The sequence below is a fragment of the Halomonas sp. DP4Y7-1 genome (genome assembly GCF_019800705.1).
GTDB classification, from domain to species: Bacteria; Pseudomonadota; Gammaproteobacteria; order Pseudomonadales; family Halomonadaceae; genus Halomonas; species Halomonas litopenaei_A.
This window is the reverse complement of the sequence record NZ_JAHVKS010000001.1, coordinates 1-57,671: the sequence shown is the minus strand read 5'-3', so window position 1 is coordinate 57,671 and position 57,671 is coordinate 1. Positions and strand designations below refer to the sequence as shown.

Genomic DNA, 57,671 nt, shown 5'->3' with positions numbered 1-57,671 from the left:
CGGCGCCCCGCTCCCTGCCACGAGTGATCGCACTGCCCAGCGAGCTGTGTGAGGAAGGCTTCAACGAGTACCTGTTCCTGTCCTCGATGATCCATGCCCACGCCGACGAAGTGTTCCCGGGCATGAAGGTCAAGGGCTGCTATCAGTTCCGCCTGACCCGCAACGCCGACATGACCGTGGACCCGGAAGAAGTCTCGGACCTGGCCTCGGCCCTGCGTGGTGAGCTGCTGGCCCGCCGCTACGGCAGCGGCGTGCGCCTCGAGGTGGCCGACAACTGCCCGGAAGGCTTGTCCGACTTTCTGCTCAAGCAATTCCAGCTCGAGCCTAATGACCTCTATCGCGTCAACGGCCCGGTCAACCTCACTCGCATGATGTCGGTACTGGGGGACGCGGAGCGCCCAGAGCTGATGTATCGCTCCTTCGTGCCGGGGATACCCAAGCAGGTCAAACAGCCCAACAGCATCATGCAGGCCATGCAGGAAGGCGATATCCTGCTGCACCACCCCTTCCAGTCCTTCACTCCCGTGGAAGACCTGTGCCGTGAAGCCGCTCGCGACCCGGACGTGCTGGCGATCAAGCAGACGCTGTATCGCACCGGCGCCGACTCCCCCATCGTCACCGCCCTGGTGGAGGCCGCCGGCAATGGCAAGGAAGTCACCGTTGTCATCGAACTGCGCGCCCGCTTCGATGAAGCCGACAACCTGGCCCTCGCCTCACGCCTGCAGGAGGCCGGCGCCATCGTCATCTACGGTGTCATGGCCTACAAGACCCACGCCAAGATGATGCATATTGTGCGCCGCGAGAAGGGCGCGCTGCGTCACTATGCCCACCTGGGCACCGGCAACTACCATTCCAAGACGGCCAAGCTCTACACCGACTACAGCTTGCTGACCGCCGACCCAGTGCTATGTGCCGATGTGCACAAGGTATTCCAGCAGCTGTCCGGCATGGGCCGCACTCGCCAGATCGAAAAGCTGCTCCACGCTCCCTTCACCTTGCACGAGCAAGTCGTCGCGATGATCGAGCGCGAAGCCGACTTCGCGCGCAAGGGAAAGCGCGCCCATATCATCGTCAAGTGCAATTCCCTGACCGAACCCAAGCTGATTCAGGCCCTCTATCGCGCCTCCCAGGCCGGGGTCGAATGCGACCTGATCATTCGCGGCATGTGCTGCCTGCGCCCCGGACTTCCCGGCATCTCGGAGAACATTCGCGTGCGCTCGGTCATCGGTCGCTTTCTGGAGCACACCCGAGTCTTCCACTTCCACAATGACGGCAAGCCCGAAACCTGGGGCTCCAGCGCCGACTTCATGGCCCGCAACATGTTCCACCGGGTCGAGACCTGCTTCCCGCTGCTGGACAAGAAACTGGCCGCACGGGTACGCAAGGACCTGGAAACCTACCTGGTCGACAACTGTCAGAGCTGGCTGTTGCAGGGCGACGGGACCTACATCAAGCAGGATCCCGGCGAGGCCGCCCCGATCTCGGCCCAGGAAACGCTGCTCTACGCCTATGCCGCCCGGGCCTGACGGCTTTAGCTCCAGGACACAGCGCTCCTAGAAAGCCCCCGCCAGCGATGCTGTCGGGGGCATATCATGCCGGCACCGCCAACATCACGGACATCAGGGCGCCTTGGCGCCAGCACCGCCCCTGTCGCGCCCCGCCCCAAAGCAAAGCCCCCGGCTCCGATGAAGGAGCCGGGGGCCGGTGCTGGACGCCGCAGTCAAAGGCGGCAAGCGAAGGCTAGAGCCCGATCTGGCCGCCGTCTTCGCGCTGAATGACCACCGTGGCAGCACGCGGACGCACGCTGGAATCGGTGGCCTGGGTGGCATCATCACTGGCAGGCCAGTTGCCAGGATGCTGGATGTTGATAAACAGCGCCGTCTTGTCAGGCGTCGAGAAGATACCCGTCACCTCGCAGCCGTTGGGACCCACACAGAAGCGCTTGAGCTTGTCCTGGTTGGCACCGGACAGCACCGCAGCCGCACCATCGGCACGCTCCAGCCCTGCCGGCACCACCGCCAGAACCTGGTCATTGGTACTTTCGGCAACGCCCTCATAGCCATTGTCGGTCTGAATCCACAGGATACCCTGGCCGTCGCCGCGCTCGTCGAAGTAAAGACCGTCGGGACTGGCGAACTCGTTGTCGGCGGTCAGGCCCGACAGGTTATCGGCATCGCTGGCGGCGGCACCGAAGACAAAGACCTCCCATTCGAAAGCACTGGCATCTGCCCCCTCACGCCAGCGGATGATCTGCCCCGCCTCATTGTTAGCCCTCGGGTTGGCGGCATTGACCGGAGCGGTGGCATAGCCATTCCCCAACGCCTCGATGCTGTCGCCATCGCCGGTCAGTGTCGCCTCGGTGCCTTCCTCGGTACGCTTGGAGTTGTTGGTAAGGGTCATGTAGACCTCACCGGTGGAAGGATCCACCGCGCCCCACTCCGGGCGATCCATCGGCGTTGCCCCCATCAGGTCAGCGGCATCGCAGGTATGGATGATCACCCCTGCCAAATCGTCGGCACCGAGCTCCAGGGCCTCGGCCAGGGGTCGACCATCCTGGGTGGTGGCTTGCGGCGTCAGCGGCAACCACTGGCCACTGCCATCGGCATTGAAGCGAGCCACGTACAGCGTGCCCTCATCCATGTACTTGCTGCCTAGCGCCAGGCGGTCGGCCTCGGCACCGGGCGCGATGGCATCCGCCGGGTCCCAGACCGCCCTGGACACGAACTTGTAGATGTACTCGTTGCGGGAGTCGTGGCCAGAGTAGAACACGACCGGCTGGCCAGCCTCCAACTTGCCCGGCCAGCACCCCTCGTGGCGGAAACGCCCCAACGCCGTGCGCTTCACCGCTTGCTTGCCGGTGTACGGGTCGATCTCAACGATATAGCCGAACTGACGCGCCTCGTTGCGATAGTCGCCGGTGGCATCGCCATCGCCGGGGTTGCCGATCAGCCGGGTAAACTCGTCATCACGTTCGCTGGCGTCGCCCGCTGCGGTTTCCCAGCCATAGCGACCGCGCCCGGTGGCGATGCCAAGACGATCATCGTCCCGCGTCCGCCCTTCGTCCTTGACGAAATAATCCGGCCAGTTTTCTTCGCAGGTCAGATAGGTTCCCCAGGGGGTATACCCATTGGCACAGTTATTGTTGGTGCCCCGCGCCTGGGTTCCCCCCGGAGAGAACCGGGTCTTGACGTAGTCACTGCCGGCCACCGGGCCAGACAGGTGCATCGGCGTGGCACTGGTATAGCGGCGGTTGTAGCGGGATCCCTTGACGTGACTCCAGTGTCCGTTGGCGCCCTTCTGCACCTCTACGACCGTGACCCCGTGGGCATTGATTTCCGTTCGGACTTCATCGGCAGGACGCTTGCCCTCCGCCATGTTGGTGGGACCGCCCTGGGGCGCCCACAGGGCATTTTCATCGATGTACTCATTGTTCATCACCAGCAGGAAGCGCTCAGATCCGCTGGCATCATCCAGAGCGAAGGGGTGCATGCCGTCGTGGTGCATGCCGACGCTGGCCGCCTGTCCCTCTGGCGTCATGGCCAGGTCGTCGCGCCATTGGGGGGCGCTATCATCGAGCGGCGTCCCCCAGGGCACCAGTACCTGGGCGGTATACCCCGCAGGCACCACTACCGCATCCGTGCGCGACCCTTTGACCGCGTCGAAGGCCAGTGCCAGCGGCGTCTTGGACATGCCTGACCCATGCTGATCGGCGATAGCGGTCAGCCCGAAGCCCCCCAGCATAGACATGGCTGCCATGCCCATGCCGCCCTTCATCACAGCGCGGCGCGACAGGCGACGATCGAGTATTGAAGAAAAGGGCTCATTGCTGCTGGGGTTCAACAGGCGGTGATCTTCGATTTCCTTGCTCATTGCGCAGTCCTCTCTTGGCCGTCGACGTGTGGAACGTCGGCAGACGGGATGTCGTTGCCGGCTGCGGGCCGGTGGCGGGCGGTCACTCGCGCCGATCTGCGCTGTTGGGTGCGCTATCTCGGCGATGTCGGTCCTCGCGACACCCTAGGATGTCTAGATGACAGGGATGTGACGATGCGGTACGCCGGACAAAGCATAAGAGGTAACTAAAATGTTAAAAGAGTAACAGTTAGTGAAAGAAACTAAGCTTAGGTGACGACAGAGTGGTCCAACGCTTGCTATCGACAGGACCAGAACCATGTGGCATCTGGGACACCGACATCAGCGCATTCTGCTCATGCCGCAAAAGGCACCCTCTAGCGATGAGGACCCAGAACCTTGCTGGCACTGGGTACATTGCACCGATCAAAGGCAACAGCGAGGGGGGAGCCACTCCCGGCTGGATCTCCTTGGTCAACTGGATCCTGCCCTACCCTGCGTGCTGGTCATGCCACCCCACACTATCGCTCTGGTGGCGCTAGAGCGGGGGGTACTGGGCCATAGTGACCCGCAAGCGTCACTCGACACGCTGATCGCGAAAGAGCTGTGTGTGAGTCGACAGAGCCTGGCGGTACATGTGCTCAGTCAGGACCATCAGTACCTGGATGTGATGGTGATCCAGCGGGGACTGCTGGCCCAGTGCTTGAACCGGCTTCACCGCCAGCAGCTCCACCCCACCTGGTGGTCCAGCGCCTTCCAGGGACTGCCGTTGCCAGACCCCGGACATCTGGCGGTACTACCCTGGGGCGACGACTGGATGCTCAAGTGGCGTCAGCCCCAGGCCCTGGAGAGGGAGCGTTGGCTCAGCTGGCCAAAGAGCCAGGAGCTGGAGCAGCTCAGCCAACAGTTGCCCGATGAGCTGCGCGATTCCCCATGGAATTGCCCGCTCGCTCCCGACGCCTCCAGCAGTCTCGACTGCCTGGCATTCTTCGCCCGCCATATCCCCGTCGACCTGCCACGGGTGCCGGAGGACATGCAGGATCCAGGGGAGCTCTCTCAGGCGACGCCTGAAACGGCATAGAACAAGTCGATGAAAGCGGCATAGGTGACGCCAAGTGTTCTCCAGGTGGCGAGAACGGCATAATGCTCAAGCTCATCACGACAATGGAGTGTCCATGCCCGCCTCAAGGCCTGCCCCCGAGTCTTTCTTCAGGAGCTCCTTCTCCAGGAGCTGTTGCTCTCAGCGCTCTGTCTATGGGCGCTGTATCTCCAGGAGCGCTGTCTCTCAACCGGCTCGCAGGGTCTTGAAGTGCTTAGTCTTGAAGTGCTTGGTCTTGAGCGGCGTGTTGCTGCTGGGAGGCTGTGCGGCCTTCGCCCCAGCGCCACCGGCCCATCAGGACAATCTGTGCGACGTCTTTCGCCAGCAGCCGGACTGGTATGACGCGACGCGTGCCTCGTATGAAAAGTGGGGGACTCCCCCCTGGACCCAAATGGCGTTCATCAAGCGCGAATCGTCGTTTCGCAGCCACGTCAGGCCGCCCAGAACCACGCTATTGGGGTTCATTCCCTGGACGCGTCCCTCCTCGGCCTACGGCTACGCCCAGGCCCAGGACCCGGTCTGGGGAGAATACAGTGATGATGTGGGTGGGCTGTTCTCAAGCCGCAGCGACATGGACGATGCCACCGACTTCATCGGCTGGTACAACGCCCGAACGCAGCGCATGACCGGCGTCTCGCTGGCTAATCCGGAACACCTCTACCTGGCCTACCACGAGGGCCAGGGCGGCTATCGGCGCGGTAGTTATCGCGCCAAGCCTGCGGTCATGCGCGCGGCGCGCGAGGTCGCGACCACCGCCTCGCGTTATCGCGGCCAGTTGGCCGCCTGCGAGGCGGAGTTTCGTTGCGATGGATTCTTCGAGGTCTGGCCATTTTGCCGGGGTTGATCAGTCGCCCTCGGCCAGGCGCTCTGCGGCCACACTCAACAGGTGTTCGGTGGTCTCCCAACCAATACACGCGTCCGTGACGGAGACACCGTAGCGCAGCTTGCCGGGGTCCAGAGGCTGCTTGCCTTCATGCAGATGGCTCTCGAGCATCACCCCGATCAGCGCCGTATCGCCCGCCAGCCGCTGAGCCAGCACGTCGAGCAAGACTTCGCTCTGGCGGCGGTGGTCCTTGCGCGCATTGGCATGACTGCAGTCGACCATCAAGCGCGGCGACAGCCCGGCCTCGCGCAGAGCTCTACGCGCTGCCGCCACCGCAGCAACATCGTAGTTCGGTTCGCCGTGGCCGCCCCGCAGCACCACATGGGTATGGGGATTGCCCTGGGTCTCGACCATCATCGGCTGGCCGTCGCTGCCTACGGCAAAATGTTGATGAGGATGGGCAGCACTGTGCATCGCATCCAGGGCCACCTGCACATCACCACTGGTGGCATTCTTGAAACCGACGACAGCCCCCAGGCCACTGGCCATCTCGCGGTGCAGCTGAGACTCGGTCGTGCGCGCGCCGATGGCGACCCAGGCCAGCAGATCCTCCAGATATGGAGCGATCATCGGCTGCAGAATTTCGGTGGCGACCGGCAGCCCCATCTCGACGATGTCCCGCATCAGCTGGCGCGACAGCTCCAGGCCACGGCTCATGTTGCCTGTCCCATCCAGGTCTGGATCGTAGGCCAGCCCTTTCCAGCCCACGGTGGTGCGTGGCTTCTCGATGTAGACGCGCATGACCACCAGGACACGATCGCGGATACTGGCCGCCAGGCCGGCCAGGCGCTCGGCGTATTCCAGGGCCGCCTGGGGATCATGAATCGAACAGGGCCCCACCACCGCCAGCAGGCGGTCATCTCGGCCTTCCAGGATGTCGCGAATTTCCTGACGCTGTGCGTCGACACGGTCCGCCAGAGTGGCGCTCAACGGGTACTGCTGCTTGAGCGACAGCGGTGCGGGCAATGCGGTCCCGTTAGATCGATCCTGCACAGCAGTCTCTGGGGTCGTCGTGGCCATGTGGGAGGTCGTAGCAAGGGAGAGGGTCGCGGTCATGGTATCAGCTCCAAAGGGTCGTACATCGTTGAACATGTCGACCACCGAGGCGCTCACGGTCGGAGGTGGCCAGTTGGGCCGACCGCGTGTCGATAAATCGCCAGCCATACCCATAGGCGTAACCCTGGAAGTCGGCGTAGACGAAATCTCGATATGCGGTCATCGGTTATCTCCTGTTACCTGCCACTGCAGGCTGTCGCGACGCTCTGGAGCATCATGCCAAAAACAAAGAACCCCCGGACGGGCTGCCGTCCGGGGGTTCTGGGAGGCGGCCCTGGGTGGGAGCGCCTCGCGAGTGCCAACGTTGTCGTCAGGCCTCGCGCACCAGCGCCCCGGTATCAAACCAATACCAGGTAAAGCTGGACCAATAAAAGGACACGCCCGTCATCGCTTGCCCACCACTCAGCGACGCGACATCGGTCGCCAGCGCACCACTTGCGGAGCAAGATGCTCCGTCAGGGCAAGCTGTTAGCTGAGAGGTGACTGATAACATGGCGATCTCCTGAATGTGCCTTCATCCTGCCCGGCGCCGAGACAAATGGCAACCCCTGACGCCTATCCTGCTGTTGCCAGCGTCACCCAGGCGATGGTCGCCGGCAGGCATGTCATGCCCGCCATCACCACCAGGCCAAGAAAGATCATCAGAAAGCCGCTCTCATCACGAAAGTCAGCCGGGTCGTGGGGGCTGTCATGGACATTGCCATGCGTCTTACCGTGATCGCTAGCGTGGCGCTGCTCAGGAGCGTTGTGGTGGGCCATGGAAGCCTCTTCTCATCGTTGGATTGTCAGGGCACACCACGAGTCTAGCTCACCAGGGCCTGCTGGCGAGGCCCCTCAGCGCAGATGGCGTCCGCCATCGACGGCCATCACGGTACCGGTCACGTAACGATTGTCGAGCAGGTAGCGCAGACTCTGATAGATCACACCGGGGCCAGGCACCATATCCATCAACGACTTCGCTCGCGCCTTGGCGGCATAGGCCTCGTCATCCTGTTCGTTCAGCATGATCAGCGCCGGCGCGATGGCATTGACCTGGATCTCAGGGGCGTACTGGGCCGCGAAGGATAGCGTCAGGTTATCCAATCCGGCCTTCGTCGCCGCATAGGCCGCGTGCTTCCTGGAACCCTTTTGCACGACGTAGTCGGTCATGTGGATGATATCGCGCTGGGGTTCGCTGCAGGCGTCGAGCAGGCTCTTGGCGTGCAGGTTGATCAGGTAAGGCGCCAGCATGTGGACGCGAAACAACCGCTCGAAGTTGGCCCCGGCGTCGCTGTCCAGGCTGTCCGGCGCCCAGTCACTGGCATTGTGGACGATTGCCCGCAAAGCGTTAGTCTGGCCCTTGAGGCGCTCGATGAAGTCAAGAATGCCGGCTTCACTGGAAAAATCAGCCTGAAGGGTCACGATGCCTCGCTGGCGCATGCTGTCCAGCTCCGCTCGCTCACGGCGATAGCTGACGATGACCGGATGTCCATCTTGCACCAGGCGCTCGGCACAGTGCCTCCCCAGCCGCTGGGCGCCACCGGTAATCAGGATCGGCGACGCGCTCACGGGGCCTCTTCCTTGATCAGGCTGCCGACCACCGGCACCAAGGGGTCACGCGGGGCATAGGCAAACACATCGGAAAACACCCGGGACGGCTCAAGACCCAGCGACGCCAGCACATCGACGCACGCATAGACCATGCCAGGAGAGCCGGACAGGTAGACATCGTCCTGTGACACATCCTCCAGGTGTTCGCCTAGCGCCGCATCGATACGGCCATGGTGGGCGTATACCCGCTCACCATCGAAGCCTTCCTCGAAACCCGCCTCACAGACCGCGTGGAACACCAGGTTGTTGCACTCGGTCACCCACTGTCGCGCCAGCTCCTCAGCATACAGGTCGCGTCGCTCCTTCGCTGCCCACCACAGGGTGATGGGACGCTCGGGATGCTGGTGACGGGCTGCCTCGACGATGGCCTTCATCTGGGCAAAGCCGGTGCCGGCGGCAATCAGCGTCAGGGGCCGGACACTCGATTCGTCCAGCACACAGTCACCGCTGGGCAAGCGCACCGTCAGGTGCTCCGCCACCACCAGCATGGCGCGCAGTTGCGCCGAGTTGGAGCGCTCCGGCCAGTGTTGAATGTGCAGCTCCAGTCTGCCGTCATCGCGATGGCGACTGGCGATCGAGAACGGCACCCAGCAGTCGTCTGACAGACGCATCTCCAGATACTGCCCCGGCGCATGCGCCATGGCCTCGGCGCGTCCTTCAAGCACCACACGAAATACGTCAGGAGTGAGATCCTCGACCTCGATAACCTGGCAGGTCAGGGTCCTTGCCGTCATGTCGACCTCTTGTCGGTGTCAGGGAGGGGAATACCATAGTCGTCCCAGCGTTCGCTGACCCGGGACTTTATGCTGTCGTCCATGCTGATCGCCACGCCCCACTCACGATCGGTCTCACCGGGCCACTTGCTGGTAGCGTCCAGCCCCATCTTGGAGCCGAGTCCGGCGACCGGAGAGGCAAAATCCAGGTAGTCGATAGGCGTGTTCTCGACCATCACGGTATCCCGGGCAGGGTCCATGCGGGTCGTGATCGCCCAGATCACGTCTTCCCACTGGCGGGCGTCGACGTCGTCATCCAGCACGATAACGAACTTGGTGTACATGAACTGACGCAGAAAGCTCCAGACCCCCATCATCACGCGCTTGGCGTGGCCAGGGTACTGCTTCTTCATGGTCACCACCGCCATGCGGTACGAACAGCCTTCCGGAGGCAGATAGAAGTCGACGATCTCGGGAAACTGGCGACGCAGGATCGGCACGAACACTTCGTTCAAGGCAAGCCCGAGAATCGCCGGCTCATCCGGGGGGCGACCGGTGTAGGTCGAGTGATAGATGGCATCCTTGCGCATGGTCATGCGCGTCACCGTAAACACCGGAAACGTCTCTACCTCATTGTAGTAGCCGGTGTGGTCACCATAAGGCCCTTCTGGCGCCGTATCATCGGGGTAGAGAAACCCCTCAAGGATGATTTCGGCGGACGCCGGTACCTGCAGGTCCGCATGACCACACTTCACCAGTTCGGTGCGCGACCCACGCAGCAGGCCGGCAAAGGCGTACTCGGAGAGCGAGTCAGGCACGGGGGTGACGGCGCCCAGGATCGTGGCGGGGTCGGCCCCCAGAGCCACCGCTACGGGAAATGGCTCGCCAGGATGCTGTTGCTGGAATTCCTGGAAATCCAGCGCCCCACCACGGTGGGACAGCCAGCGCATGATCAAGCGGTTCTTGCCGAGCTTCTGCTGACGATAGATGCCCAGGTTCTGGCGGGACTTGTGCGGGCCCTTGGTGATCACCAGTGGCCAGGTCACCAACGGCGCCGCATCACCGGGCCAGCAATGCTGGATCGGCAGCATGTCGAGATCGACCTCGTCACCCTCGAACACCCGCGCCTGGACAGGTGCGGAGCGCACGGTCTTGGGCCCCATGCTCATCACCTGCTTGAAGATCGGCAGTTTTTCCCAAGCGTCTCGGAAGCCCTTGGGGGGCTCAGGCTCCTTGAGGAAAGCCAGTAGCTCGCCGACCTCGCGCAGCGCTTCCACCGACTCCTGCCCCATGCCCATGGCCACACGCTTCGGGGTGCCGAACAGGTTGCCCAGCAGCGGCATGTCGCTGCCCTTCACATTCTCAAACAGCAGCGCCGGTCCGCCGGCCCTCAAGGTCCGGTCGCAGATCTCGGTAATCTCGAGATACGGATCCACTTCCGCGCTAACGCGCTTGAGCTCGCCAGCCGCCTCAAGACCCGCGATAAAGTCACGCAAGTCGCTATACTTCATGCGAATTTCTCGCTGTCAAATACACCAAAGGGGCAGCATAGCATGCTGCCCCTTCGACTGACCTCGAATGAACGACGATCAGCGCCGCTTCATGGCCTCAAAGAACTCGATATTGGTCTTGGTGTCCTTGAGTCGATCAATCAGGAACTCGGTCGCAGCCGTATCATCCATGGGATTGAGCAGCTTGCGCAGGATCCACATCCGCTGCATCTCGTCATCGGAGGCAATCAGGTCTTCGCGACGGGTGCCACTGCGACGGATGTTCAGAGCGGGATAGACGCGACGCTCGGCCAGGCGACGATCCAGATGGGCTTCCATGTTGCCGGTACCCTTGAACTCCTCGAAGATCACCTCGTCCATCTTGGAGCCGGTATCGACCAGAGCCGTCGCGATGATGGTCAGGCTGCCACCTTCCTCGATGTTTCGCGCGGCGCCGAAGAAGCGCTTGGGCTTCTCGAGTGCATGGGCATCGACACCACCGGTCAGCACCTTGCCCGAAGACGGCACCACGGTGTTGTAGGCACGGGCCAGACGGGTGATGGAGTCGAGCAGAATGACCACATCCTTCTTGTGCTCGACCAGCCGCTTGGCCTTCTCGATGACCATCTCGGCGACCTGTACATGACGCGCCGGGGGCTCGTCGAAGGTAGACGCCACCACTTCGCCGCGCACTGTCCGCGACATCTCGGTCACTTCCTCCGGACGCTCGTCGATCAGCAGCACGATCAGCTGGCATTCGGGGTTGTTGCGCGTAATGGATGTCGCAATATTCTGCAACATCAGTGTCTTACCAGCCTTGGGCGGAGACACGATCAGACCACGCTGGCCCTTGCCGATGGGCGCCGTGAGGTCGATGATGCGGGCCGTCAGATCCTCGGTGGAACCGTTGCCGATTTCCATGCGCAGACGATCCTGCGGAAACAGCGGCGTGAGGTTCTCGAACAGGATCTTGTGCTTGGCGTTCTCCGGGCGATCAAGGTTGATCTGGCTGACCTTGAGCAAGGCAAAGTAGCGCTCGCCTTCCTTGGGGGGGCGAATCTTGCCGGAGATGGTGTCGCCCTTACGCAGGTTGAAGCGACGGATCTGAGAGGGCGAGACGTAGATGTCGTCGGGGCCGGCCAGGTAGGAACTGTCGGCACTGCGCAAAAATCCGAAACCGTCCTGAAGGATCTCCAGTACGCCATCGCCGAAGATGTCTTCGCCGCTCTTGGCGTGCTTCTTCAGAATGGCAAAAATGATGTCCTGCTTGCGGGACCGGGCCAGATTATCGATACCCATCTCGCGTGCGATATCGAGAAGCTCCGGCACGGGCTTTTGCTTGAGTTCGGTCAGATTCATCAGAGTTCAGAAATTACTCGTGGAAGCCGGGCGACAGGGCGCCGTGGGGCGAAAAAAGGACACGCCGATTGAGTGCGTTCAGAGCCCGGGGCTGCTCGTGCGAGGCCTGGTAAAGATGATAGGGCCATGGGCTGGACTCTCCAGAAGGGAGAACCACGCCAGCGTCTGGACGAGGGAGCAGATTCATTCGCCATTGCCAGATCTCGATTGCTGGAACCCTTGGGGGGCTCTGGCAGAGCTGGCATCGTGCGGGCTGTCTGACGACTTGGGATGGTCACGCCGCGGCAGCGACGCGACCGGGAAAACACATTCGAAACAGGCGAATGACCCGATACTAGACAAGCCGGCGAGGGAACGCAAGCCCCCTGCCTCCCCCAGATCATTGACATACCAGAAAGCGATACGCAACCTTGACCCATCTCCAGTGAAGGACCCCACATGAACCAACCCTCGGATTCGCTCAGCGCCCTGCGTGAGACGCCCCATGACCCCGGCAAGGACCCGGCTCGCCTGGCCGCCATCGATCTGGGCTCCAACAGCTTCCACCTGCTGGTGGCCAATTATCAGGACGATCGGCTTCAGGTGGTGGCGCGACTGGGCGAAAAGGTCCAGCTGGCAGCCGGGCTCGACGAGGACGGTTACCTCAATGAGGACGCCATGGCGCGCGCACTGGACTGCCTGGGGCGCTTCGCCCCCTTTCTTGAAGGGATTCCGGCGACGCGCATGCGTGTCGTGGGCACCAACGCCCTGCGCGACGCGCACAATAGTCAGGAGCTGATCGATCGCGCCGAAGCCTTGCTCGGCACGCGCATCGAGATCATCGCCGGTCGCGAGGAAGCCCGCCTGATCTATCTGGGCGCGGCCCATGCCCTGGCGGAAAGCGGTCGACGCCTGATCGTGGATATCGGTGGCGGCTCCACCGAGTTCATCATCGGCGAACAGTTCGAGCCCAAGGCGCTGGAAAGCCTCTCCATGGGCTGCGTCACCTTCACCCGCCGCTTCTTCGGCGATGGCGACATCACCGAAAAGCGCATGCGTAACGCCGAGCTTGCCGCCCTGTCGGAGCTCGCCAACATCCGTCGCCCCTATCAACGTCTGGGCTGGGATGATCCGGTCGGCTCCAGCGGCACCATCAAGGCGGCAGCTGCGGTGTTGCATGCTGCAGGTGACTCCCCAGAGGGCGTCATCACTCGCGATGGGCTGGCCAAGCTGCGCAAGCGTCTGATCAAGACCAAACAGCTGGACAAGGTGTCGATGGAGGGTCTGAAGGCCGATCGTGCACGAGTGTTTCCGGCCGGGGTGGCGATTCTCAGCGCTATCTTCGAAGCCTTTGAGCTGACGCAGATGCGCTTCGCCGATGGCGCCCTGCGCGAAGGGGTGCTCTACGACATGGCGGGCCGCAACAGTCCTGAGGACTCGCGCCTGAAGAGCCTGGAGACGCTGGCCCGCTACAATGCCGTGGACACACGCCAGGCCGACAATGTCGCCGCCTCGGCACGGGCCATGTTCGAGCAGGTCAAGCAGGACTGGAACCTGGACGAGGAGCGCGGACGCTATCTGGAATGGGCCGCCTGGATGCATGAGATCGGCCAGTCCATCTCCCATAGCCAGTTCCACCGTCACGGCGCCTATCTGCTTGAATACTCCGACCTGGCCGGCTTCTCGCGCCCGGAGCAGCGCCTGCTGTCATTCCTGGTGCGGGCGCACCGCCGCAAGTTTCCGCTCAAGGAGTGGCAAGCGCTGCCCGAAAGCGAACAGCGCGACAGCCAGCGCCTGGCCCGGCTGTTGCGCCTGGCGGTCATTCTCAACCATTCGCGCCCCGAGCAAGCGCCCGCGGCGCCGCGCCTCGAGGTGGATGGCGACACCCTTCACCTGCACTACGAAGGTGGCGATGAGCCGGGACTCTTGTGCACCGACCTGGAACGAGAAGCCGACTATCTTGCCAGCACCGACTTCGCGCTGGTGCTACATGCGGTGACCCCTGACAGCTGACGACGTGGCCAGACAACAGACGCACGCTGGCGGGATCATCTCGCTGGCGGGATCACCTAGCGGGGTCACGTAGCAAGGTCCCGTCGGCGAGCAAACTCCCGTCAGGGAATGGCCGTCCAGCCTTGTGCTACCGCGATCCAGGCCCCTGAAGCGGCATCCAGCACCGCGACGCATTCGTCCGCTCGCCACAGCAGCACGATATGACAACGCTGCCAGGGAGGCACCGCAGCCTCCTGCAGCAGCCGCTTCACATCGCGCCGTCCACGGCCTTCCAGGCGAATGCGCTCTCCCCCCTGGCGCGCTCGCAGCGTCAGCAGGCAACGGGCCTGGCCAGAAGGCGCGACCAGGGCAAGCGTCCTCCCTGCCACCACGACCTCACGCCCTGACCACCATGGCATTTCCGGCAGCGCGACCGGGGTCGTGCGGCTGTCCGCCAGCAGATACAAGGTGCCGCGCCAGCAGCGCGCTTCGCCACCTGACCAGTGGACCCTTACTTCGGCATCACGTCGGGCCCGGCACTGGGACATGATCTCATCCAGCCGAGTCCCCGGTGGCGTGGCCAGGTCCAGACAGCGCAGACACCAGCCCAGCAGCCAGCGCTGGCGCGGTCGCGACAGCGCCAGTAGTCCATTTAGCGGCAACCTGGCCGGATCGCCCCCCAGCCTGTCCAGATCCTCCTGGGCGTATTCCTCGAGCAGTGATACCGCCTCACCAGCATGCCGTGCACTGGCGGACAGCGCTTGAAGGGCTTCAGGCCAACGCTCCAGCAGTGACGGCACCAGCCGATGGCGCAGGAAATTGCGATCCAGCGACAGGTCCTGGTTGCTGGGATCCTCGATCCAGGCAAGCCTTCGCCTGGCGGCCTCCTTCTCCAGCGCGAGGCGTCCGACACTCAATAGCGGACGGACGATGACCCGTCCTTGCTGCTGACGGCGTGTCGGCATGCCAGCCAACCCCATCACCCCCGACCGACGCAGGGCCGCCAGCCAGAAGGTCTCGGCCTGGTCATCAGCATGCTGCGCCAGCCACAGATGATCCCCAGGCTCCATGATGTCCATAAAGGCCTGGTAGCGGGCCGCCCTGGCCGCCGCCTCGAGGCCCTTGCCCGCCAGATCGACACTGACCCGGACCACCTTCAGCGCGACGCCCTGCTCGCGACACAGGGCACGGCTGTGGCGCGCAAAGTCGTCCGCCGCCGGCTGCAGGCCATGGTGGACATGAATCGCCCTGAGCGTCCGCCCACGCCGTTGGCAGGCATCCGCGGCCAGTGCCAGCAGCACGCAGGAATCCAGTCCTCCCGAAAGCCCCAGCCATAGCGTGCGATCAGCGGGCACGTCATCGATAAAGGGCGCGACGATGGCCTCAAGGCCAGGGGGCTCAGACATGCCTGCTCTCCACCCGATACCCGGGCATCACATGCAAACGGCCCCTATCGCAGAACGACAGGGGCCGCGGGGTTACCACGAAGACCCGACGCTTCAGGCGGGGGCGCCGTAGCTCATCAGGCGCTCATAGCGACGTGCCAACAGGGCGTCGCTGTCCAGAGCGTCCAGGCGCTCCAGACTCTCGCTGATGGCGTCACGCACTCGCGTCGCTGCCTCGTAAGGGAAGCGGTGCGCACCGCCCAGCGGCTCCTTGATCAGGTTATCGACGAAACCGAGCTCCTTGAGACGGCTGGCGGTAATCCCCATGGCCTGAGCGGCATCGCTGGCGCGTTCCGCGCTCTTCCACAGGATCGAGGCACACCCCTCAGGAGAAATGACCGAGTAGGTGGAGTACTCAAGCATCATCAGCTCGTCACAGACACCGATGGCCAGGGCGCCACCGGAGCCACCTTCACCTACCACGGTGGAGACGATGGGGGTCTTGAGACGCGACATCACCGCCAGGTTATAGGCGATGGCCTCACTCTGGCCGCGCTCCTCCGCGTCGATACCCGGATAGGCGCCAGGGGTGTCGATGAAGGTCAGCACCGGCATGTTGAAGCGCTCGGCCATTTCCATCAGACGGCACGCCTTGCGGTAGCCTTCCGGGCGGGGCATGCCGAAATTGCGGCGGACCTTCTCCTTGACGTCGCGGCCCTTCTGATGACCGATGATCATCACCGGACGATCATTGAGACGCGCAACACCGCCGACGATAGCGGCGTCATCGGCAAACTCGCGATCACCATGCAGCTCATCGAAGTCGCTGAACACATGCTCGAGATAGTCCAGCGTGTACGGGCGCTGCGGATGGCGAGACAGCTGCGATACCTGCCACGGCGTCAGATCCTTGAAGATCGACTCGGTCAGCTTGCGGCTCTTTTCCTCAAGGCGCGAAATCTCGTCAGCCAGGCTGACCTGACTGTCGTTGCCGACCAGACGAAGCTCTTCGATCTTGGCCTGCAGTTCGGCGATGGGCTGTTCGAAATCGAGATAGTTGGGGTTCATGGGCCAGCCTTGTGATCATGGTCAGGCGGGCGCGACCGCAGGTCGCAGGCCCACCCATGGCAAATAAAAAGTGGTGTGCATTATCGCACCCTGACGGGGCCACGCAAGGCGCAGCCGTCCAGCGACCTTAACGCCGCAGCGTATTTTGGCCACCTCAGCGATACTTGAGACGTACGCCATCCTGTCCTTCGACATCTCTCAGGGCGATCAACAGGTCATCAGATGGCAGGACCTTCCACTGCTCGTCGAACTCCAGCCAGCCGGTAGCGTCGACATTGCGATAGCGCAGGCGCACCGGCAGGCCTTCCTCATGTCGATGGGGCTCAAGGCTTGCGCGCAGGCTGTCAATCAACCGGCCGTTCGCCTGACGACCATCCACCGAGACCTCCACCGCCTGGCCAAAGCGCGAGCGTGCCTGGACCATGGGGGTGACGTCCTTGCCTCGCAGGCGCAGGCCACCGGAGTAGTCATCGCTGGAGACTTCTCCTTCGACGATCAGCACCTCGGCATTGTCGAGCTGTTCACGCACGCTGTCATACAGCTCGCCGAACAGTGACGCCTCAATCCGCCCCGTGCGGTCGTCCAGGGTGAGGAAGGCCATGGTATCGCCGCGCTTGGACTTCATGGTGCGCTGCGCCACCACCAGCCCGGCCACCCGCTGCGGCTCCCGGGAAGGCTTCAAGTCCGCGATGCGGGTCGAGACAAAACGTGCCAGCTCCTCTTCGTACTCATCGATGGGGTGGCCCGTCAGATAGAGACCAAGGGTGTCCTTCTCGCCGGCCAGCCGATCGCGATCGCTCCATTCCCGCACGCGCAGGTAGTCCGCATAAGGATCGCTGGCCCCTTCATCGGCGTCCGGTGCAAACGCTTCGCCGAACAGGTCCATCATCCCGGCGTTGTGATTCTTGTGACTCTGCGCAGCGGCCTTGAGGGCGTCATCCAGGGCCGCGCTGAGCACCGCACGATTGGGCCCCAGGTTATCCAGCGCCCCGGAGCGGATCAGCGCCTCCAGGGTACGCTTGTTCATGCGCTTGGGGTCGATACGGCGACAGAAGTCGAACAGATCGGTAAAGGGGCCTTCGGCGGTACGCGCCTCGACAATGGCGCCGATCGGACCTTCCCCCACGCCACGAATGGCACCCAGGCCATACACCACCCGGCCTTCATCATCGACCGTGAACTTGTAGCCGCCCACGTTGACGTCCGGTGGCGTGACCGTGAGCTTGAGATGGCGACACTCCTCGATCAGCGGCACCACCTTGTCCAGGTTGTCCATTTCGGTGGACATCACCGCCGCCATGAACGGGCCCGGGTAATGCGCCTTGAGCCAGGCGGTCTGGTAGGACACCAGCGCGTAGGCCGCCGAGTGGGACTTGTTGAAGCCGTAACCGGCAAACTTTTCCACCAGGTCGAAGATGTTGCCAGCGAGGTCCGCATCGATGCCGTTGGCCGCACAGCCTTCCATGAAACCGGTACGCTGCTTGGCCATCTCTTCCGGCTTCTTCTTACCCATCGCGCGCCGCAACAGGTCAGCCTGACCCAAGGAGTAGCCCGCCATCACCTGGGCAATCTGCATCACCTGCTCCTGGTACAGGATGATGCCGTAAGTCGGCTGCAGCACGGGCTTCAGCAGCTCGTGCTGGTAATCCGGGTGGGGGTAGGAGATCTCCGCCCGTCCGTGCTTACGGTTGATGAAGTCATCGACCATGCCGGACTGCAGCGGCCCCGGACGGAACAGTGCCACCAGTGCGATCATGTCCTCCAGCGAGTCCGGCAAGAGGCGCTTGATCAGCTCCTTCATCCCCCGGGATTCCAGCTGGAACACCGCGGTGGTCTCGGCCTTCTTGAGCATCTCGAAGGTCTTGCCGTCGTCCAGCGGGATCGCATCGATATCCAGCGCCCCCTTGCCCTCGCTGGCGCGCACCCGATCGACCATCTCCAACGCCCAATCGATGATGGTCAGCGTGCGCAAGCCCAGGAAGTCAAACTTGACCAGTCCGGCATCCTCGATGTCGTTCTTGTCAAACTGAACGACCAGCCCGGAGCCATCCTCGTCACATAACAGCGGTGAGAAGTCGGTCAGCTTGGTGGGCGCGATGACGACGCCCCCGGCGTGCTTGCCGGTGCCTCGCGTCACCCCCTCGAGCTTGAGCGCCATGTCCCAGATTTCCTGGGCTTCCTCATCTACCTCAATGAATTCCTTGAGCTGGGGCTCCTCTTCGATGGCCTTGGACAACGTCATGCCCACTTCGAAGGGAATCAGCTTGGACAGCTTGTCCCCCAGCGAGTACGGCTTGCCCTGGGCGCGGGCAACGTCTCGCACCACGGCCTTGGCCGCCATGGTGCCGAAGGTGACGATCTGCGACACCGCGTTACGGCCATAGCGCTCGGCCACGTAATCGATGACGCGATCACGTTTCTCCATGCAGAAGTCGACGTCAAAGTCCGGCATCGACACCCGCTCGGGGTTCAGAAAGCGCTCGAACAGCAGGTCATACTGGATCGGATCGAGATCGGTGATCTTCTGCGCGTAGGCCACCAGCGAGCCGGCACCGGAACCGCGTCCCGGCCCTACCGGGACATCGTTGTCCTTGGCCCACTGGATAAAGTCCATCACGATCAGGAAGTAACCGGGGAACCCCATCTGCAGGATGATGTCCAGCTCGAAGTCCAGGCGCTCTCGGTAGCGCTTCTCGAGCGCCGCCCAGTCGTCGCTGTCGCGTGGGTGGCTGTCCACCGGGTAAAGAGCGTCAAGGCGCTCGGTCAGGCCATCGTGGGAGATCTTGCGGAAGAACTCGTCCTGGGTCATGCCCTCGGGAATACCGTATTCCGGCAGGAAGATCTCGCCCAGGCGAACGTTGACGTTACAACGCGCGGCGATCATGACGCTGTTTTCCAGCGCCGCGGGAATATCGGCAAACAGCTCCGCCATCTCCTGTGGCGACTTGAGGTACTGTTCCTCGGTGTAGCGCCGCTCGCGACGGGGGTCATCCAGCGCCTTGCCCTCGCCAATGGCCACGCGGGTTTCGTGGGCCCAGAAGTCCTCACGCTTGAGGAAGCGCACATCGTTGGTCGCCACTACCGGAACCCCGGTGTCCATGGCCAACGCCACCGACGCATGCACGCAGTCTTCTTCCAGCGGGCGACCGGTCCGGGTCAGCTCCAGATAGAAACGGCCGGGAAACGCCTGACACCATTCATCCAGCAAACGCCGCGCATCGGCATGATGATCGCTGAGCAAATGGCGGCCCACGTCCCCTTCACGCCCACCAGACAGCGCAATCAAGCCTTCGCTCTGCTCCAGTACCCAGGCTTTCTCCAAGTAAGCCCGGTCCTGACGCTGGCCCTCGACCCAGCCGCGAGAGATCAGCTCGGTCAGGTTGCGATAGCCGACGTCATTCATCGCCAGCAGCGTCACCCGATACGGATGATCCAGGTCATGGGCGTTGACCAGCCACAGGTCGGCACCGATCACGGGTTTCATGCCCGCGCCCTGGACCCCGTTGTAGAACTTCACCAGGCCGAACAGATTGGATTCATCGGTCAACGCCAGCGCTGGCGCGCCATGCTCGACGCCGGCCTTGACGTAAGGCTTGAGGCGCACGAGGCCGTCAACCAGAGAGAACTCGCTATGGACGCGAAGATGAACGAAAGGAGCGGACATGTGAAAGCCTTACCTCGACCCGCCGTGGCGGGGCTGTGAATACGGGTCAGAATAGCGCCAGCTGGCGCTTGACAGGGGCAAAGGAGCGACGATGTTCGTCGAGTGGCCCCAGACGTTCCAGCGCGGCCAGATGTTCAGCCGTCGGGTAGCCCTTGTGGCGGGCGAAACCATAGTCAGGATAGCGCCGGTCGAGCGACACCATGGCAGCATCCCGCGCCACCTTGGCGAGGATGGATGCGGCGGCGATGGCCGGGTGACGGGCATCACCCTTGACCACAGCCTGGCCGGGAACATGATGCCCGGGGAGGCGATTGCCGTCCACCAGCAGGTATTCAGGCGAAGGCATCAGCCCATCGATGGCACGGCGCATGGCAAGATGCGTGGCGTGGTAGATATTGAGCTGATCGATTTCCTCGGGGCTGGCGGCTGCCACGTGGAAGGCCAGCGCACGTTCACGAATCAGCCCGTCGAGGGCCTCTCGGCGCTTGGCCGACAACGCCTTGGAATCGGTCAGCCCGTCGATGGGCCGCTCGGGATCCAGGATCACCGCCGCGGCGACCACTGCGCCGACCAACGGCCCCCGCCCGACCTCATCCACTCCAGCCAGGAGCTGGCCATCATAGTCCACCACCAATGGCGGCAACGGCGCCTTCGCGGCGCGCCCCTTGCGAGCCGAATCAGCGGCCATCCTTGTCTCCTCGGGCCTGCGTAGGTGCAGCGCCGGTGTCGCTATCCTGAGAAGCCATCTCGTGAGAGGCGCCTGCGGCGGTCTTGTGAGAGGCGCCTGCGGCGGTCTTGTGAGAAGCGCCTGCGGCGGTCTTATTAGAGGCACCTGCGGCGGTCTTGTAAGAAGCGCCAGCGTCGCTCCCGGCACTGTCCGGGTCCGCCACCTCCTGCGTACACTCCGGGGCCACACTCGGTGGCAACGGCCGACCTGCCACCAGCGCTTCGATGGCCTCCGCCGCGCGACGGCTGGCATCACGCTGCAGGCCTTCATGCATCGCCGCGAAGCGCGTCTCGAGCGCGCTACGCCCCTGGGGATCCGACAACATGGCCTCCAGCTGCCGGGCAATCGCTTCGGCACTGGCCTCGTCCTGAATCAGTTCAGGCACCAGCGACTCCTGGGCGATCAGGTTCGGCAGCGAGATCCACGGGGTCTTGACCATCCAGCGAGCAATCCGATGCGTCATCGGCGCCATGCGATAGCCCACCAGCATCGGCCGGTGACACAGCATGGCTTCCAGCGCCGCCGTACCCGAGGCGAGCAGAACCAGGTCGCTGGCCACCATGGCTTCGCGGGCCTGACCGTCCAGCAGCATGACGCGATCGCGAAGCGCCGGCCGCTGTTGCAGCAGAACCTCGAGCTCCTGGCGACGCTCGGGCGTGGCAGCCGGAATCACCACCCGCAGGCGCTCACGCGTTTCCACCAGTCGCTGTGCGGCCTCCACAAAGGTCGCCGCCATGAAACGCAGTTCATTGCGCCTGGAACCTGGCAGCAGCGCCAGTACTTCTTCGTCCGGCTCGAGCCCAAACGCCCTGCGGGCAGACTGCCGATCGTTCACCAGCGGCAGCTCGTCTGCCAGCGGGTGGCCGACGAAGGCCACCGGCACGCGATGTTTGACGTAGAAGGCTGCCTCGAACGGCAAGAAGGTCAGCATGGCATCCACCGAGCGGGCAATGCCCTTGACCCGCCCCTGGCGCCAGGCCCATACCGACGGACTGACGTAATGAGCCGTGGTGATACCCGCCTCGCGCAGCTGTCGCTCGAGCCCCAGATTGAAGTCAGGCGCATCGATGCCCACCATGATGTCAGGCTGCCATGCCAGCGCGTCGCGGCGCAGATGGCGACGCACACGCACCAGCTCGGGCAGGTGCTTGAGCACCTCGACCAGGCCCATGACCGACAGGGTTTCCAGGGGATACAGTGACGCCAGGCCCTCGGCCAGCATGCGTGGCCCGCCAAGCCCACGAAACTCGACGCCAGGATGTCGCGCCTTGAGCGCGCGCATCAATCCCGCGCCAAGAATGTCGCCAGACAATTCTCCGGCGACCAGGTAGACACGGCGGACAGGGACGGCGTCACTCTCGGCTTGGCGAACGACGTGGGTCATGGGGGCTCCCCGGATCAGCGATGGAGTGTCCCGGGGGCAGCGGCCTCACCGGATGGTCAGGCAAGGCCGCCGTTCATCAGCGGATAATGCCCCGGGTAGACGCCTCGATGGAGGCCACGAAGGCGTCGGTTTCCGCCAGCGAGAACCGCTGGCGAATCTCGGCCACCGCTTGCTCGACGGTCAGTCCCTGCCGGTAGACCAGCTTGTAGGACTCGTTGAGCGCGCGGATCGCCTCACTGGCAAAGCCACGCCGCTTGAGGCCGACCACATTGAGACCATGGGCCTGAGCAGGGTTGCCGTTGATCATCACGAAGTCGGGTGTGTCCTTGGTGATGATCGAGCCTCCCCCGGCCATGGCATGGGAACCAAAGCGGCAGAACTGATGGATCGCCGACAGACCGCCGATAATGGCAAAATCGCCCAACTGCACATGTCCGGCCAGGGTCACCTGGTTGGCCAGAATACAGTCATCGCCGATGATGCAGTCATGCCCGACATGGACATAGGCCATGAACAGATTGCGCGAACCGATGGTGGTCTCGCTGCGATCCTGCACGGTGCCGCGGTGCAGGGTGACACCCTCACGGACAACGTTGTCATCGCCCATCACCAGGCGCGTCGGTTCTCCGTTGTACTTCTTGTCCTGGCAAGCCTCGCCGACAGACGCAAACTGAAAGATGCGATTGCGCTTGCCAAGGACCGTCGGCCCCTGCACCACGACATGGGGACCAATCACGGTGCCTTCGCCAATCTCGACGTCGGGACCAATCACGCTGAAGGGCCCAACCTCGACATCGTCGGCCAGGCGGGCGCCGGGATCTACGATGGCGGACGGATGTATCAAGCGATCTTCCTCTCGGCGCAGATGATGTCGGCTTCACAGGCCAGCTCACCTTCCACGGTGGCACGGCACTTGAACTTCCAGATGCCGCGCTTGGCCCGCTCGACCTCGGCACGCAGCTGCAGGGTATCACCAGGCATGACCGGACGCTTGAAGCGCACGTTATCGCTACCGACGAGGTAGTACACGTAGCCGTCGGCGGGCAGCTTATTGACCGTCTTGAAGCCAAGAATGCCGCAGGCCTGGGCCAGCGCCTCGACCACCAGCACCCCCGGCATGATGGGATGGTGCGGGAAGTGACCATTGAAGAACGGCTCGTTGATGCTGACATTCTTGTAGGCAACGATGGTCTCGCCGTGGGTCAATTCCGTGACCCGATCCACCAGCAAGAAAGGATAGCGGTGGGGCAGATATTCGCGAATCTCGTTGATGTCCATAACCATCGTAGCGACCTCTAAAATGACAAGAGCCCTTCTCCGAGAAGGACACGAGCGGCGTCGGGCTTGCGCGCCGAGCCGACAATAGGCGGTGGATTATACCGACCTGAACCACCCCCTCAAGTATCGCTGGAATCCCGCTTCTCCAGGCGACTGACGCGCTTGGCGATACTGTCGAGCTGCTTGAAGCGCACGGCATTGCGGCGCCACTGGCTATTTTCCATGGCACCGGTGCCGGAGGAGTAGACTCCCGGCTCAAGAATCGAATTGGTGACCAGGCTCATGCCAGTGACCTGCACGCCGTCACTGATGGTCAGGTGCCCGGACAAGCCCACCCCGCCTCCCAGCATGCAGTGGCGTCCCACCCGAGTGGAACCCGCAATGCCGACGCAGCCGGCCAGGGCGCTGTGATCACCGATCTGCACGTTGTGCGCGATCTGCACCTGGCTATCGATCTTGACGTCGTTACCGATCACGGTGTCACCGAGTGCACCGCGATCAATGCTGGAACAGCTGCCGACCTCGACATCATCGCCCAGCACCGCACCACCCAGCTGGGCAATCTTGCGCCAGCCACTTCCATCGTGGGCAAAGCCGAAGCCGTCGCCGCCAATCACGCAGCCACTGTGCAAGATCACCCGCTTGCCGATGACCACCCCGTGATACAGCGTGACATTGGCATGCAGGAAACCGTCATCGTCGATCTGGCTGTCGCTTCCGATCACGCAGCCGGGACCTACGACAACGCGGTCGCCCAGCTTCACGCCGGATTCGACTACCGCATTGGGGCCGATGCACACATCTTCACCCAGTACCGCATCGTCGGCCACCACGGCACTATGATGCACACCCGGGCGATGAGCGCCGACCAGGGGATCGAGCAACCTGGAGAGCTCGGCGTACCCCAGATAGGGATTGTCCAGCACCAGTGCGGGCACTGGACAGGCTTCTAGATGATCAGGGTGCAGCAATACGGCAGCGGCACGTGTAGAGGGAAGGTCCTTGAGGTAGGCCCGGTTGGCGAGAAAGCTGACCTGGTCAGGCCCGGCATCCTTGAGCGTCGCCAGCCCTCGCACGCGCTGATCGCCATCGCCGTGCAGGCGCGCGCCCAGTTGGCTGGCGATCTCGGAAAGGCTTGGCTGGGTGCGTGATGATTTCATGAATGACCGTGATGCGGTAACGACAAAATTCGAGAAAGGAAGCGCTGGTCACGCGCTGTCAGGGCGTGTCCAGCAACCGAGTCACCTCTGCGGTCAGGTCGGGCAGATCGCGGCTGCTGTGCAGCACGCCATCCGGCGTGACCAGCACGTCCACATCGTGGCGATCAATGACCTGCGCCACCGCCTCGTCGACACGACCTTCAAGGCGACTTATCAAACGCTGTTCGGTTTCCTGGCGAGCGTTGAGGATATCACGCCTTAGCCGATCGAATCGCTGTCCCTTCTGTTGAAACTCCTGGACGCTGGCGGGGTTCGGCTGCTGCCCCTGCTGGGCAAGCTCATCGGCCAACCCTTCCAGCTCCAGGCGAAGCACTTCAGCCTCTTGCTGCCACGGCCCCACCTGCTGCTGGAGGGACTGCATGGCACCTTGGGCCATGCGGGTGTCCAGCAGCGCTTGCTGCCAATCCAGCACCGCGACTCCCGAGGCCTGCGCCGCCTGCCATGGCAGGGCGGCACACGCCACGATGACTGCCAGGCAACGGCGCAGTCCACTCACTGACATCAGAACGTCTGACCGAGCGAGAACTGGAACACCTGGGTGTCATCCTCGTCCTTGTCATTAAGCGGTTCAGCGATACTGAAGGTCAGCGGCCCGACCGGCGTCAGCCAGGACACGCCAACACCCGCGCTGTAGCGAATATCACCGAACTCCACTCCGGAATCACACTTCTGGCGACCTTCGTCTTCAGACAGTACGTCATAGCACTCGGTCAGGAAGGTGTTACCGGCATCGATGAACAGCGACGGCTGCACCGAACGCTTGTCTTCGACGAAAGGCATCGGGAAGATCAGTTCCATGCTGCCCTCGATCAGCACGTTACCGCCCAGCGTCTCGTCATCACCATCTTCACGCTCGGTGGTCAGCTGACCCAGGGTGTTGTCGGTGAAACCACGTACCGAGCCAAGACCACCGGCCAGGAAGTTCTCGTAGAACGGATAGGGGTCGCTCGAGTTGAGCGCGTCGGCGTAACCCACCTGTCCGCTGAACTTGAGTGACCAAGTTTCTTCCTCGTTGAACGGGAAGAACTGCTTGGCCTGGGCACGGGCCTTGTAGTACTCGGCGTCGCTGCCGGGCACACCCAGCTCCAGCGACAGGCGCTGGTAGTTACCGGCGGTGGGCATGATGCCCCGGTTCAGATCGTTACGGGTCCAGCTACCGGTGACCGACAGGGTGTTGGCGTCATCACCTTCATCCAGCACGTAGCGCTTGATTTCCGACGGCGTGTCATCATAGGTGTCGATCTCGAGCTTCTCGATGTTGGCGCCAAAGTTCATGCGCGTCAGCTCGTTGATCGGATAGCCGAAGTTGATGCCTGCCCCCAGCGCATCGGTGGAGTAGGTGGAGATATCGGAATCTTCGTAGTCGGTCGCGCGGTAGTAGAAATTGTAGCCGCGAGAGATACCGTCAAGCGTCCAGTAGGGGTCAGTGAAACCAAAGTTGATGCTGGTGTAGGTATCACTCTTCTGGGCACCGATATTGACCCGATTGCCGCTACCCAGGAAGTTGTTCTGGGACAGCGAGGCGCCGTAGATGACGCCGGCACTCTGAGAGAAACCAAGGCTTGCCGAGAGCGAGCCAGAAGGCTGCTCTTCGACGTTGTAGGTGACATCGAGCTGGTCGCTTTCGCCCGGCACCGGCTCCGTCTGCACCTCGACCTGCTTGAAGAAGCCAAGACGTTCCAGGCGCTGACGCGATTGGGAAATGGCCTCGGTCGACGCCGGCGCGCTTTCCGCCTGGATCATCTCGCGGCGCAGCACCTCGTCCTTGGTCGTGGTGTTGCCGACAAACTGGATACGACGCACATAGGCGCGACGTCCGGGGGCGACCTGGAAGCTCAAGTCGACGGTTTCGCCGTCACTGCGTACTTCCGGGATGCCGTCGACCTCGGCGAAGGCAAAACCTTCTGCCCCAAGGCGCGAGCGCATGGCTTCAGAGGACGCAATGACCTTGCTGCGGGAGAACACGTCACCGGACTGGAACTGCAGCAGATCGCGGGCTTCTGCCTCGGCTACCTTCAGGTCGCCGACGAAGTTGATATCTCCGACCCGATAGCGGTTGCCTTCATCGACATTGATGGTGATGAAGATCCGGGACTTGTCAGGACTAATGGACACCTGGCTCGAGGTAATCTCGAAATTCACGTAACCGCGGTCGAGATAGTAGGAGCGCAGGCGCTCCAGGTCACCCGCCAGGGCTTCCCGGGAATATTCGTCGGCGGAGAACCAGCCAAAGAACAGGCCGGGATCATCCTCAAGCTCGAACTCATCGAGCAGGATATCGTCGGAAAAGGCCTCGTTGCCCACGATGTTGATCTGGCGAATCTTGGCAACGGCACCTTCATTGATATTGATATCGACGCGCACCCGGCCTTGGCCGACCGGCGTCACCTCAGTATCAATGCGGGCGCTGTAGCGGCCCTGGGACTGGTACAGCCCCTCCAGCTCACGCTTCATCTCGTCGATGGTCGACAGCTGCAGCACCTGGCCTTCACTGATCCCGGCCTGCTTCAGGCCGTTGCGCAGATCTTCATCGGTGATCTGTGAGTTGCCTTCGATATTGAGGGCTGAAATGGTCGGACGTTCCTCGACCTGGATGATCAGCACATCGCCCTCACGAGCAAGCTCGATATCTTCGAACAGCCCAGTGGCAAACAGCTGGCGCGCGGCGTCGGCCAGCTCGCGGTCATCCACCTGGTCGCGAGCGTTGACGGGAAACGCATTGAAGACGGATGCAGCGGAGACCCGTTGAAGGCCCTCCACACGAATGTCCGACACGGTAAAGGAATCCGCGTGCGCCACCTGGGCACAGGCGGTCAAGAGTGTCGCCAATCCGATGGTCTTGATTTTCATGCAGTCAATTCGCTCGCGTTGAGTCAGCGTACCTGTCCAGACAGGCACCTTATACATTTCTCCGCCTTACTGACAAGTTGACAGCGGCGTCTCAAAAAAGGGGCACCGTCTCCCGTCACTCGCCGCCACCACCCCTGGTGACGACTGCGGCGTCTCCCGACACTCGGGCCTTGCTGATGGTCTGCCGCCCTACCAGAGCCGCATCACATCAAAGTACAGGGCCATGATCATCAGCGTTCCGACCAGCGCTAGACCCACCTTCAGTCCGACCGCCTGGGTGCGCTCGGAGACAGGCCGTCCGCGCACCGCCTCGATCAGGTAGTACAGCAGATGGCCACCGTCGAGCACCGGGATGGGCAGCAGATTGAGCACCCCCAGGCTGATCGACAGGTACGCCGTGAAGTTGACGAAGCTCTCTAGACCCGAGCGAGCCGTATCGCCCGCGATGCGCGCAATCGTGATCGGGCCCGACAGGTTGGTCGGTGAAATCAGGCCCACCAGCATCTTGCGCACCGCGTCGAAGGTCAACACTGTCATTTCGGCGGTGCGCGATGCGGCTTGCCCCACGGCCTCCAGAGGTCCGTAGCGGATATCTCGCTGATACTTCTGGGGCCAGTCTACCGGTGCAACGCCGGCACCGATATAGCCGATCTCGCTACCATCATCGAGACGGTTCCCGCGCGGGGTCAGGCTTAGCGTGACAGAGGCATCGCCTCGCTGCACGTCGAGCTCCATGGCCTCGCCGGGACGCGCCCGGACGCGCTGTACCAGGTCCGGCCAGTCCGCCACCGGCTCGCCATCAATCGCCACCACCCGGTCACCGGGCTGCAGCCCCGCCTGTACCGCTGGCTCATTCTCGACCAGTTGGCCGATCACTGCCGGCATGTCCGGGCGCCACGGCCGGATACCCAGCGTTCCCAGCGGCTCCGGTGGGTCCTGCCCCACCAGCCAGTTGTCCACCTCGACCGGGTAGGTCCGGGCAACGCTGCTGCCCTCCGCCCGTGTCTCGATGTCCAGGCTGCCGCTGGCGCCAATGGCAGCCACCAGCTTCAAGTTGATGTCGTCCCAGGAGCGAACCGGCTCACCGCGGACGGCGGTGACTTCCATGCCCTGCTCCAGCCCCGCCTCGGCCGCCGGAGACTGCGGCGTCACCTCGCCCACTACCGGCACGACCGTCGTGGTACCCGCCACAAACAGCGCCCAATAGGCCACTAGCGCCAACAGGAAGTTGGCCAGCGGACCCGCTGCGACAATCGCAATACGCGCCCATACCGACTTGCGATTGAAGGCCTGATCCAGCTGGTCAGCCGGGACATTGCCCTCACGCTCGTCGAGCATCTTGACGTAGCCGCCCAATGGAATGGCGGCGATCGCGAACTCGGTGCCATGGCGGTCCACTCGCGACCACAAGGGCTTGCCGAAACCTACCGAGAAACGCAACACCTTCACGCCACAGCGGCGCGCCACCCAGAAGTGACCGAACTCATGGAAGGTGACCAACAAGCCGAGCACCACCAGCACGGCCAGAATATTCTGAATCAGGCCCACCTACGTCTCCTTGGCAATGTCGCGTGCGTCGGCGCCAGCGCCGTCGTTGTTCCGGCAGCAGAGAATGAGAAAGGTTCCACTAAACAACGCATCAGCGGCGTGCCTCCAGCCAGGCCAGCGCATGACGCCGGGCCTGGCGGTCGGCGGCCAGCACCGCCTCCAGATCATCAGCGCGGCCATCGAAGTGGCCCTCTCTGACGTCCTGCACCAGCGCGGCAATGGCATTGAAGCTCAGGCGCCGATCCAGGAAGGCCTCCACCGCGATTTCGTTGGCGGCGTTGAGTACGGCAGGCTGCAGCCCCCCTGCCGCCATCGCCTCGCGAGCCAGACGCAGGCAGGGAAACGCCGTTTCGTCGGCCGGCTCGAAGTCCAGACGAGCCACCGCGAACAGATCCAGCGGCTGCACACCGGCATCGATCCGCTCGGGCCACGCCAAGCCGTAGGCGATGGGCGTGCGCATGTCCGGATTGCCAAGCTGTGCCAGCACCGACCCATCGCTGTAGGCCGCCATGGAATGAATCACGCTCTGCGGGTGTACCACCACCTGAATCTGCTCAGGCCGAGCATCGAACAGCCAGCAGGCCTCGATCAGCTCGAGCCCCTTGTTCATCAGGGTGGCACTGTCTACGGAAATCTTGCGGCCCATCGACCAGTTGGGGTGCGCACAGGCCTGGTCGGGGGTGACATGGGCCAGCTGCTCGGAGGAGTAACCGCGAAAGGGACCGCCCGAAGCGGTCAGCAGCAGCTGGGTGACCCCATGCTGCGCCAACCCTCCACGGTGTTCACCGGGCAGACACTGAAAAATGGCATTGTGCTCGGAATCGATCGGCAACAGCGCCGCGCCGCTCTCCTCGACGGCCTGCATGAACAGCGCCCCCGACATGACCAACGCTTCCTTGTTGGCCAGCAGCACGCGCTTGCCCGCCCGCACCGCAGCCAGCGTAGGCAACAGTCCGGCGGCGCCCACGATGGCCGCCATGACCACCTCGGCTTCCGGCGCACTGGCGACCTCCGCCAATGCCTGATCACCGTGGCGTACCTCGGTGGCAAGGCCAGACTCCCGGAGCTTCAGTGCCAGCCATTCGGCATCGGCTGCACCGCCCAGCACGGCCACCTCGGGGCGGTGAGACAGGCACTGCTCCAGCAGCGCCTCGCGGGACCGGTGTGCCGTCAGGGCGTGGACGCGATAGCGGTCGGGATGCCGTGCGATGACGTCGAGGGTACTGGTGCCGATAGAGCCGGTGGCTCCCAGCACAGTCACCCCCTTTACCGCCTGTGCGTCAGAGCGCTTAGGATCTGTCATGACGCCACCAGCCAGGTAAAGAAAAGTGCGAAGACGGGAATCGCAGCCGTCAGGCTGTCGATGCGATCAAGCACGCCGCCATGCCCGGGCAACAGGGCACTCGAGTCCTTGATCCCGCGATGGCGCTTGAGCATGCTCTCGAGCAGATCCCCAAGCACCGAGATCAGGGTCACGGCCAGTGTCAGCAGCACCAGCGTGATGGCGGCGGACAGCGATAGCGCCTGCCACAGGGCAAACACCACCGCCAGACAGGCAGTGACGGCCATGCCACCGTATACGCCTTCCCAGGACTTGCCTGGGCTGACGCTGGGCGCCAGCTTGCGACGGCCAAAGGCGCGGCCAACGAAGTAAGCACCGATATCGGCTCCCCACACCAGCAGCAGCACGAACAGTAGCCAGGCGGCGCCGCTCTCCCGCAGCAGGTTGAAGCCGACCCAGGTGGGCAGCAATACCCAGCCGCCCATGGCCAGGCGCATGCAGGTCGACGACCACTGCGGCGTGCGCTCAGGATGCCCCAGCACCCACCACAGATTGATCGACCAGCCAACGGCGCCTATCACCAAGGGCCACAGGGCGTGAGACTGACCGGTTAGCCACATCACCAGCATGATCCCGGCCAGCGCCGCCGGGGCTAGCCAACGCCTCACTCCCCGATCCAGGCCTGCCAGGTTGGCCCACTCCCAGCCCGCCAGCACCACGATGGCGCCGGTGAACAGCGCGAAGGCGCCCCCTTCCAGTCCAAACAAGCCTGCCAGCGCCAACGGCGCCAGCCAGACCGCCGTAATGATTCGCTGTCTAAGCACCCTGGGCCTCTAGCTGTTCGTCAGTCATGCCGAAGCGGCGCTTGCGCTGGCAGAAGTCCTCCAGCGCGTCGTCGAAGGCCTCGCCATCGAAGTCGGGCCAGAGCACGGGCGTGAAGTACAGCTCCGCATAGGCCAGTTGCCACAGCAGAAAGTTGGAGATACGGCGCTCGCCGCTGGTACGAATGCACAGATCGACTGGCGCCGCGTCACTCAAGCACAGCTCCTGTGCCAGGGTGTCTTCGTCGATGGCATCCGCCTTGAGCTCACCCCGCGCGACGCGCTCGGCCAGCCGCCGCGCACCGCTGGCGATGTCCCACTGACCGCCATAGTTGGCGGCAATGACCAGGCGCAAACCCTGATTGCCCTGCGTCAACCGCTCGGCATCTTCAATCCGCTTCTGGATCGCCGACGAGAACCCCGAGGTATCACCGATCACCGACAGACGGATATCGTGCTCGTGGAGCTTCTTGACCTCGCGCTTGAGCGCCATCAGGAACAGTTCCATCAGCGCGTTCACTTCAGCGGCGGGACGTTTCCAGTTCTCACTGGAGAAAGCAAACAGCGTCAGCGTCTCGATACGTCTCTCGGCGGCACGACGAATCACCGCTCTCACGGCTTCGACACCCGCGTGATGCCCGCGCACACCGGATAAACCGCGCGCCTTGGCCCAACGGTTATTGCCATCCATGATCACGGCCACGTGACGAGGCAGACTCGCAGAGGGCGGCAGCGGGCGAAGTTCGGGAGACGGCGTTGACTTCATGGGGTCTCGCATGACGTTTGAATCCAGCCTCACCGCATCCTGGCAGCAAGACAATCGGTTCATTTGTCGGCCATCGGCCAAGGCGATGGCCGACAAAGCAACCTCGGCCACTGGTCACATGCACCACGATAGCGCACGCCCAGTGCAGCGGCACCCCGGGCCTGCCGTCGCGGCAGCCCCGGAGCAGCGCCGGATCAGACCTGCATCAGGTCTTCTTCCTTGGCCGCCAAGGTCTTGTCGATTTCGGCGATGAAGCGATCGGTGATCTTCTGCACCTCATCCTCGCCCTGACGCTCTTCGTCCTCGGAAATTTCCTTGTCCTTGAGCAGCGCCTTGATGTCGTTGTTGGCATCACGACGGACGTTGCGGATCGCGACACGCGCGTTCTCCGCTTCCTGACGCGCCTGCTTGATGTAGCCCTTGCGCGTCTCCTCGGTGAGCATCGGCATCGGCACGCGGATCACGTTGCCGGCAGACGCCGGATTGAGGCCAAGGTCAGAGGTCATGATCGCCTTCTCGACCTTGGGCACCATGCTTTGCTCCCAGGGCACGACGGTCAGCGTGCGGGCGTCCTCGACGTTGACCGACGCCACCTGGTTCAGCGGCATCATGGAGCCGTAGTATTCGACCTGGACGGCATCCAGAATGCTGGGATGCGCGCGGCCGGTACGAATCTTGTTCAGGTTATGATGCAGCGACTCGATGGTCTTCTGCATTCTCGTTTCTGTGTCTTTCTTGATGTCGTTGATCACGATCTCACCCTCTGTCGATCAGCGTGCCTTCCTTGCCACCCACTACCAGGTTGAGCAGGGCGCCAGGCTTGTTCATGTTGAAGACCCGAACCGGCATGTCATGGTCACGCACCAGACAAATCGCGGTCAAATCCATCACCCCGAGCTTCTGTTCGAGGGCGTCGTCATAGGACAGTTGGTCATACTTGACGGCATCGTCGAACTTGACCGGATCCTTGTCGTAGACACCATCTACCTTGGTTGCCTTGACCACCACGTCGGCATCGATCTCGATGCCGCGCAGACACGCAGCGGAATCGGTGGTAAAGAACGGGTTACCGGTACCGGCGGAGAACAGCACGACATCGCCGGACGTCAGGTAACGAATCGCCGTGCGTCGGTCGTAGTGCTCCACTACCCCACTCATGGGAATCGCCGACATGACCCGCGAGCGAATGTTGGAACGCTCAAGCGCATCGCGCATGGCCAGGGCGTTCATCACCGTCGCCAGCATGCCCATGTGGTCACCGGTGACACGCTCCATACCGGCTTCATGCAGGGCGGCACCACGGAACAGGTTGCCACCGCCGATCACGATGCCTACCTGGACGCCGATGCCTACCAGCTGCCCAATCTCGAGGGCCATGCGATCAAGCACCTTGGGATCGATCCCGAACTCGGCATCCCCGGTCAACGCCTCACCTGACAGCTTCAGCAGGATGCGCTTGTACTTCGACACATCGGCACGGGGCTTGTCGAGCTTGGACTGGGGGGAAGAATCGGCGCTACTCATGGCATTTCTCCACTGGGGACTGGATGGGTCGAGTGACGGTCGGTCAGGCCGTACGCTCACCGCTGACGCATACACGAAGGCGTGCGCTTTCGCGCACGCCATCTTTACACTGTGCTAGCACAGTATGGAACCTTGGGCCTCGGGAAACACATCCCTTTAGCTACGCTTGGCCTGTTCCATGACTTCCTTGGCGAAGTCGACCTCTTCCTTCTCGATGCCCTCGCCCACTTCGAAGCGAGTGAAGCCGATCACTTCACCACCGGCGGCCTTGACGAACTCGGCCACGCTCTGGTTCGGATCCTTGACGAAGGGCTGCTCGGTCAGGCTGTTCTCGGCCAGGTACTTCTTCAGGCGGCCCTGCACCATCTTCTCGGCGATCTGCTCGGGCTTGCCCGCCATATCCGGCTGCGCCAGGATGATGGCCTTTTCCTGGTCGAGCGCTTCCTGAGGCATGTTCTCAGGACGAGCAACGGCCGGGTTGATCGCAGCCACGTGCATGGACACATCCTTGGCGGCTTCCTGAGTGCCACCCTTGAGCTCGGTCAGCACGCCGATGCGGCCACCGTGCACATAGGCACCCACCAGGTTGCCGTCAGCCGCATCGACGACCACAGCGCGACGCACGCCGATGTTCTCGCCGATTTTCTGGACCAGCTGCTCACGAGCAGTTTCCAGCTCGCCAGCGGTCACAGCGGCGACGTCTTCGCTCTTGGCAGCGAAGAAGGTATCCGCCACCTTGTCGGCAAACGCCTTGAAATTGTCGTCACGAGCAACGAAGTCGGTCTCGGAGTTGATCTCGACCATCACGCCGTAGCTGCCGTCCTCGGACACGCGAGTCACGACAACGCCTTCAGCAGCGGTACGACCCGCTTTCTTGGCGGCCTTGAGACCAGAGTTCTTGCGCAGATCCTCAATGGCCTGCTCGATGTCACCGCCGGCTTCGGTGAGTGCCTTCTTGCACTCCATCATGCCGAGCCCGGTACGCTCGCGCAGTTCCTTGACCTGGGAGGCGCTGATAGCTGCCATGGTATTCACCTCTAAATGGTTCGACCTGGGTGTCGGAGAGGCCCTCGGCTTGACCGCGGGCCAGAGTAGAGAAAAGGGGGCCTCGGCCCCCTTTGCGCCTGTCCGGCGTGGATCGCTTGCGCGATCAGCTGGCCCAGGCGGGCCGAAGCTTACTCGGCAGCAGCGGCGGCATCGCCTTCGCTGTCGGTCACTTCGACGAACTCATCGGGGCGACCTTCCTTTGCACGACCGCAGGCATCGGCGATGGCCTTGACGTAGATCTGGATGGCGCGGATGGAGTCATCGTTGCCCGGGATCACGTAGTCGACGCCGTCCGGATCGGAGTTGGTGTCAACCACGCCGATGACCGGGATGCCCAGCTTGTTCGCTTCGTTGATAGCGATACGCTCGTGGTCGACGTCGATCACGAAAAGTGCGTCCGGCAGGCCGCCCATTTCCTTGATACCGCCGATGGAGCGCTCGAGCTTCTCTTGCTCGCGAGTCGCCATCAGGACTTCTTTCTTGGTCAGCTTCTCGAAAGTACCATCTTCGTGCATGGTCTCGAGTTCGCGCAGACGCTTGATGGACTGACGAATGGTCTTGTAGTTCGTCAGCATGCCACCGAGCCAGCGGTGGTTGACGAACGGCTGACCAACGCGGTTGGCTTCTTCCTTGATGATCTTGCTCGCGCTACGCTTGGTACCGACGAACATGATCTTGTTGTTGGCAGAGGCCATCTTCTCGACCACATCGATCGCCTCGTTGAGCGCCGGAAGGGTATGCTCGAGGTTGATGATGTGAATCTTGTTACGAGCGCCGAAGATGAACTTGCCCATCTTCGGGTTCCAGTAACGTGTCTGGTGACCGAAGTGTGCGCCTGCCTTGAGCAGGTCACGCATATTGACGTGTGCCATGGATGACTCCTGAAAAATCGGGTTAGGCCTCCATGCACCCCATGGATCCGACCAGAGGTTTCCCTCAGGCACCCGGGACCATGTGTCGGTGCATGTGTGTTTTCAAGGCTCGAGGCTTCCACTGTGAAAGCCTCTTCTGTTTGCCGCCTTCCCGTAACGCGCCGCCTGGCGAGGGCGTCGCAGGCAGGGAGCGAAGGATCGTAACCCTTCCTTATCTCACCCGCTCCGTGATCGACACACCCATGCAGGGAACGGCGATTGCAGGAAAGCGCGCAGCTTTATACCATGGATGACTTTCGAATTGAAGTCGCCCAGCGTCTCGCGCGCTCGACGCCGCCGCATCGACACCCGCATACGGCCATTCTGCGCTGTGTCAGCCGCAGCCTCCTTCCCCATGGCGACCCCACACAGATCGAGATTCCATGAACGTACCCATCAAGACGCCCGACGAAATCGAAAAAATGCGCGAAGCCGGCCGCCAGGCGGCCAGCGTGCTGGAGATGATCACCCCTCACGTCGTCGCTGGTGTCAGCACCGGCCACCTGGACAAGCTGTGCCACGACTACATCGTCAATGAGCTCGGCTCGACCCCTGCCCCGCTCAACTATCATGGCTTTCCCAAGTCCATCTGCACCTCGATCAACCATGTGGTCTGCCACGGCATCCCCGACGACAGCAAGAAGCTGAAGAAGGGCGACATCATGAACATGGACATCACCGTGAAGACTGCCGATGGCTATCACGGCGACTCCAGCGTCATGTTCATCATCGGTGACACCATTCAGGGCGAGCGCCTGTGTCGCGTCACCCAGGAGTGCCTGTACCGCAGCATGGCGCTGGTACGCCCCGGGGTGCGGCTGTCCGAGCTCGCCCGCGCCATTGAAAGCCATGCCCAGGCCAACGGCTACTCCGTCGTTCGGGACTTCTGCGGCCACGGCATCGGCGCCGGCTTTCATGAGGATCCCCAGGTACTGCACTACGATGGCTACGCCCCGGAAGCCGACATCGAACTGGCGGCCGGCATGTGCTTTACCATCGAGCCAATGATCAACGTCGGCGACCATCGCACCAAGGTGCTGCGCGATGGCTGGACGGCGGTCACCAAGGACAAGGGACTGACTGCCCAGTGGGAGCACACCCTGCTGGTGACCGAGACCGGGGTCGAGGTGCTGACCGCTCGCTCGGATGAAGACCTGTCCTTCCTCGAGCGCTGAGAGCCCATGCTGCTGCACCACTACCGCTTCGCACCGGAATTCGAGCTGTTCGACGTCGACGACTTTGCTCGCCAGCTCGACGGCCAACGTTCTCCCATCGCTCCGTTCAAGGGGGCGCTAAAGGAGATTCAGGCCCGTCTCGATGAGCGCTTCCTGGGAGGCGCAGACATCCGTGACCTGGTTCGCGGGCGGGCCTGGTGCCTCGACCAGCTGCTGGCCCTGGCCTGGTCACGCCAGACGGGACTGGACGACGGGGTTGCCCTGCTCGCCGTGGGCGGCTACGGCCGCGGCGAACTGCATCCGCATTCCGATATCGACCTGATGTTCCTGCTGAAAGACGATGACGACACCCCTTATCGGGAAGCGTTGACCTCGTTTATCACCTTTCTGTGGGACATCGGCCTGGAAATCGGCCATAGCGTGCGCTCGCTCAACGACTGCGCGCGCGAGGCCGAAGCCGACGTCACCGTCATCACCAACCTGCTGGAATCTCGCACCATTGCAGGGCGGGAGGCGCTGCGCCAGGCCATGCGTGAGCGGCTGGCGGCGGAGCACATGTGGCCGGCGGATCGCTTCTTCGAAGCCAAGTGGCAGGAACAGATCGCCCGCCACTATCGTTTCAACAACTCCGAGTATCATCTGGAACCGAACATCAAGAGCTCACCCGGTGGGCTTCGCGATATCCAGATGATCGGCTGGGTCGCCAAGCGCCATTTCGATACCGAGTCCTACGAGGATGTGGTGGCCAAAGGCTTCATGAACGACGCCGAACACCGCATCCTGAGCCAGGGCCAGGCGTTCCTGTGGCAGGTTCGCTACGCCCTGCACATGCTCACCGGGCGCGCCGAAGACCGCCTGCTGTTTGACCATCAGAACACCATCGCCGAGCTGTTTGGCTATCGCGACAACCCTGAGCGTCTGGCGGTGGAGCAGTTCATGAAGCGCTATTACCGTCATGTCACCGCCCTGGCTGGGCTCAATGACATGCTGCTGCAGCACTTCGACGAGCAGATCCTGCGCCCCGACGAGCCGATTGCGGTCACCCCGCTCAACGAGCGCTTTGAAGTCGCCGGTGGCTACATCCAGGTACGCTCGCGCACCCTGTTTCGGGACCAACCCTCGGCCCTGCTCGAGCTGTTCTACCTGATGGCAGAACATCCTGAAATTGAGGGCGTGCGCGCCGATACCATTCGCCTGATCCGCGACCATCGACACCTGATGGACGATCGCTACCGCGACGACCCTCGCCACCAGGCGCTGTTCATGGCGCTGTTGCGCTCTTCCGGCAATGTCGCGCGCCAGCTCCGTCGCATGAACCGCTATGGCGTGCTGGGCAAGTATCTGCCGGCCTTTGGCCAGGCGGTCGGCCTGATGCAGCACGACCTGTTCCACATCTACACGGTAGATGCCCACACTCTGCGCCTGCTGAAATGCCTGCATGGATTCCGCAAGCCGGAGTCCAAGAAGGAATTTCCCGTCGCGGCCACCCTGATCCACCAGGTGCCCAAGATGGACATCCTGTGGATTGCCGGACTGTTTCACGACATCGGCAAGGGCCGCGGCGGTGACCATTCGCTGATCGGAGCGCGCGAGGTCGAGGTCTTCGCTGAGCGACACGGACTCAGCCAGCGCGACACCCGCCTGGTCAGCTGGCTGGTGGAGCATCACCTGCTGATGTCGATGGTGGCCCAGAAGCGGGACATCACCGACCCCGAAGTGATACGTGACTTCGCCGCCACGGTGGTCGATGAGACGCGCCTGGACTACCTGTACATTCTCACCGTCGCCGATATCACCGCCACCAATCCGACGCTGTGGAATGGCTGGCGCGCGTCGCTGATGCGCCAACTGCACGCCGAAACACGGCGCGCCTTGCGTCGCGGACTCGAGAACCCGCTGGAGCGTGACGACTGGGTGCGCGAAACCCGTGAAGAAGCCCACTCGCTACTGGCGACCATCGGCGCCGACATGGCGCGGGTAGATGCCCTGTGGCGCTCTCTGGGAGAAGACTTCTTTCTGCAGTACGCGCCGAGCGAAGTGGTCTGGCAGACCCAGGGCATGCTCGACCACGCCGGCAGCGACATGCCGCTGATCCTGATCAATGCCCCCACCGACGATATGCCCGAAGGCGGCACCAAGGTGTTCATCCATACCCGCTCCGTGGATGACCTGTTCGCCGCCACCGCCGCGGCAATGGAGCAACTTGGTCTGTCGATCCACGACGCCCGCATCGCCACCTCGCTCAATGATTGGACGCTGAATACCTTCATCGTGCTCGACGATCACGACCAGCCGATTCGCGACGCCGTGCGCCTGGAGGAGATTCGCCGCCATCTGGTCGAGGAACTGGATGATCCGGACGACTACCCCACCATCGTGACACGCCATACACCGCGCCAGCTCAAGCATTTCAAGGTCGCCACCCAGGTCGCCATTGAACAGGACCCCAACGGTGAACGCACCTTGCTGGAGCTTACTGCCCCTGACCGTCCAGGCCTGCTGGCCCGGGTCGGCAGCATCTTCATGGAGCAGGGCATCACACTGTCGGCGGCCAAGATCGCGACCCTGGGCGAGCGCGTCGAAGACGTGTTCTACGTCACCGACCGCGCCGGCCTCCCGATCACCGACCCGCAGCGCCAGCAGGCGCTGCGCGAGCGACTGATCGAAGTGCTCAGCGTGTAACGACGGGGAGCCGTCGGCGCCCGTGCATTTGAGGCGGGCCCGACGCTTCCCTATAATCGCCGACAGCCCCATTCCCGCGATGACAACGACGCCCCAAGGGCGCGCCAGGACCTCATGAACCCTGATCTCGATGCCTTGCAACCGTATCCCTTCGAGCGCCTGGCGGCGCTGAAGGCCGACCTGACGCCACCGGCGCACCTGAGCCACAGGCCGCTGACCATCGGCGAACCCCAGCATCCGCCCTACCAGGCGGCACTGGACGCCCTGGTGCGCCATCAGGGGGAATTCGCGCGCTACCCCGCGATCGCTGGTCTGCCACCATTGCGCCAGGCCATCGCCGCCTGGGCCAGCCGCCGCTTTGCTCTGCAAGGCCTGGATGCCGAGCGCCAGGTATTACCGGTCAATGGCACGCGGGAAGCCATCTTCGCCTTCGTCCAGGCCTGCCTGGACCGCTCACGTCCGGCGCGTGTGGTGGTGCCCAACCCGTTCTACCAGATCTATGAAGGCGCCACCTTGCTGGCCGGCGGCCAGCCGCTCTATCTGGACTGCCGTGCTGACAACGGCTTCCGGCCAGACCTGTCCGCCATCGATGCCGACACCTGGCGCGACGTTCAAATGGTGTTCATCTGCTCACCGGGCAACCCCACCGGCGCCGTAACGCCCCTCGAGGATTTTCAGCAGCTGATCCGCCTGGCCGACGAACACGATTTCATCATCGCCTCGGACGAGTGCTACTCGGAGCTGTATCTGGACGAACAGGCGCCACCTCCGGGCCTGCTCGAAGCTGCCGCCGCCATGGGGCGCCACGACTATCAACGTTGCCTGGTCTTCCACTCCCTGTCGAAGCGCTCGAACTTGCCGGGACTGCGTTCGGGTTTCGTTGCCGGTGATGCCGATCTGATCGCTCGCTTCCGTCGCTACCGCACCTACCACGGCTGCGCCATGGCCCTGCCGATTCAGCATGCGTCCATCGCCGCCTGGGCCGACGAAACCCACGTGCGAGACAATCGCGACGCCTATCGCGCCAAGTTCGCGGCGGTCACGGAGATTCTCTCGTCGGTGGTCGACTTTCCTACTCCAGAAGCCAGCTTTTATCTGTGGCCAGCAGTGCCCGACGGTGACGATGAGGCACTGACCCGGCGCCTGTATGCTGAAGCGCATGTCAGCGTGCTACCCGGCAGCTATATGGGCCGGATCGGTGCCGATGGCAGCAATCCCGGCAGTGGACGCCTGCGCCTGGCTCTGGTCGATGAGCTTACCGCCACCTGCGAGGCAGCAGAACGCATTCGACACCTGCTGGCCAGCGGCTGACGTCGCTGCCACCACGACGCCCCACTTCGAGGACAGGCCATGCTGACGCTCTATGTGATCAAGAACTGCGACACCTGCCGCAAGGCGCAAAAGGCACTGGACGCAAGCGGACACCCCTACCAGGTGCATGATCTGCGCGCTGACGGTGTCTCTGCCGCCCTGCTCGAACACTTTCTCGAGTCGGTTGCCGTCAAGACGCTGCTCAATACCCGCAGCACTACCTGGCGCCAGCTGCCCGACGACGACAAGCAGGACGTCGACGCCAACAAGGCCCGCGAGCTGATGCTGGCCAACCCGACACTGATCAAACGCCCGCTGCTCGACAAGGGCGATGACATCCTGGTCGGCTATCGCGACGGCGATTACGACGCTCTCTAACCCCGATTGAACACGTTCACTTTAAAGGACATACGGCATGCACAGCTTTGCACTTGGTATCGGCACTCAGAACACCCAGGGCGACTGGCTCGAGGTCTACTATCCAGCCCCCCTGCTGACCCCTGACGCCAGCCTGGTCGAGGCCGCAGCCAAGGTCCTCGATGCGCCCACGGGCACCGCCGTGGTCAGCTTCCTGCCCGAGCACTGCCAGGCCCTGGCTGATGCCCTGCGCGACGCAGGTCATCCAGAACAGGCCGACCTGGCCGCCAGCCTTGCTGCCAGCCAGCGCCCGCTGGTCGCGACCTTCATTGACCAGGACCTGCCTCCGCAGTCGGCCCCCGAGGTCTATCTGAAGCTGCACCTGCTGTCCCACCGTCTGGTCAAGCCGCACCAGCTCGACCTCACCGGCATGTTCGGTCTGCTGCGCAACATTGCCTGGACCAGCGAAGGCGCGATCGACGTCATCGAGCTGCCGGCGCGCCGCCTCAAGGCCCGCCTGGAAGGCCGCACCCTGTCGGTGGACTGCGTCGACAAGTTCCCCAAGATGACCGACTACGTGGTACCCGGCGGCGTACGTATCGCCGATACCGCGCGGGTACGTCTGGGCGCCTACCTGGGCGAGGGCACCACCGTCATGCATGAAGGTTTCGTCAACTTCAATGCCGGTACCGAAGGCCCCGGCATGATCGAAGGACGCATCTCTGCTGGCGTGATGGTTGGCAAGGGTTCCGACCTGGGTGGCGGCTGCTCGACCATGGGCACCCTTTCCGGCGGCGGCAACATCATCATCTCCGTGGGTGAGGGCTGCCTGATCGGCGCCAACGCCGGTATCGGCATCCCCCTGGGCGATCGCTGCACCGTGGAGGCAGGCCTCTACATCACCGCGGGCGCCAAGGTCACCCTCCTCGACGACCAGAACCAGGAAGTTCGCACCCTGGCAGCCCGTGAGCTGGCGGGTCAGAGCGACCTGCTCTTGCGCCGCAACTCGACCAACGGCCGCATCGAGTGCCTGACCAACAAGAGCGCCATCGCCCTGAACGAAGCGCTGCACGCCCACAATTGATCCTGAGTGCGGCGGCCCCAGCCGCCGCCCCTCATCGAGACCGCCATGCCGACTACCGATCTTCCCGCCCCGACCGGCGCAACTGCGCCGTCCGAGACGCTTTCGCCCACCCTGGAGCTTGCCCTCGAGCTGCTGCGTCGTCCATCGGTGACACCGGACGACATGGGCTGCCAAACCCTGATGATCGAGCGCCTGGAGCGGCTTGGCTTCAACGTCGAAACGCTGCGCTTCGGCGACGTCGACAACTTCTGGGCGGTACATGGGCATCATGGCCCCGTCCTGGCCTTCGCTGGGCACACCGACGTTGTACCCACTGGCCCGGAGCACCAGTGGCAGACGCCTCCCTTCGCTCCTGAGATTGATGCCGACGGCATGCTCAGGGGGCGTGGAGCGGCTGACATGAAGGGCAGCCTGGCGGCAATGATCACAGCGGTGGAGCGGTTCATCGAAGAGCACCCCGATCATCCAGGCCGTATCGCCTTCTTGATCACCGCTGACGAGGAAGGACCGGCGGTGGACGGCACCCGTGCCGTGGTCGAATGCCTGCGCGAGCGCAACGAGCGCCTGGACTACTGTATCGTCGGCGAGCCGTCATCGACGGAGCGTCTGGGCGACGTCATCAAGAACGGGCGTCGCGGCTCGCTGGGTGGCGTTCTCACCGTGCGTGGCATCCAGGGACATGTGGCCTATCCGCATCTGGCGCGTAATCCGATCCACCAGATCGCTCCGGCTCTGGATGCGTTGGCCAACGAACACTGGGACTCGGGCAACGACTGCTTCCCTGCGACCAGCTTTCAGGTCTCCAACCTGCGCGCCGGCACGGGAGCCACCAACGTCATTCCTGGCGAAGTGGAGGCCACCTTCAACTTCCGCTTCTCCACCGAGACGACCGACCAGGAGCTGCGTGATCGCACCGAAGCCATCCTGCGTGACTTCGACCTGGACTTCGATATTGACTGGACCTTGAACGGCCAACCTTTCCTGACCCGCGAAGGGGCCCTGGTCGATGCCGCCGTCGCTGGAGTACGTGATATCACCGGCATTACCCCGGTGCTGTCCACCTCCGGTGGCACCTCCGACGGCCGCTTCATTGCCACCCTGGGCACCCAGGTGGTCGAGCTTGGCCCGCTCAATGCCACCATCCACAAGGTGGATGAGCGTGTCCGCGCCGCCGATCTCGATGACCTCAGCCACGTCTATGAAGCCATCCTGACGCGGCTTTTCGCCAGCGCAACGAAGTGAGGTGATGATGGAGCGCTATCCCGATATCGAGATCTACCTGGGCGATTGCGACCCTGAGCGCATCAGTCGCTGGCTGGCAGAGACTATCGACGCTGCACCGCTGGTATCCCGCGGCAAGTTCAAGTGGAGCACTCAAGGGCAGCGCGAAGGCAGCGTGATCCCGGTGTTGCTGGTGGCCAAGGCGGCAGACGGTTTTGCCAGCCTGTGGCTCGACAGCGCCGACTCCCCTTGGGCTACCGACGCAGAGTTCGCCCGCGCGGCGGCCAAGGCGCTGGAGTGCGAGGTCCGCTGTTCCTTGGGCGGCTGGCAGCCTGGCGATGACCCTGACCGCTTCCTGCGGGTGCTGCCCGACGGCAGCGAAAGCGCCTTCGACTGGCCTGACTCCGGCCATTGAGGGACCGGCTCAAACGACGACGCCCCGCACATGGCGGGGCGTCTTCAGGGTAGCGACGATAGCGGAAAGGGGTCAGGTGATGACCGTTACATCGTCGGCTTGCAGCCCTCGCTCATTTTCGACCACGTAATAGCGGACCTTTTGGCCCTCGGCCAAGGTGCGATGTCCGCGACCGCGTATCGCCCGAAAATGCACGAACACATCGTCGCCACCATCACGTGTGATGAAGCCGTATCCCTTGTTGACGTTGAACCATTTGACCTCACCAATCTCGCGGTCGTCATCTTCGACATCGGCAAGATTGACCAGGCGCGGCGTCAGCGCATTAAGCGATAGGGTAGCCAGCAGCAACACGGCAAAGATGGCGCTGGCTGCAGCGACATAGCCGATCAGCAACGCCTCTTCACCGACAACCCCATGCAATGCCTCGACTGACACACCCGTGGCAAGACTCACTGCCAGGGCAATCAGCAGCGGCGCAGGAGCGGCCAGCAGCACACTGATCACACAACAACGAAAGAAAACCCTTTTATTCATGGACGTAAAAAACTCTCTTGGCATGATGTGAAGATAGATGGAAAGACCATGGGATCATCGTCTATGCCAATGACACAGGCGAGACCCTTCCGCCACGACTTCTTGGAAAAAGCCCAAGGCAGGCAGCAGACACGATGAACAGTGACACACCGCAACATGAGTCTATCACGGGTATTGACAAGCCGTCCGCCGATCTAGCAAAGCGTGTCGAAGATTTGGAGAGCCGGCTGGCCTATCAAGAACACTGGCTCGACAGCCTGGATGCGACCATCGCCTCCCAAGAGCGCCGAATGATGGAGCTGGAGCGCATCAACCGCCTGATGCAGCAGCGTTTGCGCGAACTGTCAGCGGATAATGAACGTGACCTTGGTGACGCTCCCGGCCCCGAGGACGAGCTTCCCCCCCACTACTGAAGCCCCCACCTCATAGATAAAAAAACACCGCCAGACGGATGCCTGGCGGTGTTGCTGTCAACGGCCTGACGGGGCGTCAGGCCGCTAGCGCTATGACTTTACTCGAGACCGTCCAGATAACGCTCCACGTCCAACGCCGCCATGCAGCCGCTGCCTGCTGAGCTGACCTTGTGAAAAGGCGCCGGGCGATCACCTCAGACGAGGCTGTCCAGATATCGCTCCACGTCCAACGCCGCCATGCAGCCGCTTCCGGCTGAGCTGACCTTGTGAAAAGGCGCCAGGCGATCACCTCAGACGAGGCTGTCCAGATATCGCTCCACGTCCAAAGCCGCCATGCAGCCGCTTCCGGCTGAGGTAATCGCTTGGCGATAGACATGGTCCATCACATCACCAGCGGCAAACACCCCAGCCACACTGGTCGCCGTGGCGTTACCTTCAAGGCCGGACTTGACCTTGATGTAGCCTCCGGCCATATCCAGCTGACCTTCAAAGATCGCGGTGTTCGGGCTGTGGCCGATCGCGATGAACACCCCAGGGGCGCTGATGTCGCGGGTTGCGCCGGTCTCGACGGACTTGAGTCGGGCACCGGTCACGCCGGTGTTGTCACCCAGCACTTCATCCAGCGTATGGTTCCATACCAGCTCGACATTGCCGTTCTCAGCCTTTTCGAACAGCTTGTCCTGCAGAATCTTTTCCGCCCGCAGGCTATCGCGACGATGCACCAGGGTAACCTTGGAAGCGATGTTGGACAGGTACAGCGCTTCCTCCACCGCGGTATTGCCTCCGCCGACGACGACCACTTCCTGGTTGCGATAGAAGAAACCGTCGCAGGTGGCACAGGCAGACACGCCCTGTCCCATGAACTGCTGCTCGGAGGGCAGTCCCAGATAGCGGGCGCTGGCCCCGGTGGCAATGATCAGGGCATCACAGGTGTAGGTACCGTTATCCCCCTTGAGCGTGAAGGGGCGCTGACGCAGTTCCACTTCATGGATATGGTCAAACAGCACTTCCGTATCGAAGCGCTCAGCGTGACGACGCATCCGCTCCATCAGCTCGGGACCCTGCACACCAGCATCATCACCAGGCCAGTTGTCCACATCGGTGGTGGTGGTCAGCTGCCCACCCGTCTGCATGCCGGTGATCAGCAGCGGCTTCAGGTTGGCCCTGGCAGCGTATACTGCGGCACTGTAGCCGGCCGGGCCGGAGCCCAGAATAATCAGACGTTCGTGGCGCGCTTCACTCATGGCTACCTCACTGGACCAGATGGCTGCAACGTCCAGAGAGAACGTGCAGCAAATTCAGAAAATGATTCGGCAGATTCGCCGCTGGTGACGTCGTCGTGCAGTCATCGAGGAGCTGCGTTCATCACCATGGGCCAAGCTGCGTCTTCTTCACCCTGCCTGCGGCCGACGGGGCGGGCTCGCCGCCCCGTCCACCACTGGCGCCAATCTACCCGAGACTGGCGCCAGCCATACCTTTACAGTGCGCTGGAGTGCGCGCCCAGGTACTTGGCAACACCTTCTGCGGTGTCCTTCATGCCTTCCTGGCCTTCTTCCCAGCCAGCGGGGCACACTTCGCCATGCTTCTGGTGATGCTGCAGCGCCTTGACCATGCGCAGCATCTCGTCAACGTTACGGCCCAGCGGCAGGTTGTTCACCACCTGGTGCTGTACCACGCCGTCTTCGTCGATCAGGAAAGAGGCACGCATGGCAACGCCGGCGTCCGGGTGCTCGATGCCGTAGGCCTGGGTGATCTCGTGCTTGACGTCGGCCACGATCGGGAAACCGACTTCACCGATGCCGCCAGCGTCGGGGCTGGTCTTGCGCCAGGCGTAGTGGGTGAACTGGGAGTCGATGGAGACACCGATCACCTCGACGCCCAGGTCCTTGAACTGCGCCAGACGGTTGTCGTGGGCGATGATCTCGGAGGGGCACACAAAGGTGAAGTCCAGCGGCCAGAAGAACAGCACGCGCAGCTTGCCGTTGCTGTCGGACAGCTTGAAGTTGTCGACGATCTCACCGCTGCCGGTTACGGCGGCAGCTTCAAAATCGGGAGCTTGACGTCCTACCAGTACGCTCATGAAAGTCTCCTTGGGGATTGAAGCGTGATAAGGGAAGCTATCTTTGTTCCCAGCAAGGCGTACAAGACAAGGGCATACCCTAGGCGAGCACGTCCTGCTGGGCCAATCGACCAGCATCACTGGTCCGATAGAGGCTCGCTATTGTCACCTGCCGAGGATGACGCCGCAATGACCCTGTCATTGCTCGGCGGTAATGCGCCTCGCGGCCGCCACTGGCCGGCCACCACTCAAGCGCTTAGATGACCTCGTCATCGTCTCCGGCCACCACGGAGAGGATCTCTTCCGTCACCGGGTCCACCTCGATACGAAAATGAATGGGTGCGCAGCACTGAGAGCAGTCCTCCCAGGTTTCGTGGCTGCCCTGGGACGTGTCCACCAACACCTCGATGGTGGCATCGCAGTAGGGACAGTCGAGCGTCCACTCAGGCAATGTCGATTCATGCATGCCACGCCTCCGTGGTTGGCCAAGGCCTATCGAAGGACCCACCATGGGGTTGGCCGACGCTGCTTTCAAGGCCCGATCCGGCACCCGATTTCATCACCATGGTTGAATAACGCAACTATGATGACCAAGTACTACTAAGGGATCTGCCGCAAGACCTCGCCGATCCCCGCGAACCTGGACCGTTCGACTCAATGCCTCAGGAGGAAAGCATGAGCAGTGATTCCCTACCGGATACTCGCCAGACCCTCGACGTTGGCGGGACGCAGTACGATTACTACAGCCTCGCCCAGGCCGCAGACGCCCTGGGGGATATCCAGCGCCTGCCGATGACCCTCAAGGTGCTGCTGGAAAACCAGCTGCGCTTTGCTGACGACGAGAGCGTGTCCAAGGAAGACCTGCAGGCCTTGGTCGACTGGCAGAAGGAAGGCCGCTCCGACCGTGAGATCGGCTACCGCCCGGCGCGGGTACTGATGCAGGACTTCACCGGGGTTCCGGGGGTGGTCGACCTGGCGTCCATGCGCGCTGCCGTGGAAACACTGGGGGAAGAGCCTTCACGGATCAATCCGCTGTCACCGGTCGATCTGGTGATTGACCACTCCGTCATGGTCGACAAGTACGGCGACCCATCCGCCTTCAAGGATAATGTGGCGCTGGAGATGGATCGCAACCGTGAGCGTTACGAGTTCCTGCGCTGGGGGCAGGATGCCTTCGACAACTTCCGCGTCGTTCCTCCGGGAACCGGCATCTGTCACCAGGTCAACCTGGAGTACCTGGGCAAGACGGTGTGGACGCGGGATGACAATGGCAAGACCCTGGCCTACCCCGACACGCTGGTCGGCACCGACTCCCACACCACCATGATCAACGGCCTGGGCGTGCTGGGCTGGGGCGTCGGCGGTATCGAGGCAGAGGCGGCCATGCTGGGACAGCCCGTCTCCATGCTGATCCCCGAGGTCATCGGCTTCAAGCTGACCGGCAAGTTGCGTGAAGGCATTACCGCCACCGACCTGGTACTGACCGTCACCGAAATGCTGCGCAAGAAGGGAGTGGTCGGCAAGTTCGTCGAATTCTACGGTGACGGCCTCAAGGATCTGCCGCTGGCTGACCGCGCCACCATCGCCAACATGGCCCCCGAGTACGGCGCGACCTGCGGCTTCTTCCCGGTGGATGATGAGACGCTGAACTACATGCGCCTATCGGGCCGTGACGAGGCACAGATTGCGCTGGTCGAGGCCTATTGCAAGCAGCAGGGTCTGTGGCGAGAGCCGGGCCACGAGCCGATTTTCACCGATACCCTCGCGCTGGACATGGGCGACGTCGAAGCCAGCCTGGCCGGCCCCAAGCGCCCACAGGACCGGGTTGCCTTGAGCCAGCTCGCGCAGACCTTCGAAAAGCTGATGGCCGACGAGGGGACGCCATCGTCCGATAGCCGCAATGACAAGCTGGGCTCTGAGGGTGGCCAGACCGCCGTCGGTGTCGAGCGCAGCTATCGCCATTCCAGCAGCCAGGACGTCAACTACAAGGGCAAGGATTTCAGCCTTGACCCAGGCGCCGTGGTGATTGCCGCCATTACTTCCTGCACCAATACCTCCAACCCCAGCGTGATGATGGCCGCCGGCCTGCTGGCCCGCAAGGCCAAGCAAAAGGGCCTGACCACCAAGCCCTGGGTCAAGACGTCGCTGGCCCCCGGTTCCAAGGTGGTGACCGACTACCTGGCCGCAGCCGGGTTGCAGGATGATCTCAACGAGCTGGGCTTCAACCTGGTCGGCTACGGCTGTACCACCTGCATCGGCAACTCCGGGCCGCTGCCGGAACCCATCGAAGAGGCCGTGAAGGACGGTGACTTGACCGTGGCCTCGGTGCTGTCCGGTAATCGCAACTTCGAGGGCCGGGTGCATCCGCTGGTGAAGACCAACTGGCTGGCATCACCGCCCCTGGTGGTGGCCTTTGCCCTGGCCGGCAATGTGCGCTGTAACCTGGACAAGGACCCCATCGGCGAAGATAGCCAAGGTGAGCCGGTCTACCTGAAGGATATCTGGCCATCCCAGGCCGAGGTGGCCGAGGCTGTCGAGAAGGTCAACACCGAGATGTTCCACAAGGAGTACGCGGAAGTCTTTGATGGCGACGAGGTGTGGAAAGCCATCAAGGTGCCGGAAAGCGAGGTCTACGAGTGGGACGACAACTCCACCTACATTCAGCACCCGCCCTTCTTTGAGGGCATGGGCAAGGAGCCGGCCAAGGTCGAGGACGTCAAGGACGCCCATATCCTGGCGATGCTTGGCGACAGTGTCACCACGGACCACATCTCCCCTGCCGGCGCCATCAAGCCCGACAGTCCGGCTGGCCGCTACCTGCAGGAAAACGGGGTCAAACCCGTCGACTTCAACTCCTACGGCTCTCGCAGGGGCAACCATGAAGTCATGATGCGCGGCACCTTCGCCAACGTGCGCATTCAAAACGAGATGCTCGATGGTGTGGTCGGTGGCGAGACTCGCCACGTGCCCAGTGGTGAGCAGATGGCGATCTACGATGCGGCCATGAAGTACCAGCAGGAAGGTACACCGCTGGTGGTGGTCGCCGGCAAGGAATATGGCACCGGGTCCTCCAGGGACTGGGCCGCCAAAGGGACCTTGCTGCTTGGGGTACGCGCTGTGCTGGCGGAATCCTACGAACGCATCCACCGCTCGAACCTGATCGGCATGGGCGTGGTACCACTGCAGTTCCCCGAAGGCGAGGACCGCAAGTCGCTGGGCATGACCGGTGACGAGACCGTGTCCATCGAGGGGCTGGATAGCCTGCGTCCCGGTGGCAAGGTCAAGGTGACCATCAAGAGCGACAAGGGCGAGAAGACCTTGGATGCGCTATGTCGTATCGACACCGCCAACGAGCTCGAGTACTACCGCCACGGCGGCATTCTGCACTACGTCCTGCGCAAGATGATCGGCGCCGCCTGATCGGCCAGCCAGGAGCCCCCGCTCCTGGTGTTATCGCCATAAAGACCCTGCTCCGGCAGGGTCTTTTTTGTCTGTGCCGCTAGCGGCAGACTGGAAGCTGCAGCTAAAAACACAGAACCCTGCCGACCGGCAGGGTTCCTCGTGTGGTGTTGACATGCGGGATGATTAAAAGGCGCGACGCCGATAGTCCCTGTAATTCGGACTCCAGCAGCTCTTATCGATATCCCGACGCAACTTGGTGCCGTCACTTTTCAACGCCACCCCTTCATGCTGGGCCTGGGCCGCGACGTCGAAGGCGATGGACTTGGAGATCTCGCGGATACGCGACAGCGGCGGCAGCATGGCGCCCTCGCCTTCCTTGACGATCGGGGCTTCACGCGCCAGCGCACGGGAGGCGGCCATCAACATGGCGTCGGTGACCCTGCGGGCGCCGCTGGCCACCACTCCAAGGCCAATGCCTGGGAAAATGTAGGCATTGTTGCACTGGGCAATGGGAATGGTGCGGCCGTTGATCTCGACCGGGGCGAAAGGACTGCCGGTGGCGACCAGCGCATCACCGTTGGTCCACTCCAGCACGTCAGCGGGCACCGCTTCAGCACGGGAGGTCGGGTTCGACAGCGGCATGATCAGCGGCATCTGGCAGTTGGCATGCATCGCCTTCACCACCTGTTCGGTGAAGATGCCCTTCTGTCCGCACACACCAAGCAGCACCGTCGGTTGCACCTGCTTGACCACCTCCAGCAGGTCCTGGCCGTTCCAACCTTCGACTGACTGTGCGGGGTGTGCCAGGCGCCGCTGGAAGTCTCTCAGCCAGGTCTGATCATCGGTGACCAGGCCCTCGCGATCGACCATGTAGACGCGCTCACGGGCCTGGGACTCGGTCAGCCCTTCGGCCATCATCGCCACGACCACCATCTCGGCAATCCCGCAGCCGGCAGAACCGGCACCCACGAAGACGACCCGCTGACGAGCCATGCCTTCGCCACGCGCCTGGCATGCTGCCATCAATGTCCCCACGCAGACCGCAGCGGTGCCCTGGACATCGTCATTGAAGCAGCACATCTCGTCGCGATAACGCTCCAGCAACGGCATCGCGTTGGCCTGGGCAAAATCCTCGAACTGCAGCAATACCTTTGGCCAACGACGCTTCACCGCCTGCATGAAGGTCTCGATGAACTCGTCGTACTCTTCCTGGCTGATGCGCGGATGACGCCAGCCCATATAGCGGGGGTCATCCAGCAGCTGCTGGTTGTTGGTCCCTACGTCCAGCATGATCGGCAGGGTATTGGCGGGGCTGATGCCGCCACAGGCGGTGTACAGCGACAGCTTGCCGATGGGAATGCCCATGCCGCCGATGCCCTGATCCCCCAGGCCCAGGATGCGCTCGCCGTCGGTGACCACGATCACCTTGACGTTATCCTTGGTGGCACTTCTGAGGATGTCATCCATGTACTCGCGATCCGGGTACGAGATGAAAAGGCCCCGGTGGTTGCGATAGATATTGGAGAATTCCTCACAGGCCTTGCCGACCGTGGGGGTGTAGATGATCGGCAGCATCTCTTCGAGATGGCCGGACACCAGGCGGAAAAACAGCGTCTCGTTATCGTCCTGAATCGCCCTCAGATAGATATGGCGGTCCAGATCATTCTGGCACTGCTGGTACTGGTGATAGGCGCGCTCGACCTGCTCGTCGATGGTCTCGACGTTCTGTGGCAACAGGCCAATCAGGTTGAACTGCAGACGTTCCTTCTGGGTGAAGGCACTACCCTTGTTGAGCAGCGGCATCTCCAACAGAGAGGGGCCAGCGTAGGGAATATAGAGGGGACGCTTAGGTTCTGTGCTCATCTCTCGTCTCGTTTGGTGACTCGGTCAAGGGACTCTTGTCAATCGCCCTTCTCAGGGGGCTCGGTCGAGTCCGAGTACTCTTGCGGTACCCTTTGTGCCCACTCTAGCACGCCAGCGAGCAGGCCCCAGGAAAAGCGGTGGTGCTAGGGGACAGTCATGCGCAGTTTGGCTCAGACCCCAGGAGGCCGACCATAAGGATGCTGCCCCCGTGGGCCGGAGCCAGCATCCCTTGCGGCGTCAGACGAAGCGGCCAAGGCCTGAGGCAATGCGCAGGCGGTCCATCAAGGGAGCCGCCTCGGCCCGGGCACGCTCAGCGCCCTTCTTCAGCACTGACTCGATGTGGCCTGGGTCTTCCATCAGGGCGTGATAACGCTCCCGAGGCTCGCGCAGCTGCTCGTTGAGCAGCTCGAAAACGCGATTCTTGGCATCGCCCCAGCCGATACCGGCGACGTAATCGTCTCGCATGGCCTGGGTATCGGACTCGCTGGCAAACGCAGAGTAGATCTGAAACAGCGTACAGCTGTCGGGGTCTTTCGGCTCGCCGGGCTCGAGCGAATTGGTCTTGATCTTGCGCACCAGCTTCAGAAGCTTCTTCTCAGGCACAAACAGCGGAATGGTGTTGTTGTAGCTCTTGGACATCTTGCGTCCGTCGAGTCCACCAAGCACCTGCACGCGCTCATCCACCACCGCCTCAGGCAGCGTGAAGAAGTCTCCTTTGTACAGGTGATTGAAACGGCCAGCCATGTCACGCGCCATTTCAATGTGCTGAATCTGGTCACGCCCCACCGGCACACGATTGGCCTGGAACATCAGAATGTCCGCAGCCATCAGCACCGGATAACCGAACAGCCCCATGGTGACGCCCTTGTCCGGATCCTGGTTGCCCGCCTCTTCATTGTCCGCCACGGCGGCCTTGTAGGCATGTGCGCGGTTCATCAAGCCCTTGGCGCAGACGCAGGACAGCATCCAGGTCAGCTCGGGAATCTCAGGAATGTCGGACTGCCGATAAAAGATGGCATTGTCGGTATCGAGCCCAAGAGCCATCCAGGTCGCTGCGATTTCCAGGCGTGATTGCTGAACCCGCTGGGGATCCTGACACTTGATCAAGGCATGCAGGTCGGCCAGGAAATAATAGGACTGGACGCTCGGATCGAGACTGGCTTCGATGGCAGGCTTGATGGCACCAACATAATTGCCCAGATGAGGCGTACCGGTCGTGGTAATACCGGTGAGAACCCGGGTCTTGTCGGAGGCTGCGGAAGTAGCGGACATGAACGACACTCTGTATCGGCAAATGCCCGCTATGGTAACGCCAAGGCCGAACGATGGCGACCTGCCCGGCCACATTGCGTCGTGCTGCCAGCAGCGACGCAGTGGACATGCTCAGGGCTCGCCAGTGGAGCGGCGAGCTCTGCCTATCGGGAACAGCGCAGCCCGTCAGCTTAGAACGCTGTCGACACTGACCACAGGAAGTGAGAACGCCTCGCCTACAGCCGCATAGGTCAGCTTGCCGTCGTGCACGTTGAGCCCCGCCGCAAAATGGCGGTCTTCCGCCAGCGCGCGGCGCCATCCCTTATCTGCCAGTGCTACCACAAAGGGTTGCGTGGCATTGGTCAACGCCTGGGTCGAGGTGCGCGCGACCGCACCCGGCATATTGGCCACGCAGTAGTGTACGACGCCATCGACAATATAGGTGGGTTCCGCGTGGGTGGTCGGCCGCGAGGTCTCGAAGCATCCCCCCTGGTCAATGGCCACGTCGACCAGCACCGCACCAGGCTTCATGTCGGCCAGCATGGCCCGGGTAATCAGCTTCGGAGCTGCCGCCCCAGGCACCAGCACCGCACCAATGATCAGATCGGACTCGCGCACCGCCTCATCCAGCGCATCGGCGCAGGAGAACACCGTTTTCATGCGCCCTTGATAGCGGTCATCCAGTGTTTCCAGGCGAGGAATCGACTTGTCCAGCACAGTCACCTCGGCGCCTAGACCCAGCGCCATACGGGCCGCGTTTTCGCCGACGACACCGCCACCAATCACGGTGACCCGGGCCGGCGCGACGCCTGGCACGCCTGGCAATAGCACGCCAGCTCCACCCTGCGCCTTCTCCAGACTATGGGCACCCGCCTGTACCGCCATACGTCCTGCAACAGTGCTCATCGGGGCCAGCAGCGGGAGCCCGCCTTGGGCAGCGGTAATGGTTTCATAGGCGATGCAAGTAGCTCCGCTGTCCAGCAGACCCTTGGTCAGGGTTTCCTCGGCAGCCAGATGCAGATAGGTAAACAGGGTATGCTGGGGTCCTAGCCGAGCCACCTCTTCCGGCTGCGGTTCCTTGACCTTGAGAATCAGCTCCGCCGCCTGAAACAAGGCCTCGACGTCGGCCTCGATGGAGGCACCGGCGGCGATGTAGGCATCATCGCTATAGCCAGCACCGTCACCAGCACCGGCCTGGACCACCACCTGATGGCCACGCTCGCTCAATTCCCGCGCACCACTAGGCGTCAGCGCGACACGGTACTCATGGTTCTTGATTTCCTTGGGTACGGCGATCTGCATGATGGCGTTCTCCACACGTGATAACGATAGCGAGCACCTGTAGTGCTTTTCTCTTCATCACCAGTGAAGCACAAGATTTTTTTGCGGTGGAAGCGCCCCATCAAAAACGGAAAAATCCTTAAAAAGACAGCGACCAGGCAAAACAACCCTCTTCCATCAGAGGGTTAAACAGCAAGACAGACTGGCAAGGCTGGGGGGGGGGAGGAGCGCAGCCCCCTCCCGAACGTCACGGCGTGGCAGCGACCTGGGAGGGGGCGAGGCACTTCAGGAGGGCGGAGAGGTTCTTCGGATTCTGCTCACACCTTCACTTAGTAAAGGGCAAGGAACGCCTTGATCGTATCTTTTAGCGCCATCTCCAGGGGCTGGCTTTCGTCAGTTGCTACTAGAGGATAGACACTCCTGATAAAATGCCTCACTCCATTCACCTCAGCATCAATATAAATAATAAATATCGATGCATCGTTGGGGTTTTCCACCTCCGAGTACACGCCCCTTAAATACTCCTCACCTGAGAAATATTCTTCAAACTCATTCTGGTCCATGACCGTGAAGCTAAAATCCGCCTCATGGTTCATCATCGATGTCGCTACGGCAGCACCGATAAGCCCGAAAACACTACCTGCTGCCTGAGCTTTTAGCGCCTTTCGCATATTCGAATAGATAACAAAATGATGAACCTTGATTTCAACAGCATCCTCGTCAGGCGAAATAGCATCAAATGCCATATGCTGAAACAGCCTTAACGGGGACGGATCTGTCGCATCATGATTCACACGGTATATACCGTAGGCATCACTTGTCACCAGATAACTGAAGGTCTCCAACTCTGACTCTGAAGCCGGCCTAGAATCATGAATAATCACCGACTCCGATTCATGCAAATTATGCACATCCATTTTCATCGGACTGGCGGAGCACCCCACAAGCGCCAAGGCCAACATCAACCAAACCATACATCGCATCTTCACACTCCAGAACATTGTTATTTTCAACAAAAGATCACCTAAGCGTTGTTCAAGGCAGCGCTACTACCGAAAGAGCTTAGCCGCAGGCTCTAAGGGCAACACCTGCGCACAAAGACTCCGCCTGTGGCACACACAATGTGATGTCACACCTGCTTTTTTCATGCCAATACGATGATAGAGACACAGCCATCCGCCAGTAGCATTAGCAGCTGGCGTCCTATCGATCGAGCAACATCACTGCCTCCGCCATCATAGAGCTGAGGCGGTCGCGCCCTGAGCACTCCCGGTCTACAGCAAGCTCAAAGTACGACAATTAACCGAGGGGTTACCAGGCAGAATTATCCTGAATCCAGCATTCGAACGAACAACGTTAGTCACTATCAAGCAATCAAAGAAAAAGCAGGACAGAGTCATTTAAACCGATATCCTAGCTCGCCCTTTGGTGGGCGAAAAAAGGATAACTATCACACTATCTTGAAGTGCCCCCCTCCCGCGCTGCACAGGCTATAGTGCAGCCATCAAGAGGATGACATAAGAAACAAACCTACCGTGAAACGCTAGACTGTGAAGCGCAAGGCCGCTAATTAATGCAAACACCGTCGCTGACGGTATGGTTCGGCGCGTCGCCGGTCTCGACGCGGCTGGCGAGCAGGCCGATATCGCCTCCGGCGCTATGGCTCGCACTGCCTCCGGCCTTAAGGGTGCTACCCACCTGGGGCACGTTATCGGCGGTGGTGACCTGGTAACGACTGACGTCACGTCCAGAGTGGTGGTTCAGTGCTGCAACCTACTCGGCGCTCAACCATCGCCGAGAGCCAACCTTTCAGAACCTTTCAGCTGTTCCAAGTGCAGCCGTTAGTCACTGGACTCTGAACAGCGAGTGGCAGAAACAACTCATAGTTCATATACTCCCTCATGTTTGAGATAAAAAGTAGTGTCTTGATACAATCGAGAAACAAACTCGCAAAACGAAAAGCACACAGGTTTTTTGTCATATGGAAAGTAAACCGCATTCGGATTTTCCGAGCGCGGCCTTAGGACTAAATAACTATAACTACCCATGTCAAAAAACGGCAACTCCCTCTCATCAAATATCTCAGAATCATATTGAAAGCAGACATCGTCGCGACACCAAAGTCTAGTCAAATATTCCACATCTACAATACTGTTAAAATAATCGGATTGTAACACTCCATGCCTGCTTCTGACCAAGTGGCCATGCCCCACAGTAGTGTAAAACTCTCTCAAATCTGAAGGAATATTTATCCCCATACGATTTTCTGCTTCTCGAAGCTGCGCTTCATGGACTCTCCAGAATTCATTACTTAGAGCATTTCCATCATAGCCACTTGGCACATGAAACTGGCATAACTTTTTATACAATTCTCTCACTTTCGACCACCTCAAATTACTGTTATTGCTGTCCAATAACTTTCATCAGATTATTGAAAATTCTATCAGCCCCATGCACCCCACCTTGGTGCTGATCTGGAAATCTAGCAGGCGTAATATTCCATCACTCTATTGGGCCGCCCTTTTTATTCGGTATTAATTCATGGGCATCCCATTTTCTCTCCCGGAGTTTTTCCATTAGGCACTGTAATGCTCCCCTGGTTTCTGCACACCCTACGCCGCTAATGAAGGGTGCACCTGAGGTGCCAAATAGACTAGAGGTTGGTTAACTCCGGGTTGAACTCGACCAGATAGCGCCCCTGGGCCTCGGGGCGCGCACGAACAGGCCATAGTCACCTTCCGGCAGCCGGAAGGACGGCGTCTACGCGATATCGACCCGCAGGAAGGGCGCTTCGCCGAAGACCTATGGGTTGAAAATCAACCCCGTGAAGTGACCCCCTCCCGAGCTGCACAGGCTATAGTGCAGCCATCAGGAGGACAGAATGACTGACGACAATCCCATCAAGCGATGGACCGCGAAGCGCAAGGCCTCCGTGGTCATGGACATCTTCAAGGGCAAGACCACAGCAGCTGAGGTGGCCCGCCAATACGATCTCACCGTCTCCGAGATCGAGGGCTGGGTCGATGAGGCCCAGCGCAGTATGGAAAACGGGTTCAGGGCTCGTCCGAAGGACGTCAGAGAGCAGTACGAATCTGAACTGCGGGAGACCAAAGAGGCGCTGGGTGAGGCCCACCT

48 protein-coding genes and 1 pseudogene (1 of these 49 running past the window's edge) are annotated in these 57,671 nt (G+C 62.1%); 14 read left to right on the top strand and 35 right to left on the bottom strand.

Annotated features, from left to right (window positions below; translation table 11 throughout):
* Positions 1-1,526, top strand: partial view of a polyphosphate kinase 1 gene (ppk1, locus tag KUV72_RS00245; protein ID WP_206940266.1) — the 3' portion only. 697 nt of this gene lie to the left of the window's left edge; 1,526 of the gene's 2,223 nt are visible here — the last part of the coding sequence; the start codon falls outside the window, past its left edge; its stop codon occupies positions 1,524-1,526.
* A gap of 214 nt (positions 1,527-1,740) precedes the next feature.
* Here the strand turns inward: ppk1 and KUV72_RS00240 are convergent, their stop codons facing one another.
* Entirely contained in the window at positions 1,741-3,870 is a 2,130-nt protein-coding gene (locus tag KUV72_RS00240; RefSeq protein ID WP_222237059.1) for a PhoX family protein, read from the bottom strand.
* Between the two features lie 487 nt (positions 3,871-4,357).
* Here KUV72_RS00240 and KUV72_RS00235 point away from each other — a divergent pair, with 487 nt between their 5' ends.
* Both KUV72_RS00235 and KUV72_RS00230 read left to right on the top strand, forming a co-directional pair.
* Complete coding sequence (locus KUV72_RS00235) at positions 4,358-4,930, top strand: hypothetical protein (protein ID WP_206940270.1); 573 nt, start codon at positions 4,358-4,360, stop codon at positions 4,928-4,930.
* Between the two features lie 262 nt (positions 4,931-5,192).
* Positions 5,193-5,792 (top strand): lysozyme-like domain containing protein, encoded by a 600-nt coding sequence (locus KUV72_RS00230; RefSeq protein WP_315857843.1) that lies wholly within the window; start codon positions 5,193-5,195, stop codon positions 5,790-5,792.
* Here the strand turns inward: KUV72_RS00230 and KUV72_RS00225 are convergent, their stop codons facing one another.
* The 7 genes from KUV72_RS00225 to rho form a co-directional block, all read right to left on the bottom strand.
* Positions 5,793-6,887 (bottom strand): 3-deoxy-7-phosphoheptulonate synthase, encoded by a 1,095-nt coding sequence (locus KUV72_RS00225; RefSeq protein WP_222237057.1) that lies wholly within the window; start codon positions 6,885-6,887, stop codon positions 5,793-5,795.
* A 4-nt stretch (positions 6,888-6,891) separates the two neighbouring features.
* Entirely contained in the window at positions 6,892-7,050 is a 159-nt protein-coding gene (locus KUV72_RS00220) for a hypothetical protein (RefSeq protein WP_206940276.1), read from the bottom strand.
* Positions 7,051-7,442: 392 nt separating this feature from the next.
* The gene (locus KUV72_RS00215) at positions 7,443-7,646 is read right to left on the bottom strand and encodes a hypothetical protein (RefSeq protein ID WP_222237485.1); all 204 of its coding nucleotides are present in this window, start codon (positions 7,644-7,646) and stop codon (positions 7,443-7,445) included.
* 75 nt (positions 7,647-7,721) lie between these two features.
* On the bottom strand, positions 7,722-8,435 hold the full coding sequence (gene folM, locus KUV72_RS00210; RefSeq protein ID WP_222237056.1) for a dihydromonapterin reductase: 714 nt from the start codon (positions 8,433-8,435) through the stop codon (positions 7,722-7,724).
* Positions 8,432-9,211, bottom strand: coding sequence for an FAD-binding oxidoreductase (locus KUV72_RS00205; protein ID WP_222237055.1), 780 nt, complete (start codon positions 9,209-9,211; stop codon positions 8,432-8,434). Before KUV72_RS00205 ends, folM begins: the two co-directional genes overlap by 4 nt.
* The gene (gene ubiD, locus KUV72_RS00200) at positions 9,208-10,701 is read right to left on the bottom strand and encodes a 4-hydroxy-3-polyprenylbenzoate decarboxylase (RefSeq protein ID WP_206940282.1); all 1,494 of its coding nucleotides are present in this window, start codon (positions 10,699-10,701) and stop codon (positions 9,208-9,210) included. The genes KUV72_RS00205 and ubiD overlap by 4 nt, the downstream gene beginning before the upstream one ends.
* Before the next feature lie 78 nt (positions 10,702-10,779).
* Entirely contained in the window at positions 10,780-12,039 is a 1,260-nt protein-coding gene (rho, locus tag KUV72_RS00195; protein WP_206940285.1) for a transcription termination factor Rho, read from the bottom strand.
* A 438-nt stretch (positions 12,040-12,477) separates the two neighbouring features.
* Here rho and ppx point away from each other — a divergent pair, with 438 nt between their 5' ends.
* A complete protein-coding gene (ppx, locus tag KUV72_RS00190) occupies positions 12,478-14,031 on the top strand; it encodes an exopolyphosphatase (RefSeq protein WP_222161569.1) in 1,554 nt (517 codons plus the stop codon).
* Between the two features lie 101 nt (positions 14,032-14,132).
* Here ppx and tilS read toward each other — a convergent pair whose 3' ends face one another.
* The 18 genes and pseudogenes from tilS to rpsB form a co-directional block, all read right to left on the bottom strand.
* Complete coding sequence (tilS, locus tag KUV72_RS00185; RefSeq protein WP_222237054.1) at positions 14,133-15,416, bottom strand: tRNA lysidine(34) synthetase TilS; 1,284 nt, start codon at positions 15,414-15,416, stop codon at positions 14,133-14,135.
* A 93-nt stretch (positions 15,417-15,509) separates the two neighbouring features.
* On the bottom strand, positions 15,510-16,463 hold the full coding sequence (locus tag KUV72_RS00180; protein ID WP_222237053.1) for an acetyl-CoA carboxylase carboxyltransferase subunit alpha: 954 nt from the start codon (positions 16,461-16,463) through the stop codon (positions 15,510-15,512).
* 154 nt (positions 16,464-16,617) lie between these two features.
* A complete protein-coding gene (gene dnaE / locus KUV72_RS00175; RefSeq protein ID WP_206940300.1) occupies positions 16,618-20,127 on the bottom strand; it encodes a DNA polymerase III subunit alpha in 3,510 nt (1,169 codons plus the stop codon).
* Positions 20,128-20,173: 46 nt separating this feature from the next.
* Positions 20,174-20,815 (bottom strand): ribonuclease HII, encoded by a 642-nt coding sequence (gene rnhB / locus KUV72_RS00170; RefSeq protein ID WP_206940302.1) that lies wholly within the window; start codon positions 20,813-20,815, stop codon positions 20,174-20,176.
* A gap of 232 nt (positions 20,816-21,047) precedes the next feature.
* A pseudogene (gene lpxB, locus KUV72_RS00165) lies at positions 21,048-22,238 on the bottom strand (lipid-A-disaccharide synthase); the annotation flags it as partial.
* Positions 22,239-22,314: 76 nt separating this feature from the next.
* Positions 22,315-23,082, bottom strand: coding sequence for an acyl-ACP--UDP-N-acetylglucosamine O-acyltransferase (gene lpxA, locus KUV72_RS00160; RefSeq protein WP_206940305.1), 768 nt, complete (start codon positions 23,080-23,082; stop codon positions 22,315-22,317).
* Positions 23,079-23,522, bottom strand: a complete 444-nt coding sequence (gene fabZ, locus KUV72_RS00155; RefSeq protein ID WP_206940307.1) for a 3-hydroxyacyl-ACP dehydratase FabZ — start codon at positions 23,520-23,522, stop codon at positions 23,079-23,081. Before fabZ ends, lpxA begins: the two co-directional genes overlap by 4 nt.
* A gap of 113 nt (positions 23,523-23,635) precedes the next feature.
* On the bottom strand, positions 23,636-24,676 hold the full coding sequence (lpxD, locus tag KUV72_RS00150; protein WP_222161565.1) for a UDP-3-O-(3-hydroxymyristoyl)glucosamine N-acyltransferase: 1,041 nt from the start codon (positions 24,674-24,676) through the stop codon (positions 23,636-23,638).
* A 58-nt stretch (positions 24,677-24,734) separates the two neighbouring features.
* Positions 24,735-25,238 (bottom strand): OmpH family outer membrane protein, encoded by a 504-nt coding sequence (locus KUV72_RS00145; protein WP_206940311.1) that lies wholly within the window; start codon positions 25,236-25,238, stop codon positions 24,735-24,737.
* Positions 25,238-27,586: an outer membrane protein assembly factor BamA gene (gene bamA, locus KUV72_RS00140; protein ID WP_206940312.1), complete on the bottom strand. Its 2,349-nt coding sequence runs from the start codon at positions 27,584-27,586 to the stop codon at positions 25,238-25,240. Before bamA ends, KUV72_RS00145 begins: the two co-directional genes overlap by 1 nt.
* 189 nt (positions 27,587-27,775) lie before the next feature.
* On the bottom strand, positions 27,776-29,134 hold the full coding sequence (gene rseP / locus KUV72_RS00135) for an RIP metalloprotease RseP (RefSeq protein ID WP_222237051.1): 1,359 nt from the start codon (positions 29,132-29,134) through the stop codon (positions 27,776-27,778).
* Positions 29,135-29,225: 91 nt separating this feature from the next.
* Positions 29,226-30,437, bottom strand: coding sequence for a 1-deoxy-D-xylulose-5-phosphate reductoisomerase (ispC, locus tag KUV72_RS00130; protein ID WP_222237050.1), 1,212 nt, complete (start codon positions 30,435-30,437; stop codon positions 29,226-29,228).
* Positions 30,434-31,240 carry a phosphatidate cytidylyltransferase gene (locus tag KUV72_RS00125; protein ID WP_222237049.1) on the bottom strand — a complete coding sequence of 269 codons (807 nt, stop codon included), beginning with the start codon at positions 31,238-31,240 and terminating at the stop codon, positions 30,434-30,436. Before KUV72_RS00125 ends, ispC begins: the two co-directional genes overlap by 4 nt.
* Positions 31,233-32,003, bottom strand: coding sequence for a polyprenyl diphosphate synthase (uppS, locus tag KUV72_RS00120; protein WP_261317312.1), 771 nt, complete (start codon positions 32,001-32,003; stop codon positions 31,233-31,235). The genes KUV72_RS00125 and uppS overlap by 8 nt, the downstream gene beginning before the upstream one ends.
* Before the next feature lie 194 nt (positions 32,004-32,197).
* Entirely contained in the window at positions 32,198-32,755 is a 558-nt protein-coding gene (frr, locus tag KUV72_RS00115; RefSeq protein ID WP_206940317.1) for a ribosome recycling factor, read from the bottom strand.
* Between the two features lie 4 nt (positions 32,756-32,759).
* The gene (gene pyrH / locus KUV72_RS00110) at positions 32,760-33,527 is read right to left on the bottom strand and encodes a UMP kinase (RefSeq protein WP_206940318.1); all 768 of its coding nucleotides are present in this window, start codon (positions 33,525-33,527) and stop codon (positions 32,760-32,762) included.
* A 156-nt stretch (positions 33,528-33,683) separates the two neighbouring features.
* A complete protein-coding gene (gene tsf, locus KUV72_RS00105) occupies positions 33,684-34,553 on the bottom strand; it encodes a translation elongation factor Ts (RefSeq protein WP_206940319.1) in 870 nt (289 codons plus the stop codon).
* A gap of 149 nt (positions 34,554-34,702) precedes the next feature.
* Positions 34,703-35,446, bottom strand: a complete 744-nt coding sequence (gene rpsB / locus KUV72_RS00100; RefSeq protein ID WP_206940321.1) for a 30S ribosomal protein S2 — start codon at positions 35,444-35,446, stop codon at positions 34,703-34,705.
* Positions 35,447-35,868: 422 nt separating this feature from the next.
* Here rpsB and map point away from each other — a divergent pair, with 422 nt between their 5' ends.
* From map to KUV72_RS00065, 7 genes are all read left to right on the top strand, one after another.
* A complete protein-coding gene (gene map, locus KUV72_RS00095; RefSeq protein WP_206940323.1) occupies positions 35,869-36,660 on the top strand; it encodes a type I methionyl aminopeptidase in 792 nt (263 codons plus the stop codon).
* A gap of 6 nt (positions 36,661-36,666) precedes the next feature.
* Complete coding sequence (locus KUV72_RS00090) at positions 36,667-39,342, top strand: [protein-PII] uridylyltransferase (protein ID WP_206940325.1); 2,676 nt, start codon at positions 36,667-36,669, stop codon at positions 39,340-39,342.
* A 114-nt stretch (positions 39,343-39,456) separates the two neighbouring features.
* Positions 39,457-40,653, top strand: coding sequence for a succinyldiaminopimelate transaminase (gene dapC, locus KUV72_RS00085; RefSeq protein ID WP_222237047.1), 1,197 nt, complete (start codon positions 39,457-39,459; stop codon positions 40,651-40,653).
* A 39-nt stretch (positions 40,654-40,692) separates the two neighbouring features.
* Positions 40,693-41,031, top strand: a complete 339-nt coding sequence (locus KUV72_RS00080) for an arsenate reductase (protein ID WP_206940329.1) — start codon at positions 40,693-40,695, stop codon at positions 41,029-41,031.
* 37 nt (positions 41,032-41,068) lie between these two features.
* Positions 41,069-42,094 (top strand): 2,3,4,5-tetrahydropyridine-2,6-dicarboxylate N-succinyltransferase, encoded by a 1,026-nt coding sequence (gene dapD / locus KUV72_RS00075; RefSeq protein WP_222237046.1) that lies wholly within the window; start codon positions 41,069-41,071, stop codon positions 42,092-42,094.
* Positions 42,095-42,139: 45 nt separating this feature from the next.
* Complete coding sequence (dapE, locus tag KUV72_RS00070; RefSeq protein WP_222237045.1) at positions 42,140-43,336, top strand: succinyl-diaminopimelate desuccinylase; 1,197 nt, start codon at positions 42,140-42,142, stop codon at positions 43,334-43,336.
* 7 nt (positions 43,337-43,343) lie between these two features.
* Entirely contained in the window at positions 43,344-43,730 is a 387-nt protein-coding gene (locus KUV72_RS00065) for a hypothetical protein (protein WP_206940833.1), read from the top strand.
* Positions 43,731-43,802: 72 nt separating this feature from the next.
* Here KUV72_RS00065 and KUV72_RS19950 read toward each other — a convergent pair whose 3' ends face one another.
* Complete coding sequence (locus KUV72_RS19950; protein WP_206940336.1) at positions 43,803-44,267, bottom strand: cold-shock protein; 465 nt, start codon at positions 44,265-44,267, stop codon at positions 43,803-43,805.
* 134 nt (positions 44,268-44,401) lie between these two features.
* On the opposite strand from KUV72_RS19950, the gene KUV72_RS00055 reads away from it, so the two are divergent.
* Positions 44,402-44,680: a SlyX family protein gene (locus KUV72_RS00055; RefSeq protein ID WP_206940338.1), complete on the top strand. Its 279-nt coding sequence runs from the start codon at positions 44,402-44,404 to the stop codon at positions 44,678-44,680.
* A 290-nt stretch (positions 44,681-44,970) separates the two neighbouring features.
* Here the strand turns inward: KUV72_RS00055 and trxB are convergent, their stop codons facing one another.
* From trxB to KUV72_RS00040, 3 genes are all read right to left on the bottom strand, one after another.
* Positions 44,971-45,924 (bottom strand): thioredoxin-disulfide reductase, encoded by a 954-nt coding sequence (gene trxB / locus KUV72_RS00050; RefSeq protein ID WP_206940341.1) that lies wholly within the window; start codon positions 45,922-45,924, stop codon positions 44,971-44,973.
* A gap of 233 nt (positions 45,925-46,157) precedes the next feature.
* Positions 46,158-46,760, bottom strand: a complete 603-nt coding sequence (locus KUV72_RS00045) for a peroxiredoxin (protein ID WP_206940343.1) — start codon at positions 46,758-46,760, stop codon at positions 46,158-46,160.
* Between the two features lie 235 nt (positions 46,761-46,995).
* On the bottom strand, positions 46,996-47,205 hold the full coding sequence (locus KUV72_RS00040) for a CPXCG motif-containing cysteine-rich protein (RefSeq protein ID WP_206940345.1): 210 nt from the start codon (positions 47,203-47,205) through the stop codon (positions 46,996-46,998).
* A gap of 209 nt (positions 47,206-47,414) precedes the next feature.
* Between KUV72_RS00040 and acnA the strand changes: the two genes are divergently transcribed.
* Positions 47,415-50,159 carry an aconitate hydratase AcnA gene (gene acnA / locus KUV72_RS00035; RefSeq protein ID WP_206940347.1) on the top strand — a complete coding sequence of 915 codons (2,745 nt, stop codon included), beginning with the start codon at positions 47,415-47,417 and terminating at the stop codon, positions 50,157-50,159.
* A 165-nt stretch (positions 50,160-50,324) separates the two neighbouring features.
* Here acnA and KUV72_RS00030 read toward each other — a convergent pair whose 3' ends face one another.
* The 5 genes from KUV72_RS00030 to KUV72_RS20035 form a co-directional block, all read right to left on the bottom strand.
* Positions 50,325-52,004, bottom strand: coding sequence for an NAD-dependent malic enzyme (locus KUV72_RS00030; RefSeq protein ID WP_222237044.1), 1,680 nt, complete (start codon positions 52,002-52,004; stop codon positions 50,325-50,327).
* A 237-nt stretch (positions 52,005-52,241) separates the two neighbouring features.
* On the bottom strand, positions 52,242-53,276 hold the full coding sequence (gene trpS / locus KUV72_RS00025) for a tryptophan--tRNA ligase (protein WP_206940351.1): 1,035 nt from the start codon (positions 53,274-53,276) through the stop codon (positions 52,242-52,244).
* Positions 53,277-53,441: 165 nt separating this feature from the next.
* Positions 53,442-54,557, bottom strand: a complete 1,116-nt coding sequence (ald, locus tag KUV72_RS00020; protein ID WP_222237043.1) for an alanine dehydrogenase — start codon at positions 54,555-54,557, stop codon at positions 53,442-53,444.
* A 308-nt stretch (positions 54,558-54,865) separates the two neighbouring features.
* Entirely contained in the window at positions 54,866-55,510 is a 645-nt protein-coding gene (locus KUV72_RS00015; RefSeq protein WP_222237042.1) for a hypothetical protein, read from the bottom strand.
* 906 nt (positions 55,511-56,416) lie between these two features.
* Positions 56,417-56,878: an SMI1/KNR4 family protein gene (locus KUV72_RS20035; RefSeq protein ID WP_409995877.1), complete on the bottom strand. Its 462-nt coding sequence runs from the start codon at positions 56,876-56,878 to the stop codon at positions 56,417-56,419.
* A gap of 539 nt (positions 56,879-57,417) precedes the next feature.
* Here KUV72_RS20035 and KUV72_RS00005 point away from each other — a divergent pair.
* A partial coding sequence (locus KUV72_RS00005) for a DUF1153 domain-containing protein (protein ID WP_222237040.1) occupies positions 57,418-57,671 on the top strand: 254 nt, incomplete at its 3' end.

Coding starts and splice junctions, on each gene's coding strand:
- KUV72_RS00240 (WP_222237059.1), bottom strand. CDS start 3,870: ATGAGCAAGGAAATCGAAGATCACCGCCTGTTGAACCCCAGCAGCAAT.
- KUV72_RS00235 (WP_206940270.1), top strand. CDS start 4,358: ATGCCACCCCACACTATCGCTCTGGTGGCGCTAGAGCGGGGGGTACTG.
- KUV72_RS00225 (WP_222237057.1), bottom strand. CDS start 6,887: ATGACCGCGACCCTCTCCCTTGCTACGACCTCCCACATGGCCACGACG.
- KUV72_RS00220 (WP_206940276.1), bottom strand. CDS start 7,050: ATGACCGCATATCGAGATTTCGTCTACGCCGACTTCCAGGGTTACGCC.
- KUV72_RS00215 (WP_222237485.1), bottom strand. CDS start 7,646: ATGGCCCACCACAACGCTCCTGAGCAGCGCCACGCTAGCGATCACGGT.
- KUV72_RS00205 (WP_222237055.1), bottom strand. CDS start 9,211: ATGACGGCAAGGACCCTGACCTGCCAGGTTATCGAGGTCGAGGATCTC.
- ubiD (WP_206940282.1), bottom strand. CDS start 10,701: ATGAAGTATAGCGACTTGCGTGACTTTATCGCGGGTCTTGAGGCGGCT.
- rho (WP_206940285.1), bottom strand. CDS start 12,039: ATGAATCTGACCGAACTCAAGCAAAAGCCCGTGCCGGAGCTTCTCGAT.
- ppx (WP_222161569.1), top strand. CDS start 12,478: ATGAACCAACCCTCGGATTCGCTCAGCGCCCTGCGTGAGACGCCCCAT.
- tilS (WP_222237054.1), bottom strand. CDS start 15,416: ATGTCTGAGCCCCCTGGCCTTGAGGCCATCGTCGCGCCCTTTATCGAT.
- KUV72_RS00180 (WP_222237053.1), bottom strand. CDS start 16,463: ATGAACCCCAACTATCTCGATTTCGAACAGCCCATCGCCGAACTGCAG.
- dnaE (WP_206940300.1), bottom strand. CDS start 20,127: ATGTCCGCTCCTTTCGTTCATCTTCGCGTCCATAGCGAGTTCTCTCTG.
- rnhB (WP_206940302.1), bottom strand. CDS start 20,815: ATGGCCGCTGATTCGGCTCGCAAGGGGCGCGCCGCGAAGGCGCCGTTG.
- fabZ (WP_206940307.1), bottom strand. CDS start 23,522: ATGGTTATGGACATCAACGAGATTCGCGAATATCTGCCCCACCGCTAT.
- lpxD (WP_222161565.1), bottom strand. CDS start 24,676: ATGAAATCATCACGCACCCAGCCAAGCCTTTCCGAGATCGCCAGCCAA.
- KUV72_RS00145 (WP_206940311.1), bottom strand. CDS start 25,238: ATGTCAGTGAGTGGACTGCGCCGTTGCCTGGCAGTCATCGTGGCGTGT.
- bamA (WP_206940312.1), bottom strand. CDS start 27,586: ATGAAAATCAAGACCATCGGATTGGCGACACTCTTGACCGCCTGTGCC.
- ispC (WP_222237050.1), bottom strand. CDS start 30,437: ATGACAGATCCTAAGCGCTCTGACGCACAGGCGGTAAAGGGGGTGACT.
- uppS (WP_261317312.1), bottom strand. CDS start 32,003: ATGAAGTCAACGCCGTCTCCCGAACTTCGCCCGCTGCCGCCCTCTGCG.
- pyrH (WP_206940318.1), bottom strand. CDS start 33,527: ATGAGTAGCGCCGATTCTTCCCCCCAGTCCAAGCTCGACAAGCCCCGT.
- tsf (WP_206940319.1), bottom strand. CDS start 34,553: ATGGCAGCTATCAGCGCCTCCCAGGTCAAGGAACTGCGCGAGCGTACC.
- rpsB (WP_206940321.1), bottom strand. CDS start 35,446: ATGGCACACGTCAATATGCGTGACCTGCTCAAGGCAGGCGCACACTTC.
- map (WP_206940323.1), top strand. CDS start 35,869: ATGAACGTACCCATCAAGACGCCCGACGAAATCGAAAAAATGCGCGAA.
- KUV72_RS00090 (WP_206940325.1), top strand. CDS start 36,667: ATGCTGCTGCACCACTACCGCTTCGCACCGGAATTCGAGCTGTTCGAC.
- dapC (WP_222237047.1), top strand. CDS start 39,457: ATGAACCCTGATCTCGATGCCTTGCAACCGTATCCCTTCGAGCGCCTG.
- KUV72_RS00080 (WP_206940329.1), top strand. CDS start 40,693: ATGCTGACGCTCTATGTGATCAAGAACTGCGACACCTGCCGCAAGGCG.
- dapD (WP_222237046.1), top strand. CDS start 41,069: ATGCACAGCTTTGCACTTGGTATCGGCACTCAGAACACCCAGGGCGAC.
- dapE (WP_222237045.1), top strand. CDS start 42,140: ATGCCGACTACCGATCTTCCCGCCCCGACCGGCGCAACTGCGCCGTCC.
- KUV72_RS00065 (WP_206940833.1), top strand. CDS start 43,344: ATGGAGCGCTATCCCGATATCGAGATCTACCTGGGCGATTGCGACCCT.
- KUV72_RS19950 (WP_206940336.1), bottom strand. CDS start 44,267: ATGAATAAAAGGGTTTTCTTTCGTTGTTGTGTGATCAGTGTGCTGCTG.
- KUV72_RS00055 (WP_206940338.1), top strand. CDS start 44,402: ATGAACAGTGACACACCGCAACATGAGTCTATCACGGGTATTGACAAG.
- trxB (WP_206940341.1), bottom strand. CDS start 45,924: ATGAGTGAAGCGCGCCACGAACGTCTGATTATTCTGGGCTCCGGCCCG.
- KUV72_RS00045 (WP_206940343.1), bottom strand. CDS start 46,760: ATGAGCGTACTGGTAGGACGTCAAGCTCCCGATTTTGAAGCTGCCGCC.
- KUV72_RS00040 (WP_206940345.1), bottom strand. CDS start 47,205: ATGCATGAATCGACATTGCCTGAGTGGACGCTCGACTGTCCCTACTGC.
- acnA (WP_206940347.1), top strand. CDS start 47,415: ATGAGCAGTGATTCCCTACCGGATACTCGCCAGACCCTCGACGTTGGC.
- KUV72_RS00030 (WP_222237044.1), bottom strand. CDS start 52,004: ATGAGCACAGAACCTAAGCGTCCCCTCTATATTCCCTACGCTGGCCCC.
- trpS (WP_206940351.1), bottom strand. CDS start 53,276: ATGTCCGCTACTTCCGCAGCCTCCGACAAGACCCGGGTTCTCACCGGT.
- ald (WP_222237043.1), bottom strand. CDS start 54,557: ATGCAGATCGCCGTACCCAAGGAAATCAAGAACCATGAGTACCGTGTC.
- KUV72_RS00015 (WP_222237042.1), bottom strand. CDS start 55,510: ATGGTTTGGTTGATGTTGGCCTTGGCGCTTGTGGGGTGCTCCGCCAGT.